This is a genomic window from uncultured Thiodictyon sp., from assembly GCA_903837595.1.
Taxonomy (GTDB): domain Bacteria; phylum Pseudomonadota; class Gammaproteobacteria; order Chromatiales; family Chromatiaceae; genus Thiodictyon.
Genome location: CAILVI010000289.1, coordinates 1 through 40,938, shown reverse-complemented (window position 1 = coordinate 40,938; position 40,938 = coordinate 1). Strand labels below are relative to the sequence as shown.

General features: G+C 64.3%; 37 protein-coding genes, 1 tRNA gene and 1 pseudogene. 21 read left to right on the top strand and 18 right to left on the bottom strand.

Annotated elements, in window-relative coordinates; genetic code table 11:
* Window positions 1-138: 138 nt before the first annotated feature.
* On the bottom strand, window positions 139-615 hold the full coding sequence (locus tag QZY44_RS16140) for a hypothetical protein (RefSeq protein WP_295448228.1): 477 nt from the start codon (window positions 613-615) through the stop codon (window positions 139-141).
* Window positions 616-898: 283 nt separating this feature from the next.
* The gene (locus QZY44_RS16135; protein WP_295448225.1) at window positions 899-2,392 is read right to left on the bottom strand and encodes a hypothetical protein; all 1,494 of its coding nucleotides are present in this window, start codon (window positions 2,390-2,392) and stop codon (window positions 899-901) included.
* Window positions 2,393-2,585: 193 nt separating this feature from the next.
* On the opposite strand from QZY44_RS16135, the gene QZY44_RS16130 reads away from it, so the two are divergent.
* Window positions 2,586-2,864, top strand: coding sequence for a hypothetical protein (locus tag QZY44_RS16130; protein WP_295448223.1), 279 nt, complete (start codon window positions 2,586-2,588; stop codon window positions 2,862-2,864).
* A gap of 159 nt (window positions 2,865-3,023) precedes the next feature.
* Here the strand turns inward: QZY44_RS16130 and QZY44_RS16125 are convergent.
* The 6 genes from QZY44_RS16125 to recA form a co-directional block, all read right to left on the bottom strand.
* Window positions 3,024-3,114 (bottom strand) — tRNA-Ser (locus QZY44_RS16125).
* A gap of 184 nt (window positions 3,115-3,298) precedes the next feature.
* On the bottom strand, window positions 3,299-3,514 hold the full coding sequence (gene csrA, locus QZY44_RS16120; RefSeq protein WP_295448220.1) for a carbon storage regulator CsrA: 216 nt from the start codon (window positions 3,512-3,514) through the stop codon (window positions 3,299-3,301).
* A 228-nt stretch (window positions 3,515-3,742) separates the two neighbouring features.
* The gene (locus tag QZY44_RS16115) at window positions 3,743-4,969 is read right to left on the bottom strand and encodes an aspartate kinase (RefSeq protein WP_295448217.1); all 1,227 of its coding nucleotides are present in this window, start codon (window positions 4,967-4,969) and stop codon (window positions 3,743-3,745) included.
* A 61-nt stretch (window positions 4,970-5,030) separates the two neighbouring features.
* Window positions 5,031-7,634, bottom strand: a complete 2,604-nt coding sequence (gene alaS, locus QZY44_RS16110) for an alanine--tRNA ligase (protein ID WP_295448213.1) — start codon at window positions 7,632-7,634, stop codon at window positions 5,031-5,033.
* Window positions 7,635-7,667: 33 nt separating this feature from the next.
* Window positions 7,668-8,123: a regulatory protein RecX gene (locus tag QZY44_RS16105; RefSeq protein ID WP_295448210.1), complete on the bottom strand. Its 456-nt coding sequence runs from the start codon at window positions 8,121-8,123 to the stop codon at window positions 7,668-7,670.
* Window positions 8,124-8,140: 17 nt separating this feature from the next.
* A complete protein-coding gene (gene recA, locus QZY44_RS16100; RefSeq protein ID WP_295448207.1) occupies window positions 8,141-9,199 on the bottom strand; it encodes a recombinase RecA in 1,059 nt (352 codons plus the stop codon).
* Between the two features lie 213 nt (window positions 9,200-9,412).
* Here recA and QZY44_RS16095 point away from each other — a divergent pair, with 213 nt between their 5' ends.
* From QZY44_RS16095 to QZY44_RS16080, 4 genes are all read left to right on the top strand, one after another.
* Window positions 9,413-10,036 (top strand): Uma2 family endonuclease, encoded by a 624-nt coding sequence (locus QZY44_RS16095; protein WP_295448204.1) that lies wholly within the window; start codon window positions 9,413-9,415, stop codon window positions 10,034-10,036.
* 43 nt (window positions 10,037-10,079) lie between these two features.
* Window positions 10,080-11,363 (top strand): DEAD/DEAH box helicase family protein, encoded by a 1,284-nt coding sequence (locus tag QZY44_RS16090; protein WP_295448201.1) that lies wholly within the window; start codon window positions 10,080-10,082, stop codon window positions 11,361-11,363.
* A 66-nt stretch (window positions 11,364-11,429) separates the two neighbouring features.
* A complete protein-coding gene (locus QZY44_RS16085; protein WP_295448198.1) occupies window positions 11,430-13,190 on the top strand; it encodes a hypothetical protein in 1,761 nt (586 codons plus the stop codon).
* Between the two features lie 298 nt (window positions 13,191-13,488).
* Window positions 13,489-16,443 (top strand): site-specific DNA-methyltransferase, encoded by a 2,955-nt coding sequence (locus tag QZY44_RS16080; RefSeq protein WP_295448194.1) that lies wholly within the window; start codon window positions 13,489-13,491, stop codon window positions 16,441-16,443.
* Between the two features lie 577 nt (window positions 16,444-17,020).
* Here QZY44_RS16080 and QZY44_RS16075 read toward each other — a convergent pair.
* A complete protein-coding gene (locus QZY44_RS16075) occupies window positions 17,021-17,245 on the bottom strand; it encodes a hypothetical protein (protein ID WP_295448191.1) in 225 nt (74 codons plus the stop codon).
* 208 nt (window positions 17,246-17,453) lie between these two features.
* Here QZY44_RS16075 and QZY44_RS16070 point away from each other — a divergent pair, with 208 nt between their 5' ends.
* From QZY44_RS16070 to QZY44_RS16060, 3 genes are read left to right on the top strand one after another with little or no spacing between them, the layout of a single operon-like run.
* Entirely contained in the window at window positions 17,454-18,590 is a 1,137-nt protein-coding gene (locus QZY44_RS16070) for a putative sulfate exporter family transporter (RefSeq protein WP_295448188.1), read from the top strand.
* Between the two features lie 15 nt (window positions 18,591-18,605).
* Window positions 18,606-18,836: a hypothetical protein gene (locus tag QZY44_RS16065; RefSeq protein WP_295448185.1), complete on the top strand. Its 231-nt coding sequence runs from the start codon at window positions 18,606-18,608 to the stop codon at window positions 18,834-18,836.
* 17 nt (window positions 18,837-18,853) lie between these two features.
* Complete coding sequence (locus QZY44_RS16060; RefSeq protein ID WP_295448183.1) at window positions 18,854-19,306, top strand: universal stress protein; 453 nt, start codon at window positions 18,854-18,856, stop codon at window positions 19,304-19,306.
* Here the strand turns inward: QZY44_RS16060 and QZY44_RS16055 are convergent.
* Window positions 19,245-20,702 (bottom strand): glycosyltransferase family 39 protein, encoded by a 1,458-nt coding sequence (locus QZY44_RS16055; RefSeq protein WP_295448180.1) that lies wholly within the window; start codon window positions 20,700-20,702, stop codon window positions 19,245-19,247. The two genes, QZY44_RS16060 and QZY44_RS16055, sit on opposite strands and share 62 nt — an antisense overlap.
* A gap of 419 nt (window positions 20,703-21,121) precedes the next feature.
* On the opposite strand from QZY44_RS16055, the gene QZY44_RS16050 reads away from it, so the two are divergent.
* Both QZY44_RS16050 and QZY44_RS16045 read left to right on the top strand, forming a co-directional pair.
* Window positions 21,122-21,535, top strand: coding sequence for a CopG family transcriptional regulator (locus QZY44_RS16050; RefSeq protein WP_295448177.1), 414 nt, complete (start codon window positions 21,122-21,124; stop codon window positions 21,533-21,535).
* A 22-nt stretch (window positions 21,536-21,557) separates the two neighbouring features.
* On the top strand, window positions 21,558-22,691 hold the full coding sequence (locus tag QZY44_RS16045; protein ID WP_295448174.1) for a PHB depolymerase family esterase: 1,134 nt from the start codon (window positions 21,558-21,560) through the stop codon (window positions 22,689-22,691).
* Between the two features lie 137 nt (window positions 22,692-22,828).
* On the opposite strand, the gene QZY44_RS16040 is transcribed toward QZY44_RS16045, so the two are convergent.
* The 7 genes from QZY44_RS16040 to QZY44_RS16010 form a co-directional block, all read right to left on the bottom strand.
* The gene (locus QZY44_RS16040; RefSeq protein WP_295448171.1) at window positions 22,829-23,596 is read right to left on the bottom strand and encodes a GvpL/GvpF family gas vesicle protein; all 768 of its coding nucleotides are present in this window, start codon (window positions 23,594-23,596) and stop codon (window positions 22,829-22,831) included.
* The gene (locus QZY44_RS16035) at window positions 23,593-23,970 is read right to left on the bottom strand and encodes a hypothetical protein (protein WP_295448169.1); all 378 of its coding nucleotides are present in this window, start codon (window positions 23,968-23,970) and stop codon (window positions 23,593-23,595) included. Before QZY44_RS16035 ends, QZY44_RS16040 begins: the two co-directional genes overlap by 4 nt.
* A gap of 162 nt (window positions 23,971-24,132) precedes the next feature.
* Entirely contained in the window at window positions 24,133-24,351 is a 219-nt protein-coding gene (gene gvpA, locus QZY44_RS16030) for a gas vesicle structural protein GvpA (protein ID WP_020503491.1), read from the bottom strand.
* A gap of 510 nt (window positions 24,352-24,861) precedes the next feature.
* Window positions 24,862-25,389 (bottom strand): DUF2939 domain-containing protein, encoded by a 528-nt coding sequence (locus QZY44_RS16025; RefSeq protein ID WP_295448166.1) that lies wholly within the window; start codon window positions 25,387-25,389, stop codon window positions 24,862-24,864.
* Complete coding sequence (locus tag QZY44_RS16020) at window positions 25,386-27,287, bottom strand: ATP-binding cassette domain-containing protein (RefSeq protein WP_295448163.1); 1,902 nt, start codon at window positions 27,285-27,287, stop codon at window positions 25,386-25,388. The genes QZY44_RS16025 and QZY44_RS16020 overlap by 4 nt, the downstream gene beginning before the upstream one ends.
* 176 nt (window positions 27,288-27,463) lie before the next feature.
* Window positions 27,464-28,990 (bottom strand): YifB family Mg chelatase-like AAA ATPase, encoded by a 1,527-nt coding sequence (locus QZY44_RS16015; RefSeq protein ID WP_295448161.1) that lies wholly within the window; start codon window positions 28,988-28,990, stop codon window positions 27,464-27,466.
* 31 nt (window positions 28,991-29,021) lie between these two features.
* On the bottom strand, window positions 29,022-29,288 hold the full coding sequence (locus tag QZY44_RS16010) for an accessory factor UbiK family protein (protein WP_295448158.1): 267 nt from the start codon (window positions 29,286-29,288) through the stop codon (window positions 29,022-29,024).
* A gap of 375 nt (window positions 29,289-29,663) precedes the next feature.
* On the opposite strand from QZY44_RS16010, the gene QZY44_RS16005 reads away from it, so the two are divergent.
* The 8 genes and pseudogenes from QZY44_RS16005 (at window position 29,664) to QZY44_RS15970 (ending at window position 37,323) form a co-directional block, all read left to right on the top strand.
* Window positions 29,664-30,500: a TorF family putative porin gene (locus QZY44_RS16005; RefSeq protein WP_295448153.1), complete on the top strand. Its 837-nt coding sequence runs from the start codon at window positions 29,664-29,666 to the stop codon at window positions 30,498-30,500.
* 76 nt (window positions 30,501-30,576) lie between these two features.
* Window positions 30,577-30,915, top strand: a complete 339-nt coding sequence (locus tag QZY44_RS16000) for a P-II family nitrogen regulator (protein WP_295448150.1) — start codon at window positions 30,577-30,579, stop codon at window positions 30,913-30,915.
* A gap of 83 nt (window positions 30,916-30,998) precedes the next feature.
* Window positions 30,999-32,276: an ammonium transporter gene (locus tag QZY44_RS15995; RefSeq protein ID WP_295448231.1), complete on the top strand. Its 1,278-nt coding sequence runs from the start codon at window positions 30,999-31,001 to the stop codon at window positions 32,274-32,276.
* Window positions 32,277-32,536: 260 nt separating this feature from the next.
* Entirely contained in the window at window positions 32,537-33,853 is a 1,317-nt protein-coding gene (locus QZY44_RS15990) for a homoserine dehydrogenase (RefSeq protein WP_295448147.1), read from the top strand.
* 144 nt (window positions 33,854-33,997) lie between these two features.
* Window positions 33,998-34,243, top strand: coding sequence for a UPF0175 family protein (locus tag QZY44_RS15985; protein WP_295448144.1), 246 nt, complete (start codon window positions 33,998-34,000; stop codon window positions 34,241-34,243).
* Between the two features lies 1 nt (window position 34,244).
* Window positions 34,245-34,763: a DUF3368 domain-containing protein gene (locus QZY44_RS15980; RefSeq protein WP_295448141.1), complete on the top strand. Its 519-nt coding sequence runs from the start codon at window positions 34,245-34,247 to the stop codon at window positions 34,761-34,763.
* Between the two features lie 33 nt (window positions 34,764-34,796).
* Window positions 34,797-35,980 (top strand): annotated as a pseudogene (locus tag QZY44_RS15975) (formylglycine-generating enzyme family protein).
* 236 nt (window positions 35,981-36,216) lie between these two features.
* Window positions 36,217-37,323 carry an L-dopachrome tautomerase-related protein gene (locus QZY44_RS15970; RefSeq protein ID WP_295448135.1) on the top strand — a complete coding sequence of 369 codons (1,107 nt, stop codon included), beginning with the start codon at window positions 36,217-36,219 and terminating at the stop codon, window positions 37,321-37,323.
* Between the two features lie 133 nt (window positions 37,324-37,456).
* Here the strand turns inward: QZY44_RS15970 and QZY44_RS15965 are convergent, their stop codons facing one another.
* Entirely contained in the window at window positions 37,457-39,016 is a 1,560-nt protein-coding gene (locus QZY44_RS15965; protein ID WP_295448132.1) for a diguanylate cyclase, read from the bottom strand.
* A 376-nt stretch (window positions 39,017-39,392) separates the two neighbouring features.
* Here QZY44_RS15965 and QZY44_RS15960 point away from each other — a divergent pair, with 376 nt between their 5' ends.
* The 3 genes from QZY44_RS15960 to QZY44_RS15950 form a co-directional block, all read left to right on the top strand.
* The gene (locus tag QZY44_RS15960) at window positions 39,393-40,223 is read left to right on the top strand and encodes a hypothetical protein (RefSeq protein ID WP_295448129.1); all 831 of its coding nucleotides are present in this window, start codon (window positions 39,393-39,395) and stop codon (window positions 40,221-40,223) included.
* Between the two features lie 84 nt (window positions 40,224-40,307).
* The gene (locus QZY44_RS15955; protein ID WP_295448127.1) at window positions 40,308-40,529 is read left to right on the top strand and encodes a DUF1656 domain-containing protein; all 222 of its coding nucleotides are present in this window, start codon (window positions 40,308-40,310) and stop codon (window positions 40,527-40,529) included.
* Between the two features lie 16 nt (window positions 40,530-40,545).
* On the top strand, window positions 40,546-40,938 hold a 393-nt coding region (locus tag QZY44_RS15950), incomplete at its 3' end, for a biotin/lipoyl-binding protein (RefSeq protein WP_295448124.1).

The window sequence follows — 40,938 nt, the reverse complement described above, 5'->3', positions numbered from 1 at the left end:
TACCGTCTCATAGATACCGCCGGAATAAGGCATAATACGAAGCTCGAGGCGGCCGCTGATTATAATCAAGCCCTTCCTGTACTCAGGTCTGGACCGCCACTGGTCTGCTTTGGCCATCCTGCGATGGGCCGATCGAGTTCAGGGCCCAATCGCGTCGACCGGCGTCAGGGTCATCTCGCCGCCGAAGATCGAAGCGTTGGAAAAGAGATACCCATGCGTACACATCAGAGAGACCTGGGCCGTTGAGGGAGCGGTGAACCGGTTCAGCGCCACCGCACTGACATTGACTTGACGCGTCCAGTCGGACGAGGTGTTCACCGCGTAATATTGAGTGCCCACCTGATATTGATGACCATCATAGTCGTATGTGAAGTAGCACTGGGCGCCACTCTTGGGTGCGGTCGACTGGCCGTCGATCCGCGCGGTAATCAGATAACTGCCTGGCTCCACAGTCGTTGTCAGCACGGGGACCACGGGCCCAAAATTGGTCGTCGGTCCCCCCGGAATCGTCACCTGAATGGGCCTTTGGACATAATAGCCGGTGTTGTAGGCGAACGCGCTGGTGCTCAGCATTAAAGCCGCAATGGCCAGACCGGTTTTGCTCTGGATCTTCATAACTGCCTCCGATTTCTTGTGGACCCCTTACAGGGTGTAGCTGCGCAATGGCTGCAAGACCCCATGGGGGGCCTCACAGTCCTAAGTTTGATCGCTGGGACCCCGGTGAGCCATCAGCGGCAGCAGCGGCAGCTTGTCGGAAATTTCTGAGACGGTGTCGGAAAATGATCAGCCGGGACGCAAAGACCGCGAGGTTTTTCCTCAGCATGCGCGATGGGTAGGGCGAACGGTGACAACCCCGGGGCCCGCCGCGGCGGCGACTTGGCCGGGATTCTGAGGCAGTTCACCGGCCAGCGGTCTGTTCGTCCTCGATGCGCACGAAAAACAACAGGACCATGGCGGGGATAGTGGCCAACAGGCCGATGTTGAAGAGCCCGAGATAGCCGACCCGCTCGACGATGACCCCGCCCATCCCGCCGAAGAGTGCCGAGAAGACCGACATGAAGGCCGAACCGATGGCGTAGTGCCCGGCCTTGAACGCGGGGTTGCAGGTCCGCAGGATGTACACGATCAACACGGCATTACCCAGACCGGCAGCGATCTGTTCGATGGAGTAAACGCCGCAGATGATCAGGAACCCGACCGGCTCGGTCGCCAACGGGTGCTCCCAGGCCAGCCAGACATAGGCCAGGATATTGATGTTCATCAATAGGGTCAGCGGCCAGACGGCGCGGCGCAGGCCCGTGCGTTTGATCCACAGCCCCCCGACGGTGGTCCCGAGGATAGACCCGATCAGCCCCAAGAGACCGCTCATCCAGGCTAACTGGGTGTTATCCACCAAAAGAAAACGCTTGAGGAACGGGGTCCCCATCGAGAAGATGATCTCGTCCCCGATCTTGTAGAACATGATGAAGGCGAGGCTCAGCGCCACGGCCGGCCGGGCCTGGGCGAGCAGCGTGAGCAGCATGAAGGCAAAACCATAGGTCACCGCCTGGATGGCCGGAACACCAGCGCCCAAGAGGACGCCACTCAAGACTAGGCCGAGCGCCGGGGCACTGGCCAGGGCGATCACCGAGCGACGGCGCGAAACCCCCAGATAGTCAGCGAAGGAGCTCAAGAAGTCACCTGCCGCCTCCCGCACGCCGATGACCCGGGTGCGCGCCTGCTGGTAACGCGGGAGTTTGAGCCAGTGCAGGATGGTGAGAACCGCCATGACCAGGGCACCGGCCGCAAAACCGCAGCCCCAGGCAGCATACAGGTTGCCCTCGAAGGCGTTCTTGGCGATCTGGGCCACCGCCAGGATGATCCCGAAGCGCGCCATGATCATGGCCACCCGGTAGGCCATGACGCGGAAGCCGGTATAACCGGCCTGCTCCTTGGGATCGGCGATACCCTCCATGTAATAGCCGTCGATGGCGACATCATTGGTCGCCGCGAGGAAGGCCATGGCAACGAAGATGCCGACCAAGAGTGCGTCCGGCACCCCCGCGATCTGGTCGATCCCGCGGCCCAGGCACAGCACGGCCAGCAGCGCGGTCAATAGGGTCAGGAGCGCCTGAACCAGGATCATCCAGGTCCGCCGGGTGGAATAGATGTCCACCAGCGGCGCCCACAGGAATTTCAGGTTCCAGGGCAGCCCGAGAAAGTTGAGATAGCCCAAGGCGCGCTCGGACATCCCGACGTCGGTAAAAAACACCGACGACATGGCTCGCACCACCATGTACGGAAAACCCTGGGCGAAATAGGTCGAGAAGACCCACCAGCGGGGATCGCCTCCAGGGATGGCGGGTAGCGGCGCAGCGTGGCCGGCGGTGTCGGGTAGCGGGGGCTTGGCCATGGCAACCTCTCGGTCTACCCCAAGGGTAACGCCTGGGGCTGAATCTTCCGATTCATGATACAGGGTTGCAACCGTGAAATGGGGTAGCCCTCGACGTCAAGCGGCTGGACGCACCGACCGCTGATCATCTCCGCTTGACACGCGCACCGCTTCGGGCCTAGGTTCCGCCGGACAACCGAGCGAGAAATAGCCCATGAAGAAACCGCTGAGAGTGATCGGCGTCCTGTTAAACCTGCTGTGTCTGAGCGCCCTGGCCTGGACGCTGACCCAGCACGGTGCGCCTGATGCAGCGGCCGATCAGATACTGGTGACAGGCTTCATCTTGGCCTTCATCGTCAACGCGGTCGCCATCTGGCTTTTGCCGTCGTCTGCTGACGACAGTTGGCCAGGGCTATTTTTCGAGCGCAAGCGCCTTGAAGAAAAGGTCCGCGTGATGGCACTCAGGGAAAAGGCGGGCGAGGCGCAGATTTGAGGCGTATAGACGCCCAGGGCACGCGAAAAGGCGACCGTCCGCTGGCTGGTTGAGCCGAAGTCGGGGCCTTGCAGATGCATAAAGGGGGGACTAGACCGCGGACCCACTCTGCGAGCACGAGTCAAGCGACTGATGCATAAAGTGGTTCTTTTAGGGAATTGGCGGAGAGAGAGGGATTCGAACCCTCGATGGGCTTTTGACCCATACTCCCTTAGCAGGGGAGCGCCTTCAGCCGCTCGGCCATCTCTCCGGGAAATAAAATCGCGAAGGGCACATAGGCCCTTGGAACTCGGGCAGCGCAAACACGCGCAGCAGCCGCTACGTCCCACCCGACAGACTGACTTGGGCCAATCTCTGGTGTTGTTCAGCTAACAAGCCGGACTCGTTAACGTCACGAGTCCGGCATTGTAGCGCGGACGCGCCCTGCTGGCCAGTTACTCGGGCTCGGCTTCCTGGCCATCGGCATCGGCCCCGTGGGCCTCGGCCTGCTCGCGCTTAATGCGCTCGTAAATTTCCTCACGATGCACGGCAACGTCCCGGGGGGCGTTCACGCCGATGCGGACTTGGTTGCCCTTGACCCCAAGGACAGTAACGGTGACCTCGTCACCGATCATAAGGGTCTCACCTACTCGGCGAGTCAAGATCAACATTGCTGCTTTCTCCCTTCCGTTCCTTTTTTCCGACTTAAGTGGCCCGCCCGGCATCACCGCAGCGCAATCCAGCGCCAGATCATGTGAGCGAAACCACACCCAGACCAAGCTGGGGGCGAACTACCCCCAACCGGGATCTTAGCAATAGCTCGGGTAAAGACCCAAGCATTTCTTGAGTTTTCTGACAAAATGTCCGACAAAACCCGACACCAGGTCCCGTGCGTCGGTTCAGGCCGGTGCGCGGTCGAGCCCGAAGGCGTCGTGCAGCGCGCGCACCCCGAGTTCCAGGTATTTTTCATCCACTACCACGGAGATCTTGATCTCCGAGGTGGAGATCATCCGGATGTTGATCCCCTCGCGGGCCAGCGCGGCAAACATCTGGCTGGCGATCCCGGCGTGGTTACGCATGCCCACGCCCACCAAGGAAATCTTGACGATATGCGCATCACCCAGCACCTGCCGCGCCGCGAGCCCCGCGGCAGCCGACTGAAGGATCTCCAGGGCACGCTCATAGTCGTTGCGGTGGACGGTGAAGGTGAAATCAGTGGTCGTCTCGTCCGGGGCAATATTCTGGACGATCATATCCACTTCGATGTTGGCCGCGGCGATCGGCCCCAGGATCTTGTGGGCGACGCCGGGCTGATCCGGCACCCCCAACACAGTCAGTTTGGCCTCGTCGCGGCTGAAGGCGATGCCGGCGATCTGGGCGTCTTCCACGGTGTCTTCCTCGAATGTAATCAGTGTGCCCGCGCCCTCGTCAAAGCTGGAGAGCACGCGTAATGGAACTTTGTATTTGCCGGCAAACTCCACCGAACGGATCTGCAGGACCTTGGAACCCAGGCTGGCCATCTCCAGCATCTCCTCGAAGGTGATGCGATCGAGCTTGCGCGCCTTGGGCTCCACCCGCGGGTCGGTGGTATAGACCCCGTCCACGTCGGTGTAGATCTGGCACTCGTCGGCCTTTAGCGCGGCGGCCACGGCCACCGCGGAGGTGTCTGAACCGCCGCGCCCGAGCGTCGTAATGTTGCCCTGCGCGTCGACCCCCTGGAAACCGGCGATGACCACCACGCGGCCGGCGTCCAGGTCGGCGCGCACGCGAGCGGCGTCGATATCGTGGATGCGCGCCTTGTTGTGGGCACTGTCGGTCAGGATGTGGACCTGGCCACCGGTGTAGGAGCGGGCCGGGCAGCCGATCGCATCCAAGGCCATGGCCAGCAGCGCGATGGTCACCTGCTCGCCGGTGGACAGCAGTACGTCCAGCTCCCGCGGCAGGGGGCGCTCCTGGACCTGCTTGGCGAGCCCGATCAGCCGATCAGTCTCCCCGGACATGGCGGAGAGCACCACCACCACCTGATGACCCTGATCGCGGCCCCGCTTGACGCGCTGCGCGACGGCGCGGATGCGCTCGGTGTTGGCGACTGAGGTGCCGCCATATTTCTGTACGATCAATGCCATCGAAATCTCTAGCTAAGCCCCGAAGGGGCGTGACATACCAGCCCAGGGCAACGCCCTGGGGTCAAGCCAACCCCTGCCTAACCCACCCCTCAACAAACGCCAGGGCGGCTGGCAGCCGGTCCGGATCATTGCCGCCGGCCTGGGCCATGTCTGGTCGACCCCCGCCCTTGCCGCCGACTAAGGCGGCGGCCTCGCGGATCAGGTCCCCGGCCTTGAGCCGCGCGGTCAGGTCCTTGGTGACACCGGCTACCAGGCTAACCTTGCCGTCCGCCACGGCGGCCAGGAGTACCACCGCGGAGCCGAGGCTATCCTTGATCTGGTCCAGGGTGTCGCGCAGCGCCTTGGGGTCGACCCCGTCAAGGCGCGCGGCCAGGACCTTCACCCCGCACACCTCCACCGCCTGGGACACCAGGTCCTTGCCGGCCGAACTGGCCAGGCGTGACTTGATCTGATCGAGCTCCTTCTCCAGCGTCCGACTGCGCTCCAGGAGACTCGTGACCCGCTCGTCCAGGTCTTCGCGTCCGCCCTTGAGAACAGCGGCCAGACGCAGCACCCGCTCCTCGTCGGCCTGCACCCAGTCGAGCGCATTGGCCCCGGTCACGGCCTCGATCCGGCGCACCCCGGAGGCGATACCACCCTCGGCGACGATCTTGCAGAACCCGATGTCGCCGACGGCCTTCACATGGGTGCCGCCGCACAGCTCGGTCGAGAAGTCGCCCATGCGCAGGAGGCGCACCTGATCACCGTACTTCTCACCGAACAGGGCCATGGCACCGGTGGCCTTGGCGTCCTCCAGGCTCATGATACGGGTCTCAACCATATGATTGTGCCGGATCTCGCGATTCACCAGCCGCTCGATCGTGATCAATTGTTCACGCGACACCGGCTCGAAGTGTGAAAAATCGAAACGCAGCCGCTCGGCGCCGACCTGTGAGCCCTTCTGCTGGACATGCTCGCCCAGCACCTGGCGCAGCGCGGCGTGCAGCAGATGGGTGGCCGAGTGGTTGAGCGCGGTAGCCGTGCGCCGCTCGGCATCGACCGCCGCCGCCACACTGTCACCGACCCGCAGCTGTCCGTTGACGACCCGCCCCAGATGGCAGATGACCCCCTCCCCCTTCTTCTGGGTATCGGTCACCGCGAACTGGCCGGCCTCCCCGGTGAGGGTGCCACGGTCGCCCAACTGCCCACCGGACTCGGCGTAAAAGGGCGTGAGGTCGAGGATCACGAGCCCGTCCTGGTCCTCGTCCAGCGCGTCGCAGGACTGGCCGCTGTGGTAGATCGCAACCACGGTGGCACGCTCACTCAGGTGGTCGTAGCCGCAGAACTCGGCCTGGCCCTGGAAGTCGATGGCGACATCCTGGCCGACGCCGAACTGACTCGCGGCGCGGGCGCGCCCCTTCTGCTCGGCCATGGCGCGCTCGAAACCCTCATGATCGACGGTCAGGCCGCGCTCGCGGGCGATATCGGCCGTCAGATCAATGGGGAATCCGTAGGTGTCATAGAGCTTGAAGACCGTCTCACCGGGGATGCGCCCGTCGGTGAGCCCGGCGATGGCGCCCTCGAGGATGCCCATCCCGTTGGCCAGGGTCTCCGCAAAGCGCTCCTCCTCCAGCCGAACCACCCGCTCGATCTGGATCTCAGCGGCGGCCAGCTCCGGATAGGCATGCCCCATCTCGGCGACCAGGGGGGCGACCAGACGGTAGAAGAAGGGTTCATTCGCCCCCAGGCGGTAGCCGTGGCGGATGGCGCGCCGCATAATGCGGCGCAACACATAGCCGCGTCCCTCGTTGCCGGGGGTGACGCCGTCGGCGATCAGGAAGGCGGTGGAACGGCTGTGGTCGGCGATCACCCGCAGTGACTTGTCGGCGCGGTCGGTACACCCGGTCACCGCGGCGGCCGCGTCGATCAGGTTGACGAACAAATCGATGTCGTAGTTACTGTGTACACCCTGGATGACCGCGGCCAGTCGCTCCAGGCCCATGCCGGTGTCCACCGAGGGGCGCGGCAGCGGGGTCAGGGTGCCGTCCGCGGCGCGATTGAACTGCATGAAGACCAGGTTCCAGATCTCCACATAGCGGTCGCCGTCGGCGTCCGGGGAGCCGGGCGGGCCACCGGGGATCGTCGGGCCGTGGTCGTAGAAGATCTCAGAACAGGGGCCGCAGGGGCCGGTCTCGCCCATCGACCAGAAGTTGTCCGCGGCGCCGCAGCGCGAGAAGCGGTTGGGGTCGACCTTCATCTCGTTGAGCCAGATGTCGGCCGCCTCGTCGTCCTCGACGAAGACCGTCACCCACAGACGCTCGGGCGGCAGGCCCAGCACCCGGGTCAGATAGTCCCAGGCGAAGCCGATGGCCTCGCGCTTGAAATAGTCGCCGAAGCTGAAGTTACCCAGCATCTCGAAAAAGGTGTGATGCCGGGCGGTATAACCCACGTTCTCCAAGTCGTTGTGCTTGCCACCGGCGCGCACACAGCGCTGCGACGTCACTGCGCGCTGATAAGGGCGGCGCTCGCGACCGAGAAACAGGTCCTTGAACTGGACCATGCCCGCGTTGGTGAACAGGAGCGTCGCGTCATTGGCGGGAATCAGGGGGCTGGAGGCGACCCGTTGATGCTCCCGTTGGGCGAAATAATCGATAAAGCTGGCGCGGAGCTCGGCACTGGTGGTCATGGGGCTACTCAAATGGACCGCAACACAGGGCGGTCAGTCGTTCCAACGAAGGTGGCGACGGATCAGCTCGGACGGGAAGCCGCGGCTTTCCAAAAAACGGCCACGGCGGCCGTAATCGGCGTGATCAGTCGGCGGGACCGGGCCGAAGCGCCGGTCATGCGTCTGCGCGAGGAGCTGCGGCCAGGCGTCCTGCATCGCCTCCAGATGGGGATCGATGGCCTCATCCGACAAGCCCTTATCGCGCAGTTCGGCGCGGATCCGCAAGGGACCGAAGCCCTTGCCCACCCGCTCGGCGACATAGGTCTCCGCCAGCCGCACCTCATCAATGAGGCCCTGCTCCACGAGCCCGGCCAGGATCGGCTCGATCGCGTCCGCATCGTAACCGCGGGCTTTGATCTTGCGCTCCAACTCCAACCGGGAGTGCTCGCGGACGGCGAGCAACTTGAGCGCCAGGCGCTCGATCGCCGCAGGCGGGTCGGGGTCTTCCATCTGGCGGGCTGCCGCGCCTAGGGCTCTAGGTCCGACGCCGGTTCGGCGGGATCAAGGACATCGATGGTGGGCGCGTCGTCCGCCGGTTGCGGAAGCAGTTTCTCGCGGATGCGCGCCTCGATGGCCTTCGCCAGCTCCTGGTTTTCCTTGAGGAAGACCCGCGCATTGTCCTTGCCCTGGCCGACGCGGTTACCGCCGTAGCTGTACCAGGCCCCGGACTTGTCGATGATCCCCGCGGCCACGCCCAGGTCGACGATCTCACCCTCGCGCGAGATACCCTCGCCGTAGAGGATATCGAACTCGGCCTGCTTGAAGGGCGGGGCGACCTTGTTCTTGACCACCTTCACCTTGGTCTCGCTACCGATGACCTCGTCGCCCTTCTTGATGCTGCCGGTGCGACGGATGTCGAGACGCACCGAGGCGTAAAACTTGAGCGCGTTGCCGCCGGTGGTGGTCTCCGGGGAGCCGAACATCACCCCGATCTTCATGCGAATCTGATTGATGAAGATGACCAGGCAGTTGGACCGCTTGATGTTGCCGGTGAGCTTGCGCAGCGCCTGCGACATCAGGCGCGCCTGCAGCCCCATATGCGAGTCGCCCATCTCGCCCTCGATCTCGGCCTTGGGCGTCAGGGCCGCCACCGAGTCCACCACCACGATGTCCACCGCGTTGGAGCGCACCAGCATGTCGGTGATCTCCAGCGCCTGCTCGCCGGTGTCGGGCTGGGAGACCAGCAGGTCGTTCATGTTGACGCCGAGCTTCTGGGCGTAGCCCGGGTCCAGCGCGTGTTCCGCGTCCACGAAGGCCGCGACCCCGCCAAACTTCTGGGCCTCGGCGATCACGTGCAGGGTCAGCGTCGTCTTACCGGACGACTCAGGCCCGTAGATCTCCACCACCCGCCCCTTGGGCAGGCCGCCGATGCCGAGCGCCAGATCGAGCCCCAGCGAGCCGGTGGAAATCACCTCGATATTGCGCGCGGCGCTCACATCGCCCATGCGCATCACCGACCCCTTACCGAACTGTTTTTCGATCTGGGTCAGGGCGGCGGCCAGGGCCTTTTTGCGATTTTCGTCCATCGGGTCTCCGTTGGTGCCGCCCGGGGATGCGGGCGCCGATCCAGGCTGTAAAGGCGGTGATTATCGCACAGCCAAGGGGCATCGCACATCGGCCGGACCGGCGGCCGTAGGGTCCGCTGCGCGGACCGGCGAGCGCGCCCCGAGCCGGGTGGCCAAGCACACGATCAACGGCTTAGAATCAGACCCAGCCCAACCACCCGCAGGACCGGCCCCATGTCCACCCAAGCCCGCTACGCGCTGACGGACGACCGCCCGACCGAGGACGTCGAAGACCACATCATCCACCTGTCCGGTGTGACCTGGGACGACTACGAGCGCCTGCTCGTGATGCGCGGGGACCACTCGGCCCCACGGATTTGCTACCTGCACGGCGAGGTCGAGATCATGAGCCCATCGCGAACCCACGAGGCGATCAAGTCAGTCATCGGCCGGCTGGTCGAGACCTTCTGCCTGGAGCGTGATATCCCCTTTTCCGTCGTCGGCTCCTGGACCCTCAAGTCCCAACCCAAGTCGCGCGGCGCCGAGCCGGACGAAAGCTACATCTTCGGTAACCCCGACGCCGAGCGCCCGCACCTGGCGATCGAGGTGGTCTGGACCTCCGGGCGCATCGACAAGCTCGCCATCTACCGCAAGCTCGGTGTCGCCGAGGTCTGGTACTGGCGCAAGGGCCGCATTCAACCCTACGGACTGCGCGGCGAGAAGTATGTGCCGCTCACCACGAGCGAGGTGCTCCCTGGTCTGGATCTCGAGCTGCTCGGGGGCTTTCTCGACCGGCCGACGACGTTTGAGGCCATCCGCGGCTATCGGGAGGCGTTGCGGGAACTTGCCGCGCGCTAGCCGAGCGTGTGCGATATATTAGGAGCGCCAACGGGAGGACCCCATGACCGCCGTCACCATCGACAACCCGATCATCAACTCGCCGTTCGACGAACCGCGGCGCCATTTCCTGTTTTCGGCCAACGGCATCACCGACACCCTCGGCCGCGGCCGGCGCAAGAGCGTCTATTTTGTGCCGGTTCCGCGCCCGCGGCTCAAGGGCAAATCGCTCGAACTCAATCTCGAGCTCACCAGCACCGCCGAAGAAAACCATCTGATCAACGATATCCGCACGTCGGTGGGGCTCTGGCGGGCGACTCACTACGATGGGGCCGCGACCGTCACCCGGCGCCTGTTGGAGCATTGGCAGGACCCGGGGCGCGAGCGCAAACTGTTTTTCTGTCAGGTCGAAGCACTGGAGACCATCATCTATCTGACCGAGATCGCCCCCGCCAAAGGCGGCACGGAGGCAAGAAAGCTACTCAAACGCCTCAAAGATGCCAACGCACAAGCCACCCCCGCAGGCCACCCGATATTGCAGCGCTACGCGGCCAAGATGGCCACCGGCAGCGGCAAGACCGTCGTCATGGCGATGCTGATCGCCTGGCAGACCCTGAACAAACAGGCCGACGATGCCAAGCCACGGGACCAGGGACCAGGGACCAGGGACCAGGGACCATTATTCACCGACCGCTTCCTGATTGTCGCCCCCGGCATCACCATCAAGGACCGGCTGCGCACCCAGCTACCGAGTGATCCGAATAACTATTATCGCACACTCGACCTGGTCCCGGTCGCCTTCCAGGATGGGTTGGGCTCTGCCCGGATCGTCATCACCAACTATCACGCATTCATGCTACGTGAGGGCGGCGAGGCCGCCGGGCTGACCAAACGGGTACTGAACGGCAAACACGAGGTCAACCCATTCCGCGAGACACCAGGGCAGATGATCACGCGCCTATGCGCCGCCTTGGGTCCCAAGGGGCCGGTGATCGTACTCAACGACGAGGCCCACCATTGCTATCACCGCAAACCGGTGGGCACCGTCGAGGAGAAGCTCACCGGTACCGCCAAGCGGGAGGCCGAGCGCCGCGAGGCCGATGCGCGCGTCTGGATCTCCGGGCTGGAGGCGCTCCATGAGAAGCGCCGCATCAAGGCGGTCTATGACCTGTCGGCCACTCCCTTCTTTCTGGCCGGTTCCGGTTATCGCGAGGGCGATTTATTCCCCTGGGTGGTGTCCGATTTCGCCCTGATCGACGCCATCGAGAGCGGCATCGTCAAGGTGCCGCGGGTGCCGGTCGCGGACAATACCGACCAGCAGGAATCGCCGGTCTATCGCCGGCTGTGAGATGCCATCGGCAAACAACTGCCCAGCGGGACCCGCGGCAAGAAGACCGAGGCGCAAACGCCCCAGTTGCCCAAGGAACTGGAAGGCGCACTGCATCACCTCTACAGCGATTATGCGAAATCGTATGCCAGTTACCAGGAGCAGGCCGCCGCCGGCTGGGCCATCCTGCCGCCGGTCTTCATCGTCGTATGCAGCAATACCCAAGTCTCCAAGCTGGTGTTCGACTGGATCGCCGGCTATGAAAAGGCGCTGAACGGTGGCCAGACGGTCATCGTCCCCGGCCAACTGCCGATCTTCAGTAATGTCGAACAGCACGCTCAAGATACCCGCTGGTCGCACCGCCCCAATACACTCTTGATCGACAGCCAGGCACTGGAGTCCGGCGAGGCACTCACCGACGAGTTCAAACAGGCGGCGGCGCGCGAGATCGACGAATTCAAGGCCGAGATCCGCGAGCGCTTCCCGGGCCGCGCGGTGGAGGCACTGACCCATGAGGACATCCTGCGCGAGGTGATGAACACGGTGGGCAAGCCAGGCAAGCTCGGCGAGCACATCAAGTGCGTGGTGTCGGTCTCCATGCTCACCGAGGGCTGGGATGCCAATACCGTCACCCATATCCTGGGGGTGCGCGCCTTCGGCACCCAACTCATCTGCGAACAGGTCATCGGCCGCGGGCTGCGCCGCATGAGCTATGAGACGCAACCCCAGACGGTGCTGGTCGATGGCGAGCCGGTCACGTTCGACGCCTTCCCGGTGGAGTATGCCGAAGTCTATGGGGTGCCGTTTGAGTTCCTGCCGACCAGTGGCGGGCCGGAGCGCAAACGGCCGAAGGACAGCACCCATATCGCCAGCCTGGAGCAACATGGCAAGGCGCGGATCTGCTTTCCCCGGCTGACCGGGTATCGCCATGAGATCGCCGCGCAACAGCTCACTGCGCGCTTCTCCGAGAGCAGCCGCCTCATACTCAATTCCAAGCAATTGCCGACCATCGTCGAGAACGCCCCGATCATCGGGGCCTCCAGCATGCAACACCTGGACGACCTGAAGGCCAAGCGGATCAACGAGGTGGTGTTCCTGCTGGCCAAGTTGGTCTTGGAGAAGTATTTTCGCGAAGAGTCCGCCACCGAATATGCCATCGGCAGCCCCCTGGAGACCGACGTCAAGGGCTGGCTCTTTCCCCAACTATTGGTCATTGCCCGGCGCTGGCTCCATGACTGCGTGATCCCCCACTGCCAGGACGATACCTTTCCCCAACTCCTGCTGTTGGTCGAGCTGGCCCATACCGCCGCCGACCGCATCTATCAGGCCATCGTCAGCGGCGACACGACGGGCACGGCCCCGCGGCTCAAGCCGATCCTTCAGCCCTATAACACGCTGGGCGATACCGGCGGGATCGGTTATCTGAGTACCAAGGCCACCTGGCGCACCAATCACAAGAGCCACATCTCGCATGTGGTGTTGGACAGCGGTTGGGAGGGCACGGTCGCCAAGTCACTGGAGCAGATGGACGAGGTGCATGCCTATGTGAAGAACATCCCCCGGCTGGACTTCCTGATCCCCTATACCGTCGGCGGGCAGACGCGCACCTATCTGGTCGACTTCATCGCCCGTATCGACGACGGGCATGGCGCCGCCGACTTGCTGAATCTGCTCATCGAGGTGTCCGGCGAAAAGCGCGATGACAAGGACGCCAAGGTGGCCACCGTCAAGAGCCTCTGGGTGCCGGCGGTCAACAATGACGGGCGCTTCGGGCTCTGGGGCTTTGTCCAAATAAAGGACCCGCACGATGCCAAGAAGGACATCCGCGATTTTTTCCGTTCGCCATGAGCCTTGCGCTGGTCGAACGATCAAAGGGCGGACGGAAAAAATTGGAGTCTCTGCGTCGTTTGAATGACGCAATTGAACGCCGCTTCGACCATAAGAACACAGGAGGTCGAGGCTTTAGCCGGTCGACATTGCATCTCAACGGCCCTCCTCCGGCTAAAGCCTCGCCCTCCAGTGCGCAATGCCTGCGCGATGCAATGATGTACGGGCGGGGTTTAAATCGGCCGTAGGGGCGGGTTTCAAACCCGCCCCTACCCACGCAAACCTTACCCACTCCACATGATTTTGTGCTGAACTCACCATGGCCAATCAGACCCCGATCGACAGTCACAAGCACCAGGACGCGAGCCGTGCGAATATCCCGACCGAGGAGTTGCGGGATTTTGTCGCGGACGATGAGCATGAGCCCAAGACCATGCGCTATCCCCGTAACTCGGATCTCGATCCACAACTGGTCTGGCGCGGTAAGGACGCGCAGGACAGCGGCGACCTGGAGGTGCCGGTGGTGCCGGTCTATATCCAGGAGAAGGTCCACCCGCAGGCACTGATCGAGGACATCCGCACCGGCGGTCAGAGTGGCGAGTTGCAGCTCGATTTCTTCTCTGACTTCAACGGCATCGCCTTCGAGCAACTGATCAAATTCTATCAGCACAACCAGCATTGGCAGAACCGGCTGATCCTGGGCGACAGCCTGCAGGTGATGACCTCGCTGGCGGAGAAGGAGCGGCTCAAGGGCAAGGTGCAGATGATCTATCTGGACCCGCCCTATGGGATCAAATTCGGCTCCAACTGGCAGGTGAGCACCCGTAAGCGCGATGTGAAGGACGGTAAGGCCGAGGACCTCACCCGGCAGCCGGAACAGATCAAGGCGTTTCGGGACACCTGGGAATATGGCATCCATTCCTATCTGCCGCATCTGCGCGACCGGTTACAGGTGGCGCGCGAACTGCTGACCGAGAGCGGGTCGATCTTTGTGCAGATTGGGGATGAGAATGTTCATCTCGTCCGTTGCTTAATGGACGAGATATTTCAAACGAACAATTTCATATCGCTTATCCCTTTTGCAAAGACAAGCGGCACAACATCAAGCCAACTTGCGGCAACCTGCGATTACATCATCTGGTATGCAAAGAATCAACCATTATCAGTTTCAAAATATCGTCAGCTTCGCGTTGAAGTTGATCCAATCCCAAACCCAAACGAAAGATATGTATGCGTAGAAACCTCAGAAGGCGAAATCATAGATCTTTCGCTAAAGCAGAAGCAGAACCCGATTCTTAGGCCAGAAGGACGAATTCTGCAGCTTCGCCCCACCGATTCACAAGGTGCGACGGAAGATTCGAAGCGAGCAGTACAATGGCGTGGCAAGGATTATCTTCCCCCTAATGGTCGCCACTGGAGTGTTACTTCTGAGGAGATGAAAACAGTCGTAAAGAGTGGGCGGGCATTCGGTGTCGGGAACACGTTAACTTGGAAGTTTTATCGCGAACCAAACTTCAATCAAATTAACAATGACTGGATGGACATAAAGAAATCTGGATTCGGATCTGAGCAGATATATGTAGTGGAAACATTTAACGATGTGATTCAGCGATGCATCCTCATGACCACCGACCCCGGCGACCTGGTCCTGGACCCCACCTGCGGTTCAGGCACCACCGCCTATGTCGCCGAGCAGTGGGGCCGGCGCTGGATCACCATCGATACCTCCCGCGTTGCACTGGCCCTGGCGCGCACCCGGCTGATGGCCGCACGCTATCCTTATTATCTGCTGGCCGACTCGGAAGAGGGGCGCCGCAAGGCGATGGAGCTCACCGGGACCCTGCCACCCCCGGATGCCCCGCCCCCGCGGGACGACATCAAACAGGGCTTCGTCTATAAAACGGTCCCGCACGTCACACTCAAGGCCATCGCCAACAATGCCGAGATCGATACGATTCATGCCACCTGGCAGGAGACCCTGGGGCCGCTGCGCGCCGAGCTGAACCGGCTGCTCAACAAGCACTGGCAGGAATGGGAGGTCCCGCGGGAGGCCGAAACCCCATGGGCCACCGAGACCCAGACCCAGTTCGCCCGCCTGCAGACGCTGCGCAAGACCGCGGCACCCGATGCCCAGAGCGTCAACCATGGATTGCAGGGGCTCAATGCCACACTCGGGCGCCAGTACACACTCGACACCTTGCCGCCGCGCCCGGCCGACCCCTGGCCGACACCGATCGCCGAGATTCACCGCCAATGGTGGGACGCGCGCCGCGCGCGTCAACAGGCCATCGACGGATCGATTGCGCGCAACGCCGAGACCGAGACACTGTTCGATCAGCCCTATGAGGACAAGAAGCGGGTGCGGGTCACCGGACCCTTTACCGTCGAATCGCTCTCGCCCCATCGCGTCCTGCCGACCGGCGAGGGGAGTGCCGCCCTGCCCCAGGCCGAACGCGAGGCCAAGGACCAGGCAACCGATTTTGCCGTCCTGATCCTCGATAATCTGCGCAAGGCCGGGGTCCAGAATACGGTGAAACAGGAACGGCTCACCTTCGACCGGCTGGAACCCTTGGCCGGGTGCTGGATCCAGGCCGAGGGCGAATACACCGAGAAGGACGGCAAGGCCCGGCGGGTAGCGCTCTCACTCGGGCCTGAACATGGCACCCTAGGCGCCTTCCAGGTGAAGGAGGCGGCCAAGGAGGCGATCCAGGGCCTCGGCTTCGACCTGTTGCTGGTCTGCGCCTTTGCCTTCGACCCCTCGGTGACCGAGGAGGCCAAGCGCTATGGCAAATTGACCATCCTGCCGGTGAAGATGAACCCAGACCTGGCGATGGGCGACGAGTTGCTGAAGAAGACCGGCAGCGGCAATCTGTTCATGGTCTTCGGCGAGCCGGACATCGCCCCGGTCGATCCCAAGACCGGCAAGCTGATGGCGCAAAAAGACGGCCGGTTCACTGTCGAGATCCGCGGGCTGGACATCTACGACCCCACCACCGGCCAGGTCCGCAGCCACGGCACCGATGACATCGCCTGCTGGTTCATCGACACAAATTATAACGGCGAGAGTTTTTTTGTCCGCCACGCCTATTTCACCGGCGGCGACAAGCCCTATGAGAAGCTCAAGCGTGCACTCAAGGCCGACATCGACGAGTCGGCCTGGGAGGCGCTGTACCGGACCCGCAGCCGCTCCTTCCCGCCCCCAATCACCGGCAAGGTGGCGGTGAAGGTCATCAACCATTATGGCGATGAAGTGCTCAAGGTCTTCGAGGTATAGCGTGGATCAGCGATTCCCGTAGGATGGGTAGAGCGCAGCGAAACCCATCATTTGCGCGCATCCAAGGCATCTGTTGCTGGGTTTCGCCGCGCTCTACCCAGCCTACAGGCGCTGTGCGGATTGGCGCGGCGGCGAATACGTTTACAGTCGCTCCAGCGGTGTCGCACCACGCCAGGCCCCAGCGGTACCGATCAAGACTCGCGCGGCGTCCCGCGAGGCTTCAGCCGTGCGCCGCAAGGATCGCGGCATACGTCGCAAGGATCGCGGCGTGCATCTCAAGGATCGCGGCATACATCTCAAGGATCGCGGCGTACGCCGCAAGTGTCGCGGCGTACGCCGCGAGCAATACGACGTGTGTAAGCCGCTTAACACGATGATATTAAGCGTTTTTACACCTCACGCCTGAGCCTTTGCGGCGTACGCCGCGAACCCTCAGGAACGCGCCGCAGGTCTTGAGATGTGCCGCCCGCGGGCTCAGCGACACCGCGCCAGGGTCCCGGGGGTCCGCCGCAGGTCGGCGGCGGCCGGTTTGCGTCTGTCGTGGCGCCGCGGCAGTCTGCGTCGGCGTGATTTCAGTCTATCGCGGCGCCCCGCAGTCTCTGTCCGGCTGATTGTTGTTCTGGTGAATGGTGGGATACCAGTGCGCATTGAGCAGCGCATCGCCAATCGACAAGGACGATTGGCCGACCGACTCCAACCGCCACCAGTATTGATCGAACGGCAGGTCCCGCCGGCCATCATAGCATTTTTCGGTGCGTAGACGCAGCCACAGGTCCGCGATGCGAAAGACCGGCAGGTACAAGTAAAGGCCGGCCGAGAACCTGCGTGGCAATCCAGCGAATGACAGCCGGCAACGCCGCGTGGTGACGAAGCCCGCAGGATAGCAAATCCCTTGTCCTCGCGTCGCCGCGCGCCTATTCTGGCCGGGCCGCGCGGGTCTTGGGCGGGCTTGGGGCGCGTCCGAACCCGCGGTGCATAAATCGTCAAGCGCCGGGAACGAGGAGGACCACATGACCGATATCGACTTCTATAAACGCCTGCCCCGCGTGCTGCCGGGGCTGGCGCTGATCGTGCTGACCATGGTCGTCATCCGCAACTGGATCGAACCCTGGATGACAGACGCGGTGGTCTTCGGCCAGAAGGGCTGGCTGATCAAGGTCACCCACCTCAATTACATCCTCCTCGGCATCATCGCCGGCCTGCTCTACCGCAATCTGCTCTTTCGCGGGCGCATCCCCGCCCTGTTCGAGGACGGGTTCAAGCTCTCCCGCCTCCTGATCAAGACCGGGATCATCCTGCTGGGGTCGCTCTACACGGTGCAGGCCATCGTCCAACTCGGGGCCATGGCGGTCCTGCTGATCGGCGGCTTCGTGATCCTGAGCCTAGTCCTGGTCCTATGGCTCGGCCGGGTCTTCGGGCTCGAGCGCTCCATGACCGCCGTCCTGGCGAATGCGCTGAGCATCTGCGGGGTGAGCGCCGCGGTGGCCACGGCACCGGCGGTGGAGGCCAAGGCCTCCCATGTCGCCTATGCCATCGCCACCATCCTGGGTTTCGGCATCCTCACCATGTTCATCAGCCCCTTCATCGGCCATGCCCTGGGGCTCACCGACCTGCAATACGGGGCCTGGGTCGGGACCGGAATACTGAATTCCGGGCAGGTACTGGCCGCCGCCCTGGCCTTCAATCCCCAGGTCACGCCCGGGAGCGCGGTCTCGGTGGCCGAGATCTGGAACATCATGCGGGTCATCTCCATCCCCTTCGCGGTCTTTGCGGTCACTCTCTGGTATTGGTCGGGCAAGACCGGGGAGACCGGCGAGCGCAAGGGCCTGGGCACCCTGCTGGTGGAAAAGTTCCCGGTCTTCGTCATCGGCTTCCTGGTCATGGTCCTGCTGACCAGCCTGGGGGCCTTCGGCGATGTCGGTCTCAAGGGCGGGCCGGCGGCCTCGGACACGATCAAGATGCTGCGCCTGTGGATGACCTGGATCTTCGGCTTCGGGCTGGTCGGGCTGGGGGCCTATATCGATTTCAAAGAGCTGGCCCAGGCGGGGGGTGCACCGCTCAAGGTCGGCCTGCTGGTCGGCGTGACCAAATATGTGCTGGCGCTGGCGGTGGTGCTGCTGATCCGCGACTATCTGGTCGCCATCTGAACACGGGAGAGACTCATGGCCAATGAACATACCGGCAGCGAGACCATCGGGGCAGCGGGCGACCGCGGCACCATGACGCTGTTCCGCAGCGACCGCGCCGAGGACCTGGGTGCCATCGCGCTCGCGGTCCTGGTGGTCGTCGTGGTGGTGGTACTGACCGTCTTCATGAAACCGCCTGCCGCCGCCAAACCGGCGCCGGCCGCGCCCCCGGCACTCCCCGGCCCGGGCGCGGCGCCCGGGCGTTGAGGCCGCCGGGACCAGCGGTGTGCTTCGGCCACATCCTGGTCGCGGTCGACGGCTCGCAGGCCTGCGCCGCGGCCCTGGGGCACGCGCGCTGGCTGGCCCGTCAGGGGGACTCCACCCTGACGGGCATCTTTGTCATCGACACCGGCTGGGCGGACTTCATCGGCAACGACTGGCAGTCATCCAGCAACGCGCGCCAGGGGTTTCTGGACCACATCGGACGCGAGCAGGACGCGCAGGCGCAGGCGGCGCGCGGCCAGTTCACGGCGGCCGCCGCGGGGCTCGGCGACGCCCGCTTCGAGCTGGCCGTGGGCGATCCGGTCCGGGTCCTGCTCGCTCGCCTCAACGACCCGCAAACGGACCTTTTCATCTTCGGCCGGCGCACCTTTCAGGTCAGCGGCAGACCCAGCCTCAAATCGGCCGCCCGCACCCTGGCGCGGCACGCGACCCGGCCGCTCTTGCTACTGCCCTGAGCATTACCTCGATCTGCGCCCCGGCAAAGACCAGGATCACCGGGAAGCACTCCAGTACATACCGGGGCTCGGGATTCTCCAACGTCCCCAGAAAGGCCGAGCGCAGGGCGACGAAGCCGATCAGCAGCCCGGCCCCCGGCGCCCGCCGGAAGCTCCACATCCCCATGACGGCCACCGCCAGCAGCAGCGCATTGAGCAGCGCATAGCCAATCGAGAAGAGCGACTGGCCGACCGACTCGAACCGCCACCAGTATTGATCGAACAAGAGCTCCCGCTCGCCATCATAGAATTGTTCGGTGCGGGGACGCAGCCAGATGTCCGCGATGCGAAAGACCGGCAGGTACAGATAGTAGCGCAGCGGGTCGCGAGCGATCCGCTCCGCGGCCAGCGCGCCGAATTGGGCATCCAATTCGGGACTGAGCTGGGAGGTCTCGTTCAGTGTCCGAAAGAGCGCGAGCGTCCGTTCACCCTCTGGTGGCGTGTCCCACGCCAGGGACGGCACCTCGTCGAGCACGATCGGCTCGGGGGCGGGAGCGACTGAATTGACCTTCCAGAACACATCGTAAAGGGTGGCGAACTCGGCCGGCCAGGTCTTGTACCAGCGGTAGAAGCCCACCGGTGAGTATTCCGCTGGCGCAGTGAAATTGCGCGGCGCCAGGGGCTGAAGCTCGTGGAAGGTAACCCAGTTGCGCCACGTCCAGGGCGTCAGCATGAGCACCACGACAAGCGCGCTGGCGGTGCCCGCCGTCAGGACTTGCCGTTTCTCTGGTGCGCGCAACAGCCGCCAGGTCAGAAACACCCCCAGGGCCATCAAGAGCATGATCCCGTCCGGTCGCAACAGGGTGGCGGCGCCGATGGCCAGGCCGCAGACCAGCCACCAGCTCAGCCCGATTCCCGCGCCTCCCCGCAGAACAGCGTTCCCTTTGACGGCAGCCCACAACGCGAGCGAGGTGAAAAAGATCGACCAGGTCTCGGTCAGTGCCACCGCGGCATAATTGGCCGTGAAGGGACAGAGCGCCGCCAGCAGCAAGACGGCCAGCGCCGCCCCCTCGCCCATCAGCACCAGTGCGATTCCAGCCATCAGCAGACAGGAGCCGAGATCAACCAGGACCTGGATGAGCAAGACCGGTCGATAGTGCTGATCGCCAAAGACCGCAAAGACCGCGGCGAGAAAGGCCGGGTATCCCGGCAGCCGCACATCGGTGGGGATCACGGTGCCGTCGACCAGGCTGCCGTAGGTGCCATACTGGAAGGCATTACGGCCCAACTCGGCATAATAGACGGTGTCGTCGTCGAAGCTGACCGGAAACCAGAGGACGCAGCACAGCCGCAGTGCAGCCGCGGCCGCGCAGGCATAGACGAAGAAGCGCGGGTGACGACGCATCAGGTTGATCATGGCGTCACCGCACCCGGCAGGACCGACAGGCAGGAAAAGCCGCACAGTCGGCAGAGGCGTGCAAGGCGTGACGCGGGGCGCATGTTGGCGGGCGCAAAGGCCAGTGTAGAACTTGCATATCGATCACGCTGATGGCACCGGTTACCGAATCGCACCGTCCGAGCGCGGAGCATAGCAAAGTCCTTGTCCTCACGGTGGCGACCTCACCGGCGATTGAGGCCGAGACCGCCCGTAACCACAACCGCGGCGGATCGCACCGAGGTTCACACCTGACCCCGCCGATCCGTCTTGCTGCAAGGAGATAGCTCCCATGACCCAACCCATACCGCCCGACAGGCGGCAAACGCCACCTTGACAGGCGCCAACGATGGCCTAATATACCATCCATACAGATGGCCTGCGGATGGTAGACACCCGAGATGAGCGTACACGCGATTTCCCCGAAGATTGCCGAGAGCGAGAAAATCACCATCAACCTGGGACTCGTCGATCTCGGACAGATCGACCTCCTGGTCCAAGAGGGCTTTTACTCCAACCGCACCGACCTGATCCGCACCGCGATCCGTAACCAACTGGCCACGCACGCCGAGGCGCTGCGCCAGACCATCGCCCGGAAGAGTTTGGTGCTTGGTCTGCAACATTATTCACGCGCCGATCTGGAGGCGGTACAGCAGGCGGGGCAGCGGCTGCAGATTCAGGTGCTGGGCCTAGCCAGCATCGGCGCCGATGTGTCGCCGGAATTGGCCCTGGCCACCATCGAGTCGCTGGTCGTGCTGGGCGCCCTGCACGCCAGCCCGGCCGTCAAGACTGCGCTCGCCGGACGTATCCGCTAACCCCACACAGGAGCAGATGAAGATGAACGAACAGATACTCGCCGGCATGCGCGAGGCGATGTCACTGCTGCAACAGGACGGGGCAGTCGCCGCCACCGGCAAGATTCAGCAAACGCTGTGGGACCTGATGGCGGCAGGCACCTGGGCCGGCGCCCCTGCCGCCCGGGGCGTCGGCACCGCGCCACTGGACAGCACAGCAAACCCGGTCGGCACGGTCGGCAGATTCGTCCCGGACTTGCTGGCCCGGTTGGGGGTTGCCACACCGCCGGCAGGGGCGGTTAACGAAGTGCCGCTATCAGCCCCCGGCGGGGCTCCCGTTGCGGGCCAGTTCCTGGCCGGCTCGTTCACCAATCATGACGGCACCCGCGCCTACAAACTGTATGTCCCGACCACCTACCGGGGTCAGGCCCTGCCGCTGGTGGTTATGCTGCACGGCTGCGGCCAGGACCCGGACGACTTCGCCGCCGGCACCCGGTTGAATCTGATGGCGGAGCAAGAGCCCTGCCTGGTGCTGTATCCGGCGGCCAACGGCAGCGGGTGCTGGAATTGGTTCAACGCGGGCGATCAACAGCGCGACCAGGGTGAGCCGGCCATCATCGCGGGCATGACCCGAGAGATAATGGCGACCTATCAGGTTGATCCGACTCGGGTCTATTGTGCCGGCATGTCGGCCGGCGGGGCGATGGCGGCGATCATGGGCGCCACCTATTCCGATCTCTACGCCGCGATTGGCGTCCACTCCGGCGTGCCTTATGCGGCGGCGACCGACATGCTGTCGGGGATGGCGGTCATGCGGGGCGGCGGCACAGCACCCGCCAATGCAGACCTGCAAGGAGTACCGATTATCGTGTTCCACGGCGACCGCGACGACACGGTCCATCCGCGCAACAGTGACCAGCTCATGACTCAGTCCATCGCGGCGCAGGCCTCAGCTAAGGTCAATAGGGGGCAGGCAGGGACCGGCCATGCCTATACCCAGACAGTGCATGAAGGCCCCGACGGAACCCCGGTGGCCGAGCAGTGGCTGGTGCACGGGGCGGGTCACGCCTGGTCCGGCGGCAGCCGCCGCGGCCGTTTCACCGACGGCCGGGGACCAGATGCGTCACGGGAAATGATGCGGTTTTTCGCCGCCCAGTCGCGGCCGGCAGCGCAATGAGGTCGTCGCAAGTCCAGCGCGTCAGAGGGTCTTGAGCATCACGGCCGCCATCGGCGCTAGACGCGCAGAGCGCCTAACACAGGCGTGACACCGCGCAGCGGTGTCACGAGGGGTTGGAGTGCGGCGCTGCCGCGCGATCAGAGCTGGATGTCCATCTCCACGAAGTTGTGCGGCGCCCACGGCCCGGTGAAGTCAAAGGCGTAATTGTCATCGAAGGGGTGAGCCGCCTGGCCAACCACCTCTTCGAACCGCTGCAAGTCGTCGCGGCGCACCAGGCAGGCCAGGTTCATGACCTCTTTTTCGGAGCGGCATTTGTTGCGCTTGATCTCGCGGCAGCAGGTGCGCAGTGCGGTCTCGACCTGTTCGGTATAGGTCTCACGGTCCTCGTCCAGCAGGGCCCCAAAGCGGCTACCCAAGGTGATCATCTGGTCCTGGGTCAGATTACTGCCGCCGCTGAAGAAGTCATCGCGCAGTTCCTGCAATTGCGGGTGGGCGGCGACGAAGTACTCAAAGATATTGGGGACGTCCCAGGTCACGCGCAGCCCCATCTCCACGCAATCCGCCACCCGTTTGAGTTGGTCCACGAAGACCTCGTGGTTGTCCCGCAGGATGCGCACGAGTCCGGCGTCATCGTCCGCCAGCAGGCCGAAGGCAGTCGGCAGGGGCGTCACCGTTTGCAGCAGTTGCTTCAGCACCTCCTGATGGGCGGCCATATTGCGGCGCTGAGGGCGGATGCGGGCGGCCTTCAGATTGCTGACCACCGCAGCGACACCCGCATCTGCGATGGTGTAAACCTCGGCCCCCTCAAGCCCGATGGGCCCCAGGCTTTGCTGGCCCTGATCGGAGACGATCGCGTAGATATAGCGCCCGGCCGCCGCGCTCGAATTATTCGCCTTGTCTGTCACTTGGTCTTCGCCCTCAGTTGGGCCGGCAACACGCGGGACTTGGCGACCGCCCCCCGCCAAGCCTGGCGGCCAGCCTGACGCTCATCGGCCAAATCATTGACCAGCGAGACCGTCTCGCGCTGAAGCTCAGCGACACTGCCCCCGAGTTGGTCCAGGAAGGCGACGCGATCGGCACGCGCAGCCTCGACCATGCTCGCGTGTGCGTCACGGAAATCGGCCTGCAGCGTCTGCACGCTGTCTTTCAGGTCGCTCATGAAGGCCTGTGCAGCGCCCGCTACGTCCTCGCGGGTATCGGCAATCAGGGTTTGGCGGGCGCTACGCTCCACTTCGATCTCGTCGCGCAGTCGCGCCATGTCCTCGGCAAAACGGCCCATTGCTTGCTCCCAGTCATTACTTATGGAATCGTACCAGGAGCAAGTGGAATCCCGCACAGCCGAAAACCGGGGTCGTGCGGTTGACCACTCGACCCGGTTAAAGAGATGCCGCCCGCATGCCTAGGGCATCACAACGGCATCTCCCAAGCGCGCAATGCGCTATCAGGCCGGCGCGGCGGCGGGGGCGGTGAGGCCAATCGCCTCGGCATACTTCAGGTACGTCTCGACCGAGGCGATGACCACGCGGGCTTCGACGGCGAGCAGCTCGATACCGACCAGGGAGACTTTCAACCACGCATCAATCACGATGCCCTTGTCCAGGATGCGGTCAACGACTTCGGCCAGGCTGGAAGAATCGGTGGAGTTGGCGACTTTTGCCATTTTATTAACCCTCTGAACGTCAGAATAAATGCACATGATGTGCGTCGGAAGCGAACCTACCGGGCCTGGGTCGCATGCCGAATCCATTCACACCCATCCCCGCCGATCGAGGCACCTGATCCGCTCACTTCGATTAACGGGGTCAGGGCTTCCCGGTGTGGCATCCTGCCGGCTCGGTCGCTTGGTTGGAATAAAGCATACGACGTGCCAGCATTCAATGCAGCCGACGAAAATCGCTAAAATAAATAAAATACAATCACATCCATTTTCAAGCCGCGACCCTGCGCCGAGCGTTCTGGGGGGGACGGCCATTCGGGGCTATGGAATAGATTCCATACCTCTGGCATCAGCCCCCTAGTACACCGAATCACTGGGGATGTTCCTCCCCATACACATCCACCCGCCCGTGAGACGCGGCAACGACAGGACTGACCACACGATCACTCTGATCCATCTGCCGTTTTTCGCGGTCCGAGCGCTCGGCCGCACCCTGATCGCGGACGAGCCGGTTCAGTAATAGAGGGCCCGGACCCGCCAACTGAGACCCGTGAAGCCGATACGGACAGTAACCGGCACCTGGGATTCGCCGCCCAGGCGCAGCGAGAAATACAGCGGATCGTCGAAACGGACACGCGAGAGCGCTGGCCAGAGGCCCGCCTCGGACGGTGAGTGCGCCAGCATCCGCTCCCGCACCCATTCGAGCGTAACCGCTTGATCCAGGGCGGCGGTGCCGTCGCGCCGAATACCCTCCTCCAGCCAGGTGATGAAGGCATCAGACAATGGGCCGATGGTGCCGATGGCGTCCTTATTGAGCTTGCGGCGGAGCGCGTCCCTGACCGCATCCAGATCGACCAGGCGCCCCAGGGCCGCCTGGTCGCCCCGGACCAAGGCGCGGTCCAGCTGCCACAGGGTGATGAAGGGCCACACCAGATAGGCGATCACGATCAGGGCCGGAAACGCCAGGGCGTGGGCGATGCGGCGTCGACGGCCACCGACCACCGCGCCCCGCAGAGTGTCGGCCGCTGGCCGCTGCCTCATGCCAGGTCCGCCTGGCGCTGCTCCAGCTCCTCGCCAACGTCCAGCCACTCGGACTCAGTGGCCGCCAACTCGGCGGCCACCCGGTTGCTCTCCTCCATGAGGGTCAGCAGGCGCGGCTTGGCCTCGGGCGCGTAGAGCGCCGGTTCTGCCAGGGCCGTCGCCAGTTCGTGACGCCGCACGGCCAACCGCTCCAAGGTTCGCTCCAGGGTCTGGAGCCGGTTGCGCAGTGGTTGCAGTGCCTTGCGCACATCCGCCGACTGGCGGCGCTGCTGCTTACGGTCGGCGCCCTCGCGGGGGTCGGCGACGGGTCGCGCGCCGTCACGGTCGGGGTCGCGCGCGGCGAGCCAGGCGGGGTAGTCATCCAGGTCGCCGTCGAAGGGCGCGACGGCCCCGCCGTCCACCAGCAACAGGGTGTCGGCCGTGACGCGCAACAGGTGACGGTCATGGGAGACCAGCACCAAGGCCCCCTCATACTCCTGGAGCGCCTCGCTCAGGGCGTGACGCATCTCCAGGTCCAGGTGGTTGGTCGGCTCGTCCAACAGCAACAGATTCGGCCGCTGGCGGATCAACATGGCCAGCACCAGGCGCGCCTTCTCTCCGCCGGACAGCGGCGCCACTGGCCCCACACAGCGATCCCCATCGAACCCGAAGCCACCCAGGTAGTTGCGCAGGACTTGCTCGGTGGCCTTGGGGTCGAGGCGTTGCAGGTGCTTGAGCGGGCTCTCGTCGATCCGCAGCTGGTCGAGCTGGTGCTGGGCGAAATAGCCGATCTTGAGTTCCTGCGCGGTCGTACGACGGCCCGCGCTCGGGGCCAGGTCCCCGGCCAGCACCTTCACCAGTGTGGACTTGCCGGCCCCGTTGCGGCCGAGCAGACCGATGCGGTCGCCCGGGTTGAGGCTCAGGTTCACCCCCTTCAAGATCGGCCGGTCCGCATATCCGGCAGCGAGCCCCTCCAGACGCATCAACGGGTTCGGCAGATGGGTCGGGGCCTCGAAGCCGAAGTGGAAGGGCGAGTCCACATGGGCCGGGGCGATCAGCTCCATCCGCTCCAGGGCCTTGATCCGGCTCTGGGCCTGCCGGGCCTTGGTCGCCTTGGCGCGGAAGCGCTCCACGAAGCTGTGGATATGGGCCACCTCACGCTGCTGACGCTCGTAGGCGGACTGCTGCTGGGCGAGCCGCTCGGCACGCTGGCGCTCGAAGGCCGAGTAGTTGCCAGCATAGAGTGTGAGGCGCCCCTGTTCCAGGTGCAGGGTGTGACTGACCACCGAATCCAGGAAGTCCCGGTCGTGGGAGATCAGGATCAGGGTGCCCTGATAGGACTTGAGCCAGCCCTCCAGCCAGATCACCGCGTCCAGATCCAAGTGGTTGGTCGGCTCGTCGAGCAACAGCAGGTCCGAACGGCACATCAGGGTGCGCGCGAGCGCGATGCGCATCCGCCAGCCACCGGAATAGCTATTGACCGGTCGACGCTCATCACCCGGGGCGAAGCCCAGCCCATGGAGCAGGCGCCCGGCGCGACTCTCGGCACCATAGCCACCAATCGACTCCAGATGGCCGGCCAGCTCCCCGTGGCGCAGCCCGTCCCCGACCGCGTCGGCAGCGGCGAGCTCGCGCTGGATGCGCCGCAGTTCCTGATCGCCGTCCAACACGAACTCGATGGCGGGATCAACGCTGTCCGGGGTGTGCTGGGCGACATGGGCCAGCTCCCAGCCCGCGGGCAGTGAGCAGGCCCCGGTGTCCGCGTGCAGGTCCCCGCGCAGTAGGGCAAACATGCTGGACTTGCCGGAGCCGTTGGCCCCCACGAGCCCCACCTTCTGCCCCGGATAAACGGTCAGCGAGGCCCCGGAGAGCAGCAGCCGCGGACCGCGGCGCATTGATAGATCGGTGAGTTGCAACATCGTCGAGGTTAGGTCCAGCGGAGAAATAGGTAGTCGGTAGGGTGGATAAGCGCAGCGTATCCACCATCCCGGCCGCCGGGAAGCGCTGATGGATGCGGCGCGACCAAGCCCAGTGCCTGATCTGCAAGAATCTCGCGCGCGCCTTAATCCACCCTACGGTTATTTTGGGAGATAGTCTACGTCGTCCCCCGGTCCAGCCGCCGGTAACCCACCGCCTCGCCCAGATGGGCCGGCGTGATGGTGTCCGCGCCGGCCAGGTCGGCGATGGTGCGGGCGACCTTCAATATGCGGTGATAGGCGCGGGCCGAGAGTGCCAGCCGGGTCAGTGCCTGCTGCATCAAGCGCTGGCACTGGTCATCGAGTGCGCAGTCGCGTTCGATCTCGCGCGGGCGCAGGGTGGCGTTCGGTCGGCCGGCCCGGGCCTGCGCCCGCTCCCGCGCCGCCGCCACCCGCCGGCGCGTCGCCGCGCTGCCCGCCTCACCGCCAGTCACACCACCCGGGGTCGGCCCGGCCAGTCGCGTCAGGTCAAACCGCGGCACCTCCACATGCATGTCGATGCGGTCGAGCAGTGGGCCGGAGATGCGCCCACGATAGCGCGCAACCGCCTCCGCCGTGCAGTGGCAGCGCCCGCTGCTGTCGCCCAAGTAACCACAAGGGCAGGGATTCATGGCCGCCACCAGCTGGAACCGCGCCGGAAACTCCGCCTGGCGGGCGGCCCGGGAGATATGGATGTGTCCGGACTCCAGTGGTTCGCGCAGCACCTCCAGCACCCGCCGATCGAACTCCGGCAACTCGTCCAGGAACAGCACCCCCAGGTGGGCCAGCGAGATCTCACCCGGGCGCGGATTGCTCCCCCCGCCCACCAGGGCCACCCCGGAGGCGGTGTGGTGCGGGGCGCGAAAGGGCCGTTGCCGCCAGGTGGCCGGGTCGAAGGCATCGTGGTCGCTGATGGAGCGCAACGCCGCACTCTCCAGCGCCTCGGCCTCGCTCAGCGGCGGCAAGAGCCCGGGCAACCGGTTGGCGAGCATCGACTTGCCGGTCCCCGGCGGACCGATGAACAGCAGGCTGTGGGCACCGGCAGCGGCCACCTCCAGGGCGCGCTTGGCATGTTCCTGACCCCGTACATCGGCCAGGTCCGGGTAGTCCGGGTCGCGCTCCACGGTCACCTCCGGCACATAGAGCGGCAGCGGCTGGGTGCCATTGAGATGTCCGCACACCTCCATCAGATGGCGCGCCGGACGCAGCCGCAGCCCCCCCACCAGGGCCGCCTCCGCCGCGTTCTCGACCGGCAGTATGAGTTCCCGCCCGGCGGCGCGCGTCGCCAGGGCCGCGGGCAAGAGCGCGCTGACCGGGCGCAGGTCGCCGGACAGCGCCAACTCACCCAGAAACTCATAGTCGCCGAGTCGGCCGGACTGGACCTGACCGGAGGCACCCAGGATCCCGAGCGCGATGGCCAGGTCGAAACGCCCACCCTCCTTGGGCAAGTCCGCCGGTGCCAGGTTAATGGTGATCCGCCCCAGCGGAAACTGGAAGCGCCCATTGAGCAGGGCGCCGCGCACCCGATCCTTGCTCTCTTTCACCGCCAACTCCGGCAGCCCGACGATGGACAGCGCCGGCAGCCCCCCGGCCAGGTGGACCTCCACGGTCACCAACGGGGCCGCAATCCCCTCCCGGGCCCGGCTATACAGGACACAGAGCGACATGATCGGTCAGTCACCCTGCGCCGTGGTTTGATCAGTCGGCCCGCGCCTGGCTGGCCGCCAAGGCCCGCTCCAGCCCAGCCACCTGGAGCTCCAGGCGGGAAAGTTTCTCGCGGGTACGGGCCAATACGGCGGTCTGGACATCGAACTCCTCCCGGTTCACCAGGTCCAGTCGGGACAATCCGGCCTCCAGCGACCCACGCAGATTGCGCCCCAGGTCCTCTTGCAGGGCCTTGAGCCCCTCGGGCAAGGCGCCGGCCAGGCGCTGGGCGAGTTCGTCGAGTTGTTTGGGATCGAACATGTCAGGAATACCTCAGGTAGGGCCGCGGCACGACTGGCGCCCGCGGGGAGACAGGGTTTGGACAGCATTATAGGGAGTCGCGCCGAACCCGTCTTTCGCCGCCGCCCGTACGGTGGCCGCGCTGTTTTGGTGCAAGAGCGGGCCACCAGCCCCCCAGACCCGAGCGCACATGGTGCGCGCGCCTGTGGCGATTTCGTCACAAGCCGCCCGTTGCCGTGGCGAATCGGGCACAGACAAAGATGGCACGTAAACTGCTTTAACTGAGACCAAGACAGGCCGTCTGAGCAAGTGAGCCTGCCCAGTCACTCAGGCCGAGTACCCTCGCGGACACCCAGAACCGCTAGCCACCCTGTAAGAACAAAGAGACACGAAGAGATGAAGACACCACACCTCCGCACGGCCGTCGCCCTGAGCGCCCTGGTCATGTCCGGACTCGGCACGACAGCCCTGGCGGCGGGCGAGTCGCCCCACGACCTGAAGGCCAATGTCGCACTGACCACCAACTATCTCTACCGCGGCATCAGTCAGACCAATAATGGCCCGGCCGTCCAGGGTGGCTTTGACTACACCTATGTCCCCTGGAGCCTGTATGCAAGCGTCTGGGGCTCGAACGTCGACAGTTCGTCCGCCAGCGGCTATTACACGACGACCACCGCCGCCGGCCAAACGGTGGTGAGCAACGCGAACGACCCGACGGCCACTTATATACCTTTAAAGGCCCCCGGCTACAGCGGCGCCCCCATGGAATTGGACCTGAAGGCGGGCTGGGCACCCACGTTCGGCAAGCTCGGCCTGGATCTCGGCTACCTGCGTTATCAATATCCGCGCACGACCGTCTCGGCCAACAATACCAACGAGTATCACCTCGGCCTGAGCTACGACATAGCGGGCTACGCTACGCCAAAATTCACGGCGAACTACAGCGACAACTTCTTCGGCTTCAAGTCCGCCTGGTATTACGACCTGACGGTCCCGGTGAACCTGCCCTATGCCTTCACCCTCACCGGCCACTATGGCTGGACACGCTACAACAACAGCGCGGCCAACGGCGGCGGCGCCAGCTATGACGACTACAGCGTGGGCCTCTCACACGAGGTCTATAAGGGCGTCGTTCTCACCGCATCCTGGGTGGACCGCAACAAGCACAACCTGTGCGCGGCACCCTTCCAGTGCGGCAGCTACGCCGTCGCAACACTCTCCAAGACCTTCTGACCACCATCTATCAGCAACCCTCCCCCGGAACGCCCGGGGGGTACCGTCCATTGCTAAATCATCGGAGCTTTGAGTCATGAAACTGATTTCAGCCATCATCAAGCCTTTCAAGCTCGACGACGTGCGCGAGGCCTTAGGCGATATCGGCGTCTCGGGCATCACGGTGACCGAGGTGAAGGGCTTCGGCCGCCAGAAGGGCCACACCGAACTCTATCGCGGGGCCGAATATGTCGTTGATTTTCTGCCAAAAATCAAACTGGAGATTGCGGTCGACGACGGCCTGGTTGACAAGGTGATCGAAGCCATCACCAACGCTGCGCGCACCGGCAAGATCGGCGACGGCAAGATTTTCGTATTCAATCTGGAACAGGTCTGTCGCATCCGCACCGGCGAAACCGGCTCGGAAGCCCTGTAGGCCCTGCAAGAGGAGAACACAAGGTGAAATCGAGTACCCCCACCCCATTCCTCGGGCGCACCATCGGCGCCGCCCTGTTGGGCCTGACCCCGGTCCTGGCCCTGGCCGACGGCACCGCCGCCCCGGCCGCCCCCGTCATCAGCTCGGGCGATACCGCCTGGATGCTGACCTCCACCGCGCTCGTGCTGTTCATGACCATCCCCGGGCTCGCGCTCTTCTACGGCGGCCTGGTGCGCGCCAAGAACGTGCTCTCGATCCTCATGCAGTGCTTTGCCATCACCGCCCTGGTGACGATACTCTGGACCATTTACGGCTATAGCCTGGCCTTCGGCAACGGTGGCGCGCTGAACAGCTGGATCGGCGGCCTCGACAACCTGTTCCTCAAAGGGATCGGGCTCACTTCGATCTACGGGACCCAGACGATCCCCGAATCGGTCTTCATGACCTTCCAGATGACCTTCGCGATCATCACCCCGGCACTCATCGTCGGTGCCTTTGCCGAGCGCATGAAGTTCTCTGCCCTGATGTGGTTCATGGGGCTCTGGCTGACCTTCGTCTATGTTCCGGTCGCCCATTGGGTGTGGGGCGGCGGTTTCCTCGGCACCCTGGGCGTGCTGGACTTCGCCGGCGGCACCGTGGTGCATATCAACGCCGGTATCGCCGGTCTGGTCGCCGCGCTGGTATTGGGCAAGCGCAAGGGCTTTCCCACGACCGCCATGCCGCCCCATAACCTGGGCTATACAGTCATCGGCGCCTCCATGCTGTGGGTCGGCTGGTTCGGCTTCAACGCGGGCAGCGAGCTTGCCGCCGACGGGACGGCCGGCATGGCCATGGCCGTGACCCAGATCGCCACCGCCACCGCGGCGCTGGCTTGGATGTTCGCCGAGTGGTCGGCCCACGGCAAGCCGAGCGTGCTCGGTATCGCCTCGGGTGCCGTCGCCGGCTTGGTCGCCATCACCCCCGCCTCCGGCACCGCCGGCCCGATGGGCGCCATCGCCATCGGCCTCGCCGCCGGCGTGCTGTGCTTCCTCGCCTCGACCAAGGTCAAGCGCATGTTCCACTATGACGACGCACTCGACGTGTTCGGTGTACACGCCGTCGGCGGTATCGTCGGCGCCATGCTCACCGGTGTCTTCGCCAGCGCCGCCTTGGGCGGCAAGGGCTTGGCCGAGGGGGTCGGCATCGTCGGGCAGGTCATCACCCAGGGCATCGGGGTCGGCACCACCCTGGTCTACACGGCGATTGTGAGCCTAATCCTGCTCAAGCTCGTGGATTGGACCATCGGCCTGCGCGTCACCGAGGAACAGGAGACCGAGGGCCTCGACCTCGCCCTGCACGACGAGCGCGGATACATCCTCTAAGCCCCGCGGCGACCGGCTTCGGCCGGCCGCACCCACCAAGGCCAGACCTGTCACGGGTCTGGCCTTTTTTATGGTCCGCCCGGCGTGACCCGCAGACCCCGGGCTGGCGGCGCCCACGGTTTCAATCAACCGGGCGCAACGGTAAACTTCCAGGCCCTTGACTAGCCACCAGAGGTTGCCGTGGTCATCCCCGAGTGCGATTTTCGCCCCATCGAGCGCGTGCCGCCCTCTGTCTTCAACATCGTCAACGAGGAGTGATTATGGAACCGGTCAAGATCGGTCTGTTGGGCCTGGGCACTGTCGGCAGCGGCACGGTCATCGTGCTGACCCGTAATGCCCGGGAAATCGCACGCCGGGCCGGCCGCGGGATCGTCATCGCGCACGCCGCGGCGCGCGAATTCAATCGCGATGCCATCCCCGGGATCGAGGCAATCGGGCGGATCGGGGAGGACGCCTTCGCGGTGGTGGATGACCCGGAGATTGAGATCGTTGTCGAACTGATCGGCGGCTATTCCCCGGCCAAAGAACTGGTGCTGCGGGCCATTGCGAACGGTAAACACGTAGTCACCGCCAACAAGGCACTGATCGCCCGGCACGGTAATGAGATCTTTGCCGCCGCCCGCGAACGCGGGGTGATGGTCGGATTCGAGGCGGCGGTGGCCGGCGGCATCCCAATCATCAAGGCACTGCGCGAGGGCCTGGCCGCCAACCATATCGAATGGATCGCCGGCATCATCAACGGCACCGGCAACTTCATCCTGACCGAGATGCGGGACAAGGGTCGGGACTTCGCCGATGTACTCGCGGAGGCGCAGGCGCGCGGCTATGCGGAGGCGGATCCGACCTTCGACGTCGAGGGGATCGACGCGGCGCACAAGCTCACCATCCTGGCCTCGCTCGCCTTCGGTATCCCACTCCAGTTCACGCACTGCTTCACCGAGGGCATCTCGCGGATCGAGGCCCAGGACGTCGCCTACGCCGAACAACTCGGCTATCGCATCAAACACTTGGGCATTGCGCGGCGGCTTCCCGAGGGCATTGAATTGCGGGTACACCCCACCTTGATCCCTCATCGGCGCCTCATCGCCAATGTGGACGGGGTGATGAACGCGGTGCTGGTGAAGGGCGACGCGGTCGGTCCCACGCTCTATTACGGTGCCGGCGCCGGCTCACTGCCCACCGCCTCCTCGGTGGTGGCCGATCTGGTCGACGTGGTGCGGACCCTGACCACGGACCCGAGCAACCGGGTACCCCACCTTGCCTTCCAACCGGATGAATTGGCCGACACCCCGATCCTGTCCATGGATCAGGTGGAGACCGCCTACTACCTGCGCATGATGGCCCGCGACGAGCCCGGGGTCATGGCCCGTATTGCCAGCATCCTGGGCGAGCAGGGCATCAGCATCGAGGCCATTCAGCAAAAGGAACCCGGCGAGGGTGATACCCATGTGCCGCTCGTCATGCTCACCCACCGGGTGCGCGAGGGCCAGATGAACCAGGCCATCGCGCAGATCGAGGCGCTGGGGTCGGTGCAGGGGGCGGTGATGCGGATTCGGATGGAGAATCTGGCGGGGTGAGTGGCCTCACTCTCGTGACACCGCTGCGCGGTGTCACGCCTGTATCTGCGGCGCTCTGCGCCCCAAGTTCCGCTGCTCTTAGGGATCATCTAGCGGCGCTAGATGACTCTCAAGAATCACATAACACACTGAGGACTGACGATCATGGCGCTTGTCATCCCCGACGAAACCCTCTATGCCTGGCATCTGACGACGGCCGAGATCAGACAGGAGCTGGCGGTATTGCTGTTTGAGAAAGATCGGCTGACCCTGAGTCAGGCGGCTACGTTCGCCGAGATGCGTCCGATGCAATTCCAGCATCTGTTGGCTAGCCGAGATATCTCTCCGCACTACGATGTGGCGGAATATGAACAGGACTTAGCTACTTTGCAGCAATTAGGAATGCGCTGACGTGATCGTCAGTAACACCTCCCCAATCATCAATTTTGCCTGCATTGGCGAACTCGATCTTCTGCCTGCTTTATATGGCGACATTGTGGTGCCGCCCGCCGTTTTTTCTGAGATCACGGCAGCCCTTCCCGATGCCCCGGGTGCCGCAGACGTTCGAACAGCGACTTGGATTCAGCAGCAATCTATCGCAAATCGGCCCTTGGTCGCTGCACTGCGTCTGGATCTGGATGCTGGAGAGGCCGAGGCGATTGCCTGTGCATTGCACCTCAAGGCCAAGCTGCTCTTGATCGATGAGCGGCGCGGACGGCGTGCGGCCCAAGAATTAGGCCTTCCCGTGATGGGTTTGATGGGGGTGTTACTGGTGGCTAAGAGCAGAGGTATGGTCAGTCGCCTGCGTCCAATATTGGACGATCTGCGGCATATTGCCGGCTTTTGGATCAGCGATGCTGTTGTATGCCCGTATACTACAGGATGCCGGCGAATCGCGATAAGCGAGGTCCAGAATGTGCCACTGCCGTGATTAACGAGGACGCGCGCGACAGGGTGTGAACTGATGTTGGTATGCAGACATTGCACCCAGCCACTGGGTTGGATAATCGAATATTGTCCATTTTGCGGCAAGGCCCACCCGATTGCTGCAGCGGAAGATGCGTCGCCAGCTCCTGCGCCAGATACGGTGCCAATGCCGGCCCAGCAGGCCACGCCTGATTTGATCGAAGCCCCTCTGGAAGAGGAAACGGCGGGGCGGATCGGGCTGCCGCGCATGCCGTCCATCGCTGAGGCCCTATCAGACGATGGCCTTGATGGTCATTCCGACCATGAGAAGGCAGGTCAAGGCTTTAGCCAGTCGACCGCGGCCCGCAGCGGCCCTGGTCCGGCTAAAGCCTCGACCTCCAGTCGGGACCTGGGGCGAGGTCGGCGCTGGTGGTGGCCGGTGGTGGTTGGGGTTGGCCTTACGGTGCTGGGTCTCATTGTCTGGTATCAGTGGTGGGGCCACGACCCGGTGCTCAATCCCCTGCTCAATCCCCCTATGGTGCATATCCCCGCCGGCAGCTTCTTGATGGGCTGCCAACCGGCTGAAAAGATCTGCTTTCCCGACGAGCAGCCAGCCCGTTGGGTCCAAGTTCAAGCCTTTGAAATGGGCAAATACGAGGTGACCTTTGACGAATGGGACGCCTGCGTGGCCGACCGCGGCTGTACCCAGAAACCCAGCGATGCAGGTTGGGGCCGTGGCCGACGCCCGGTCATTGTCTCATGGGACGACGCGCAGCAGTATGTCACTTGGCTAACCCGCAAGACCGGCAAGCCGTATCGCGTGCCCAGCGAGGCCGAATTGGAATATGCGGCTCGCGCGGGGACCCGGACCGTCTGGTCATTCGGCGATGACGAGAAGACCCTGGGCGACTACGCCTGGTTTGGTGGAAACGCTGGAGACAAGACCCACCTGGTCGGCGAAAAGCGGCCCAACCCATGGGGCTCCACGATGTGCATGGAAACGTTTGGGAATGGGTGCAAGACAAATGGCACGACGGTTACCAGGACGCCCCTGCGGATGGTCGCCCTTGGAAAGACGCTACGGGTGTGAGGCGCGTGGTGCGCGGCGGCGGCTGGTTCGGCCACGCCAGGGACACCCGCTCCGCGCGGCGCGACCGCAGGGGACCGGCCGACCGTGACGGCCTTCTGGGCTTCCGGCTGGCGCGAGGTACCCAGTCCGGCCCGGAGAAGGCAAGCCGGTAGGGAAGCGGGGACTGCCCGCGCAAGGAGCGAGCGGTAGCGAGCGGGAGGCGGGGGCAGTGCGGCGCTGCGGGTGGCCGATGAATGCGCACATCCATCCTCTCATTCCTGCGCTCCGTGCCGATCCCTGTCGCACCGCCAGCCCGCGCGACGCTCCCGCCGCAGGACACTGTTGAAACAGCAAATCCGAGACCCAAGTCACCGCCACACCCCGCCGCCCGAACCCTGGAGATTCTGCCATGCGCCCACCGATCGCCGCCCTGCTATGTGCCCTGCTGCCGCTGGTGTCGCTCCCCGCCGCGGCGGATGAGCAACTGACCGCCGGTGCCATCGAGTCGGTGGCGGAACTTCCCATCAACCCGGGCAATGCGGCGGTGACCGCCAAGGGGCGGGTCTTCGCCACCGTCCATCAGTTCCGGCGCGCCGAGGCCCAACTCATCGAGATCACCGGGCCGCACAGTTACCGGCCCTGGCCGGATAAAGCCTGGAACGGGGCCTTCGGCTCTGGACCCGACGTGCTCAACAGTGTGCTCGGCATCCGTATCGACCGCCGGGGTCGCCTGTGGGTGCTCGACAACGGCCTGGGCGAGCCGCCCCAGGTGCCCAAGCTGGTGGCCTTTGCGCTCGCCGACGGCAAGCCGGTCTTCCGCTATGACTTCCCGCCGGAGACCGGACCCGTCGGGAGCTTTCTCAACGACCTGGTGGTGGACGATGCGCGCGGCTTCGTTTATATCGCGGACCCCGGCGGCAGCCATGAGCCCGCGTTGGTGGTGGTGGATCTGAATAACCGGACCTCTCGGCGCTTTACCACCTCGCCGACCCTGCAAGCAGAGAACGTCGACATCGTGGTCGAGGGCCGACTGCTCGGACCGCGGGGCGCGGACGGCACGGTCAAGCCGGCCCGCGTCGCGGTAAACCCCATCACCCTGTCCGCGGACGGCGAGACGCTCTATTTCGGGGCGATGAACGGTGAGACCTGGTACCGGGTCCCGGTGCGGTTGCTGCGTGAGGGCGCGGACGACGCGACCATCGCCGCGGCCATCGCGAAGGCCGGGCGGAAGCCGGTTTCTGACGGGGCCGCCACCGACACCGCCGGCAATCACTATTTCACCGATCTCAATCACAACGCCATCGCCGTCCTGCGCCCGGATGGCCGGTTGGAAACCTTGGTCGAGGACGACCGGTTGCTGTGGCCGGACTCCCTGGCGTTTGGCGAGCCTGGATGGCTCTATATCGCCGTGAACCAGCTAGAGCGTTCCCCACCACTGAATGGCGGGGTCGACGCCGGCCAGCTCCCTTACCGCATCATGCGCGTTTATGCGGGTGGCGATGCCAATCAGGAATGATGGCCGCAAAAAGACAGGAGGTCGAGGCTTTAGCCAGTCAAAATTACATCGGCGCAGCCCCGATCCGGCTAAAGCCTCGACCTCCAGTCAGAATGTCCGGGCGGAGGCCGGAACGATGACCAAGCCCACACACTCAGGCCGCCAATAGGGGAAAATATTTCCGGTCCTCGATCAAAATATGCTGGGCCACGAGTTCATGCGCAAGATATTGAAAGATCTCCCCCACGCCGAGTTGCTCCTGCGCGAAGCGGTCGGCGAACTGCTCGGCACGCGCCATCAGCCGCTGGTGAAGCACGCAATGGGGTTCGGCCTGCGCATACCCGAGCACCCGCATGATCGCCTCCTCGTCCATGAAATGGTGCTTGATCGAATCCACCAACACGCGGATTAACGCCATGATTTCCGGCTTGGAGCGATTGTCCAGGATCGCGCTGAGCAGCTGATTGGAGTGGTCGAACAAGGCCCGGTGTTGGTCGTCGAGCTGGGCACTGCCCGATTCATAAGCAGGGCTCCAGATCAATGCGACGAAGTGACCGCCTGGGTCATCGCCCTGCGGCCCCTGGCATTCGGTCTCGACGCGGTTGCGGCCCGCCGCCTTGGCGCGATAAAGGGCCAGATCGGCGCGATGCAACCAGGACTCCCAGGTATCGCTCGCCTGGCAGGTCGCCACGCCGAAACTGGCTGTCACCTTGATCCCCCCGCCAAACGCATGCCCCGCCAGTGCGCTGCGAATGCGTTCGGCGAGCGCAACCGCGTCTGGCAAGGTGCTGTCGGGTAGCAGCAGCACAAACTCCTCGCCGCCCCAACGCCCGAGCACGTCGTTGGCACGGATACAGTCTTGCGCGATGCGGCTGAACCCCCGCAGGATCCGATCGCCGCTGGCATGTCCGAATTTGTCATTGATCCCTTTGAAATGATCCAGATCGACCATGATGACGGATACCGGATGCCCGTGACGCACGAAGCGCGCCATCTCCGTCTGCGCTGCCTCATCCAGGCGGATACGGTTCCAGGTCCCGGTCAACGGATCCTGCATCGCCATCAGGCGGGTGCGTTCATCGGCACGCTCCTTCACCATGAGGATGAAACCCAGTGAGACGACTATCAGGGTAACGAAGGTGGAAAGAAAAAGCAGGGTCCGCAACGGCGTTTCCTGCATGAGGTCGGTGGCGTCCTCCGCGCCCAGCGCGGCGCCAATGAGGCGCACGACGTGACTCGCGATCATGATCGTCAAGCCGAAAAACACCAGGTGCTTGCCACGCCCGTTCACCGCGTGTTTGCGACTCCCCAGGACGCGCATCACCATCAGCAGCTGAGCTGAAAAGATCACGCTACTGACGATGACTCGCATCGGGAGATCCGACATCAGCAGGCCGTAGGCGCCGGCGAGGATCAGCGGCGGCCCCCAGAGGAGGCTCGGGGCGATGCGGCGCTCCAATAATTGCGCGATAGCGGCCAGAAACAGCGACTGACTACCAGCCAGCACGACATTGGCAACCATAATGGATACGAAATCCGGAATTTTGGTCCGCAGGGCGAGCAACACCAGCGCCATCGTGTAAAGGATGAGAGCCCCGGTCCAGAGTTGCAATCCGTCCCTGTCCTGACGGCGCGCGACCCACCCCAGCGAACATGCCAGGGTGGCGCTCGCTGCAACGTTCAATAACACCATGGTCGGAATGTCGATGCGCATGTTGCCGTCTTCAGTCTGGTTTATCGACCCTCGAACGCCTGGTGTGCTGGCGTCGGTGGGCCTGACAGCCGACGCCGAAGGGATGATCGAGGCTGCCGACAGGACCCCAGTTGCAACATACTCCAGACTGCGGCGTGGCGCTCGGGTCCCTGCGCCGTCCCCACCCACGGGCAGGCCGATGGCACGCCGGGGAACCAGGTGACGCCGGTTGCATCGGCTGGCGGCGGGCTTGATCATAGTTCATGGGCGGTGGCCGGACGGCAACCCCCTGCTCGCCCGCCGCACTCCGTTCACGTCTATGACGCAGCGGATTGGCACGAGACTAGACCCCAAATTTTACCGTTTTGCGACCCACCCAAGTGGGCAGGAGTCACCCGTGACGCAGTTAAGACTGTTGGTCTGTTTGTTGGCCTTGCTGGTGGCTGGCTGTGGCGGAGAAACTGCGCAACGCACGGCGCCGCCACTGGGCAGCGAAGCGGCGCCGACGACCGCCGGTTCCACCGCGCCGGCGTCGGGCGCTGCTAGTGCTGAGCAGGCGGCGCGGGCCAAGCCGGAGCGGCCTGGGCTCGGCACCGTCTGGGGCGAAAACCGGGACAGCCGCGTGCACCAGGTCAATTTCACGCGCCAAACGCCCGACCGTCCCTTTGCCGTCCTATCCCTTTATTACAATGACCGGGCGGGTATCGCCGCCATGATGGGGCACGGACCGCAACCGGAGGACGCAGAGAATGCGTTTGCCGTCGGCGACAGTCGGCTGGCGGTGCGTCTGCTCGATGAGCACGGCCGCCCCTTGCCCAGCGCGCACCGGGCCGATCGGAACTATGTGATCGGCGAGCACGGGCAGCGTTATGTCATTGAGATCCGCAACCCCACCGGCAACCGCGTGGAGGTGGTGACCACGGTGGACGGACTCGACGTGATGGATGGTGGCCCGGGGGCATATGCGAAGGGCGGCTACCTGCTCGACCCTGGGACCACCCTCGTGATTGACGGCTTTCGCCGCAGCGCCCAGACGGTGGCCGCCTTTCGCTTCGGGTCAGTGGCCAACTCCTACGCGGAGCTCAAGGGCGAAGGTCGCAACGTGGGCGTGATCGGGGTCGCCTTCTTCGATGAGGCCGGGGCACGCTGGCCATGGACCACACCGGAGGTCCAGCGTCGACAGAGCGCTGACCCCTTCCCGGGGCAATACGCACAGCCACCCCGCTAGTGCCGAGATGCCCTTTATCCTTGAGGTTTGTTACCATTTGCACCCTGACGCGCCCACCCCCTGCCATAGTCCGGCGAGGATACCGTGAACTTAGTCCCCGTCGATATCGAACTGAGCGGTATCTATTTCCCGCCCTGGCTGGGGTCGGCCCTGCTGGGCCTGGCGCTGGCGCTGGCCATCACCACGCTGGCGAACTGGACCGGGCTCAGCCGCTTTGTCTGGCATCCGCCACTGTTCTTCACCGCCTTGGTGGTGCTGTGTACCGTCGTGGTCGGCGTCACCCTGGTACCGTCCTTTGTCGGCTGATCCGCAAGCCCCGCCCATGAGCATCGCCAACCGCCTCAGTCGCCTGCTACCGGCCGCGATCCGCGTAAGCGTGACGGCGGCGATGGTCGCAGTCGCCGCCTTTGCGCTCCACTGGGTCTCGCAGCAGCGTGACGCACATCCCTGGACCCGCGATGGGCAGGTCATGGCCCAGGTGGTGCAGGTCGCACCGCGGGTCGCAGGGCCGGTGCTGGCGGTGCATGTGAGCGACAATCAACGGGTGCGGGTGGGCGACCCGCTGTTCACCCTGGACCCGACCCTGTTCGAACAGGCCCTCAAGCAGGCACAGGCGGATCTCACGCAGTTGCAGGCCCAGGCCGTCGATGCCGCCGCCGACGCCCGACGGGCCACCGAGCTGCTCCAGCGTAAGGTCCTCTCGCAGCAGGATTAC

What these genes read in the sequence shown, in the direction of transcription:
- QZY44_RS16140 (WP_295448228.1), bottom strand. Translation starts at nt 615, where the DNA reads ATGAAGATCCAGAGCAAAACCGGTCTGGCCATTGCGGCTTTAATGCTG.
- QZY44_RS16135 (WP_295448225.1), bottom strand. Translation starts at nt 2,392, where the DNA reads ATGGCCAAGCCCCCGCTACCCGACACCGCCGGCCACGCTGCGCCGCTA.
- QZY44_RS16130 (WP_295448223.1), top strand. Translation starts at nt 2,586, where the DNA reads ATGAAGAAACCGCTGAGAGTGATCGGCGTCCTGTTAAACCTGCTGTGT.
- csrA (WP_295448220.1), bottom strand. Translation starts at nt 3,514, where the DNA reads ATGTTGATCTTGACTCGCCGAGTAGGTGAGACCCTTATGATCGGTGAC.
- QZY44_RS16115 (WP_295448217.1), bottom strand. Translation starts at nt 4,969, where the DNA reads ATGGCATTGATCGTACAGAAATATGGCGGCACCTCAGTCGCCAACACC.
- alaS (WP_295448213.1), bottom strand. Translation starts at nt 7,634, where the DNA reads ATGACCACCAGTGCCGAGCTCCGCGCCAGCTTTATCGATTATTTCGCC.
- QZY44_RS16105 (WP_295448210.1), bottom strand. Translation starts at nt 8,123, where the DNA reads ATGGAAGACCCCGACCCGCCTGCGGCGATCGAGCGCCTGGCGCTCAAG.
- recA (WP_295448207.1), bottom strand. Translation starts at nt 9,199, where the DNA reads ATGGACGAAAATCGCAAAAAGGCCCTGGCCGCCGCCCTGACCCAGATC.
- QZY44_RS16095 (WP_295448204.1), top strand. Translation starts at nt 9,413, where the DNA reads ATGTCCACCCAAGCCCGCTACGCGCTGACGGACGACCGCCCGACCGAG.
- QZY44_RS16090 (WP_295448201.1), top strand. Translation starts at nt 10,080, where the DNA reads ATGACCGCCGTCACCATCGACAACCCGATCATCAACTCGCCGTTCGAC.
- QZY44_RS16080 (WP_295448194.1), top strand. Translation starts at nt 13,489, where the DNA reads ATGGCCAATCAGACCCCGATCGACAGTCACAAGCACCAGGACGCGAGC.
- QZY44_RS16070 (WP_295448188.1), top strand. Translation starts at nt 17,454, where the DNA reads ATGACCGATATCGACTTCTATAAACGCCTGCCCCGCGTGCTGCCGGGG.
- QZY44_RS16065 (WP_295448185.1), top strand. Translation starts at nt 18,606, where the DNA reads ATGGCCAATGAACATACCGGCAGCGAGACCATCGGGGCAGCGGGCGAC.
- QZY44_RS16055 (WP_295448180.1), bottom strand. Translation starts at nt 20,702, where the DNA reads ATGATCAACCTGATGCGTCGTCACCCGCGCTTCTTCGTCTATGCCTGC.
- QZY44_RS16050 (WP_295448177.1), top strand. Translation starts at nt 21,122, where the DNA reads ATGAGCGTACACGCGATTTCCCCGAAGATTGCCGAGAGCGAGAAAATC.
- QZY44_RS16045 (WP_295448174.1), top strand. Translation starts at nt 21,558, where the DNA reads ATGAACGAACAGATACTCGCCGGCATGCGCGAGGCGATGTCACTGCTG.
- QZY44_RS16035 (WP_295448169.1), bottom strand. Translation starts at nt 23,970, where the DNA reads ATGGGCCGTTTTGCCGAGGACATGGCGCGACTGCGCGACGAGATCGAA.
- gvpA (WP_020503491.1), bottom strand. Translation starts at nt 24,351, where the DNA reads ATGGCAAAAGTCGCCAACTCCACCGATTCTTCCAGCCTGGCCGAAGTC.
- QZY44_RS16025 (WP_295448166.1), bottom strand. Translation starts at nt 25,389, where the DNA reads ATGAGGCAGCGGCCAGCGGCCGACACTCTGCGGGGCGCGGTGGTCGGT.
- QZY44_RS16020 (WP_295448163.1), bottom strand. Translation starts at nt 27,287, where the DNA reads ATGTTGCAACTCACCGATCTATCAATGCGCCGCGGTCCGCGGCTGCTG.
- QZY44_RS16015 (WP_295448161.1), bottom strand. Translation starts at nt 28,990, where the DNA reads ATGTCGCTCTGTGTCCTGTATAGCCGGGCCCGGGAGGGGATTGCGGCC.
- QZY44_RS16010 (WP_295448158.1), bottom strand. Translation starts at nt 29,288, where the DNA reads ATGTTCGATCCCAAACAACTCGACGAACTCGCCCAGCGCCTGGCCGGC.
- QZY44_RS16005 (WP_295448153.1), top strand. Translation starts at nt 29,664, where the DNA reads ATGAAGACACCACACCTCCGCACGGCCGTCGCCCTGAGCGCCCTGGTC.
- QZY44_RS16000 (WP_295448150.1), top strand. Translation starts at nt 30,577, where the DNA reads ATGAAACTGATTTCAGCCATCATCAAGCCTTTCAAGCTCGACGACGTG.
- QZY44_RS15990 (WP_295448147.1), top strand. Translation starts at nt 32,537, where the DNA reads ATGGAACCGGTCAAGATCGGTCTGTTGGGCCTGGGCACTGTCGGCAGC.
- QZY44_RS15985 (WP_295448144.1), top strand. Translation starts at nt 33,998, where the DNA reads ATGGCGCTTGTCATCCCCGACGAAACCCTCTATGCCTGGCATCTGACG.
- QZY44_RS15970 (WP_295448135.1), top strand. Translation starts at nt 36,217, where the DNA reads ATGCGCCCACCGATCGCCGCCCTGCTATGTGCCCTGCTGCCGCTGGTG.
- QZY44_RS15965 (WP_295448132.1), bottom strand. Translation starts at nt 39,016, where the DNA reads ATGCGCATCGACATTCCGACCATGGTGTTATTGAACGTTGCAGCGAGC.